Origin of the sequence: Streptomyces sp. QH1-20 (assembly GCF_041283565.1) — a bacterium.
In the GTDB taxonomy this organism is placed as follows: Bacteria; Actinomycetota; Actinomycetes; order Streptomycetales; family Streptomycetaceae; genus Streptomyces; species Streptomyces syringius.
This window is the reverse complement of record NZ_CP166299.1, coordinates 3,442,919-3,500,589: the sequence shown is the minus strand read 5'-3', so window position 1 is coordinate 3,500,589 and position 57,671 is coordinate 3,442,919. Positions and strand designations below refer to the sequence as shown.

Below are 57,671 nucleotides of genomic sequence, written 5' to 3'. Positions count from 1 at the left end.
CGCTGCTGCGTCAGCCACTGCCCGGGGCTGATGCCGACCTCCTCACGGAAACGGCGCGTGAAGGTCCGCACGCTCATCGCCTCCTGGGCGGCCATGTCACGCAGCTGGATCGGTTGGTGCAGCCGGGCCAACGCCCAGGCGCGGGCCCCCGTCGTCGTGGCGAGCTGCGGCTCGGGCACGGGTCGCCGGATGTACTGGGCCTGGCCGCCGTCGCGGTGCGGCGGTACGACGCTGAGCCGGGCGACCTCGTTCGCCACGGCGGTGCCGTGGTCGCGGCGCACCATGTGCAGGCACAGGTCGATGCCGGAGGCGACGCCCGCCGACGTCAGCACGTCGCCGTCGTCGATGAAGAGGACATCGGCGTCCACCCGGACCGCCGGGAACAGCCGCTGGAAGTGTTCGGTACTGCTCCAGTGCGTGGTGGCCGGCCGGCCGTCGAGCAGTCCGGCGGCGGCGAGGACGTACGAGCCCGTACAGATGGACACCATGCGCGTGCCGGGTCGGATGCCGGCGAGGGCGGCGGCCAGGTCGTCGGTGAGCCGTCCCTCGGTATAGGCCGGGCCGAGCCGGTAGGAGGCGGGTATGACGACCGTGTCGGCCTCGGCGAGAGCCTCGGGTCCCTGGTCGACGGTGATCGAGAAATCCGCGTCGGTGCGGACCGGTCCGGGAGCGAGCGCGGCGGTCACGATCTCGTAGAGCGGCTCATGGGTGGCGGATCGTGCCCTGCCGAAGATGCGGGAAGGGATGCTGAGTTCAAAGGGGATCACACCGTCCAGAGCCAGGACGACGACCCGGTGCGGCCGGCCAACGGCGGGTGCCTCGGTGCTCTCGGTTCTCCGGGAACTCGCGCCGGACACGCGCCCACCCTCACCGGAGGAGACACCGGGACGGCCGGCGATATCCGTTTCCGTGGTCTGCCACATGCTCCTACGCCCCTCGTCCGGTTCCCGCTCGGCCCTGCCCCTGACTGACAAGGCTCCCGCCGACCGGCGCATTCCCGGCGCCCTGCCGGATGCGCCGACGGAGGTTTACCGACCGTCGCGCTCCTTACGGCCGGAGGCCGTCATCGCCTCCCGGGCAGAAGAGATGGCCCGATCCTTGCGGCAGATGTCATCCGGGCCACTCGATCCGAGGAGTCGGCGCGCTTGATCCTGATGACGTGACCCAGACAACCGAACTCCCCGCTTCCTCAGGCGGTGGATCCACGCCTCCCGGCGGCCGGTCGCGCGTCCACCGGGCCTGGTTCGTCGCCGCCGTCTCCTTCGTGACGATCATCGGTGCGGCCGGCTTCGCCTCCCTCCCCGGCCTGCTGATCGAGCCGTTGCACACGGAGTTCGGGTGGTCGCGGGGAACGATCGGCTTCGCGGTCTCCGTCAATCTGGCGCTCTACGGCCTCACCGCCCCCTTCGCCGCCGCCCTCATGGACCGCTTCGGCATGCGCAAGGTCGTCGCCTGCGCGCTGACCACGATCGCGGCCGGCGCCGGCCTGACCGTCTTCATGACGACGAGCTGGCAGCTCGTCCTGTGCTGGGGAGTGCTCGTCGGGCTGGGCAGCGGATCAATGGCGCTGGCCTTCGCCGCGACCGTCGCCCAGCGGTGGTTCGTGGCCCGCCGCGGTCTGGTCACCGGCATCCTCACGGCGGCCGGGGCGTCGGGACAGCTGGTCTTCCTGCCGCTGCTCTCCTGGATCGTCGAGCGACACGGCTGGCGGCCCGCCGCCGCGATCGTGGCCGCCGTCGCCCTCGCCGTCGTCCCCTTCGTCCTGCTGCTGATGCGCGACCACCCGGCGGACGCGGGCCTCGCGCCGTACGGCTCCACGACGTACGTACCGAAGCCGCTCCCCGTGGCCGGGGCAGCCCGCCGTGCGGTGACCGCACTGCTCAAAGCGGCTCGCACCGGTCCGTTCTGGCTGCTCGCCGGCACCTTCGCCATCTGTGGTGCCTCCACGAACGGGCTGGTCAAGACGCATTTCGTGCCCGCCGCCCACGACCACGGCATGCCGACGACAGCCGCCGCCGGCCTGCTCGCGGTGATCGGCGTCTTCGACGTCGTCGGCACCATCGCCTCCGGCTGGTTCACGGACCGCTTCGAGGCGCGCCGCCTGCTCGCCGTCTACTACGGGCTGCGCGGCATCTCCCTGATGTTCCTGCCGATGCTGCTGGCCCCGTCCGTCCATCCGCCGATGATCTTCTTCATCGTCTTCTACGGGCTCGACTGGGTCGCCACCGTCCCGCCCACCATCGCCCTGTGCCGCGAGCACTACGGCGACGACAGCGCGATCGTCTTCGGTTGGGTGCTCGCCTCCCACCAGGTGGGTGCGGCCCTGATCGCCTTCCTCGGCGGCGTGGCGCGTGACGTCTTCGGCTCGTACGACCTCGTCTGGTACGCCTCCGGCGCGCTGTGCGCGGTGGCGGCACTGATGGCCCTGATCATCCGTCGTCGGTCGACCGTGGTCGTGTCGCCCGGCTGACGGTCGTCGCCCAGGCGGGCAACACAGGGCCGAGAACGTTCTCGGGTCACTCGCGACGCAACCCTCCGGCCCCTGGGGGAATCTCTCTTGGGGAGAGGGGCGAACATGACACAGCAGGCAGAACCGGACGCGATACCGGACGACGCGACGACGGACGGTGCGCCCGAGGAGTCCCGTGGGGCCTCGCGGGACGCGGCGCGCGAGGACGGCTTCGGCGCGGCGTTCTGCGCGTCGATGGCCACCCTCTGTGTGGAGGCCGCCCTCGCCGGGACGATCGCCGTCCTCGTGCTCCTCTCCCGCGAGCACGACGGGCTGCCCGGCAATGCCTTCGTCATCGTCGCGGCGGTGCTGGTGGTCGCGCTCCTGACCGTATTGATCAGTGGCTTCGTCACGGCGGCCGCGGTGATGCCCACGCTGGCGCTGGCGCGCCGGGCCGCGCGACGCGCGGGGAGAGCCGAGGGTCCGCTGTGGGTCCTCGGGGCGGTCCCGGCCGTCTCGGCGGTGGCGGTCGCGGCGTTCGGCGGCGTGGCGGCCCTCGGGAGCCTCTCGCTCGCCCGGCCCTCGGCGTACCTCCTGTGGTGGGCCGCCCTCACCGTCGCCCTGATGCCCGGTGCCCTGCTCGCCCGGGCCGCCGCCCGGCGGCTCCGCGCGGGCCGCTCCGCGCGGACGGCCCGGCGGGTCGCGCGGTACGGCGGACTCGTCTGGCTCGTCACCGCGGCCCTCGGCGCGGGAGCGTACGGGACCGGCCTGGTGAGCGTGTACGAGCCGCCCCGACTGGAGAAGTCGGAGCTCGCGGGGATGTGGAGCGACGGCCGCGGCGGCAAGGTCGAACTCGCCCCCGACGGGGGCGCGACCGCGCGTGGGCTCGACAACTTCGTCTGGGACGGCATGGGCAAGGACAGGCCGACGGACTGCGACGGTTCGGGGACCTGGACGGCAGTGAAGGACGGCGGCACGGTCCAGGGCATCTCCTTGCGTATCCGCTCGTGCGAACTGTCCCGCGAGTGGAGCGTCAGCGGCACCGAGAAGGAGCCGCGGATCTTCCACGAGATCGGTAAGCCGGGTTCCGGCAAACGGTATGTGCTCAAGAAGGTCGCCCCACACGACAAGGGTGAGAAGTAACCGGAGCGTGCCGAGGTTTCAGGGGCTTCAGGCGCTGAACGAGCCGAAAGCGCCCCGGTGGAACAGCAGCGGCCCCGCGGCTGCCGCCTCCTCGTCCGTCCCGAGTGCCTCGACGCGTCCGACGATGATGAGGTGGTCCCCGCCCGTGTGCACGGCGTGGATCACGCAGTCGATCCACGCGGGTACGTCCGTGAGCCGAGGTGACCCGGTCACGGGCGATGGTTCATGAGGCACGCCCGCGAATTTGTCGGCCGTGCGCGAGCCGCTGATCGCGAAGGACCGGCAGAGCGCCCCCTGCCCGGCACCGAGGACGTTGACGCAGAAGACGCCCGCCCTGGCGATGCGGGGCCAGGTGGTGGACGTCCGGGCGACCATGAACGCCACCAGCGGCGGGTCGAGGGACAGCGACGAGAAGGACTGGCAGGCGAAACCGGCCGGCGGCTCTCCGTGCGCGCCCGGCGCGGTGACGACCGTGACGCCACTGGCGAAGTGGCCGAGGACGCGCCGGAACTCGTCCGGCGTCGGCGGAAGACGCTCGTCCGCCCGTACGGCCCGTAGCTCCGGCCGGGGCAGCGGATCGACAGGCCGCCCGGCGGAGGTCGGCGACCCCGTCGCTCGCAGATAACGCACGGCCGCGGCGGCCATCCCCGCGTGTCCCATCATGGACCCATTGAAACTGATGGCCCATCAGATAGGAAGCTTCGCGACGGCCGAGCGTGCCGGTCGGCTGTCCTACCGCCCCCGGAACGCGGGGCTGCGGCGCTGCGCGAAACTCGCCACCCCCTCGATCGCGTCCGCCGTTGTCATATTGATCTCCTGAGCGGCGGCCTCGGCCGCGAACGCGGCCGCGCGGTCACCGTCAAGGGAGGCGTTGACCAGATGTTTCGTCAGCGCGAGCGTGCGCGTCGGACCGGTCGCCAGCCGTGTCGCCCAGGACCTGGCCGTCGTGGCGAGCTCCGTTTCGGGCACCACCCGGTTGACCAGCCCCAGACGTTCCGCTTCGGCGGCGGTAAGGGCGTCACCGAAGAACAACAACTCCTTGGCCCGCTGCGGTCCCACCAGGCGCGGCAGCAGATACGCGCCGCCACCGTCGGGCACCAGGCCCCGCCGTACGAACACCTCGATGAATCGCGCGGACTCGGCCGCCAGCACCAGATCGCAGGCGAGGGCGAGATGCGCGCCGAGGCCCGCGGCCGTGCCGTTCACGGCGGCGATCACCGGCTTCTCACAGTCCAGCACCGCGCTGATCAGCCGCTGCGCCCCGCGTCGGATGGTGCGGGCCACGTCGCCCGGCACGCGCTGGGCGGGGGCGGTGGAGGCGGTGCGCAGATCGGCGCCGGCGCAGAATCCCTTGCCGGTGGCGGTGATGACCACGGCTCGGACGCCGGGGTCGGCGGAGTCCTGATCGAGCAAGAAAATAAGACGTTCGCGCTGGTCAGGGGTGATGGCATTGAGTGCGTCGGGCCGATTGAGGGTGATCCAGGCGACGCCGTTGTCAGTGGTGTGCAGTACCAATGAGTCAACGGATTCGGCGAGTTCGACGGATCCGGCGGGCTCGACAGGTGACTCATGGGGGGAGACGGTCATGGGGGAACTCCTTGTTCTGCGGGCGGCCGCGCGCGGCCCGGCGGCGGGCGACGGGGGCTCAGCGGCAGAAGGCGAGCGCGTCGAGGGCCACGGCGCCCTGTCCCCGCTCCAGTACCAGCAGTGGATTGATCTCCAGCTCGGCGAGGGTGTCGCCCAGCTCCAGCGCCATCCGCTGCACGCGCAGGACGGTCTCGACGAGCGCGTCGACATCGGCCGGGGGAGCCCCCCGGACGCCGCTGAGCAGGGCATGGCCGCGCAGCTCGCCCAGCATCGCGCGCGCGTCGCCCTCGCCGAAGGGCGGGACGCGTACGGCCGTGTCGTGCAGGGCCTCCACGAGCACCCCGCCCAGGCCCACCGTCACGGTGGGGCCGAAAAGGCTGTCGGGTGTGATGCCCAGGATGGTCTCGACACCGCGTCCGACCAGCTGGCAGACCAGGATGCCGTCCAGCGGCAGCCCTTCGTAGCGCGCGATGTCGGTCAGCTCGCGATAGGCGTCACGCACCTGGCTGGCGGACGTCAGCCCGATCTTCACGAGGCCGAGTTCGGTCTTGTGGGTGAGCTGCGGACCCGAGGCCTTCATCACCACGGGGTAGCCGACCTGGGCGGCCGCGCGTACGGCCGCTGCGGCGCTGGTCACCAGCTGTTCGCGGGGGACGCGTATGCCGTACGCGCGCAGCAGCTGCTTCGCCGCGTGCTCGCTGAGCTGTTCGCCCGGGCGCATCAGCGCCTGTGCCTTGCGTGCCGAGGGGGAGAGGGTCCGCGGAGCGTCGTCGAAGGGGGAGCGGTAATCGGCGACGAAGCGGTGGTGGTCGAGATAGGCGCGGACGGCGGTGACGCAATTGGAGAAGGTGCGGAAGGTGGCGACGCGGGAGGACCCGAGCAGGGTGGTGCGATAGGCGTCCTCGGTGCCCACGGGCGAGCCCCACACCACGCACACCAACTTGTCCGTCTCCTCCGCCGCGGCCACCAGGTCCTGTGCGAGCCGGTCGCTCATGGGCGGGAAGGGGCCGGTGATCGGGCAGACGAGGACGCCGACGGACGGGTCGGCGAGGATGGCGTCGATGATCCGCCGGCCACGCCAGTCCCCGACGGGGTGGCCGCCGTTGTCGATGGGGTTCGCGACGCTCAGGTACTCCGGTATCCACTCGTGGAGCTCGCGCTGCTTCCCGGCGGAGAGGGTGGGGAGCTCCAGGCCGGCCGCCGTGGCCAGGTCGGCGAAGTGGGCCCCTGTGCCGCCGGAGATCGAATAGACGGCGACACCGGTGGCCCGGGGCGGGCGGGCACGGGCGAGCAGGGCCGAGGTGTCCTGGAGTTCGTCGAGGCCGTCGACGCGGATCACGCCGAACTGCCGCATGGCCGCGTCCACGACCTCGTCCGCCCCGGTCAGCTTGCCGGTGTGGGAGGCGGCCGTGCGGGCACCGGTCTCGGTGCGGCCGACCTTGACGGCGACGACGGGCACCCGGTGGCGGGCCGCGCGGTCGGCGGCGAGCAGGAAGGCGCGGCCGTCCTTGATCCCTTCCATATACGCGGCGATGGCCCCGACCTCGGGCCGGGTGGCGAAGTAGGAGATGAAGTCGGCGCACTCCAGATCCGCTTCGTTGCCCGTCGGGGCCCAGTGCGAGAGCCGGATGCCGAGCTCCTGGAGGGCGAAGACGGGGCGGCCCTGGTGGCCTGACTGGGTGATCAACGCGATGGCGGGACCGTCGAGATCGGTGCGGAAGCGCTCGAAGGCGTTGAGGTTGGTGTTCGGTCCGAGCAGCCGGATCCCGGAGGCCCGGACGGCGGCGGTGAGCCGGGCCTGGGCGGCGGCGCCCTCGGCCCCGGTCTCGGCGAAGCCGGAGGCGAAGGCCACGGCGAATGCGACCTTCGCGCCGGAGAGTTCCCCGATGAGAGGCGTGGGGTCGCCGACGAGCAGAACGGCGACGTCGATCTGCTCGGGCACCTCACCGATGGACGGATGGCAGGTGAGGCCGAAGACGGTTCTGCGGGTGGGGTGCACGGGGTGGACGCGGGCACCGACGCGCTCGGACCAGGCGATGAGCTGCCGGGTTATCCCGGTGTTCGGGCGGCCCTCGGCGTCGGACGCGCCGATGACGGCCACGGTCCGGGGACGGAAGAACCGGTCCAGGTCGGGGACGGCCGACTGCAGTGGCCGGCCGCTGACGTCCACGTCCTCGGCGGCGTCGGCCAGGCCGTGGACGGCGGGGCGGGGGCGTTCGCCGCAGGCCACGACGCGGGCGGTGCGGGAGGTGGTGGTGAGGGTGCCGTGAGTCGATCCAAGCATCGTTCTCGCCCACTCCTGTCCATGACCGATAGGCTGACGTACAGTCAGGCTACTCACCTGATGGACCGTCAGGAATGGTGTGACCGCAGCCAAAAGGGAGGGCGCCCCTTTGAGCTCGATGCCTCAACCCTCCGGCGCGACACCACGTTTCGACGTGCCCGAGGCCGACGCCTTCACCCGCCCCTACTGGGAAGCGGCCGCCGAAGGGCGGTTGCTGATACGCCGCTGCCGCGCCGTGGAGTGCGCCCGTCCGCACCACTGTCCGCGTGAGTTCTGCCCGTACTGCTGGAGCGAGGACGTCGAGTGGGAGGAGGCGAGCGGCCGCGCCACGCTGTACACCTGGTCCGTCGTCCACCGGAACGACCTGCCGCCCTTCGGTGAACGGCTGCCCTATGTCGCCGCCGTGGTGGACCTCGCCGAAGGGCCCCGCATGATGACGGAGGTCGTCGACTGCCCGGAGACGGGGCTGAGGATCGGTATGCGCCTGCGGGTCCGCTTCCGCTCGTACGGTGAACCCGCCGTGTCCGTCCCGGTGTTCGGCCCGTACTGACGCGGGCGCTCAGGGCCAGAGGAGTTCCCTGACCCAGGAGCCGTCATCGGCGCGGCGGTAGACGAGACGTACGTGCCGGCGTTGCGCGTCCCCTTGGAAGAACTCGACCTCGTCGGCTTCCAGCACGTACAGCGTCCAGGTGTCGACAGGTGCGTCGGGCTCCCGGTGGGCCCGCTCCCATGCCGCGTCCGAGGCCTGTGCCAGGTCCGAGAGAGAGGCCAGGGTCTCGCTCTGGTGTCCCACCAGCGCGGCGGCCAGGGCGCCCGTCGACCGCTTGGCCAGATCGGCCCGGCTCTCCGCCGCGCCCGCCGCCGTCACGGTGCCCCGCACACGGACCTGCCGGCCGGCCGCCGCCCAGTAGAAGCCCAGCGCCGCCTGGGGGCGTACCGCCAGGTCCCGCCCCTTGTGGCTCGTCCGGTGGGTGGCGAAGTGCCAGCCCCGTTCGTCCGCGTCGTGCAGCATCACGGTCCGGACGGACGGCCGCCCGTCCGCGTCCGCGGTGGCGAGGGACATGGTGTGCGGCTCGGGGGCGCCCGCCTCGGCCGCCTCGCGCAGCCACTGCTGGAAGAGGGGCAGCGGGTCGGCGGGCGCGGAGCCCGGGTCGAACCGCGGGAGCTCGGTGTCCCACACGCGCAGGGAACGCAGGAGCTCCCGGAAGGACTCCTGCCGGCTGTCGTCCGCATGGCTGCTCATGAGTCCATCCAACCCGGCCGTGTGCCGCACGGCCCCGCTTGCCGGGGCGTGTCGGCCTCGGGTCAGTCCCGGCCCAGGACCACGGTGCCCGACGAGCAGAACCAGCCGCCCGTCCCCGAGGCGACGGCGAGCCGGGGGAGCCGGCCGTCGTCCTTGCGCACCTGGCGGCCCGCCTCCGCCTCGCCGCGCAGCTGCCGTACGGCCTCGACCAGCAGGAACAGGCCGCGCATGCCGGGGTGGCAGGCGGAGAGGCCGCCACCGTCGGTATTGACCGGCAGTTCGCCGCCGGTCAGCAGGCGTCCTCCGGCCACGAAGGCACCGCCCTCGCCCTTCGCGCAGAAACCGAGGTCCTCCAGCGTCACCAGCGTCATATAGGTGAAGGCGTCGTACAGCTCCGCCACCTCGATGTCCCGAGGGGTGACCCCCGCCCGCTCGAACGCCAGCCGTCCCGAGACGGCCGCCGGGGACACCGTGAAGTCGGCCCACTCGGACATCGTCGTATGGGAGACCGCCGTACCGGCCCCCAGGACCCACACGGGAGGCTTCGCTGTGTCCGCCACGTACTCCTCCGCCGCCAGCAACACCGCGCAGCCGCCGTCCGACCGTATGCAGCAGTGGAGTGCGGTGAAGGGGTCGGCGATCATCGGTCCGCCGAGGACGTCGTCGACCGTGATCGGATCGCGGTACATGGCCAGAGGATTGTGGGCGGCGTTGGCGCGGGTTTGAACGGCGACGTCGGCAAACTGTTCGAGGGTGGTGCCGTACTGGTGCATATGGCGGCGGGCCGCCATGGCGTATTTGGCGACGAGGGTGTGCCCGTACGGCACCTCGAACTGCGCGGGTCCTCGCGTGCCGAAGGACAGGTTCGCTCTGCGGCGGCCCGCCTTGAGATCCGCGCGGGCGGTGGAGCCGTAGACCAGGAGCACCGCGTTCGCGTGGCCCGCGGCGATCGCGTCGGCCGCGTGGGCGGCCATGACCTCCCAGGTCGAGCCGCCGACGCCGGTCGAGTCCACCCAGGTGGGCCGCAGCCCCAGATACTCGCCGACCTCCAAAGGGGCGAGCGTGCCGAGCCCGGCCGAGGCGAGGCCGTCGATCACCCCTTTGTCGAGACCCGAGTCGGCGAGGGCCCGGCGGGCGGCCTGGGCGTGCAGGGCGTAGGGCGTGGCTGTGTCGACGCGGCCGCAGTCCGAGAGGGCGACGCCGACGACGGCGACCTTGCGGGTTCCGGGACTCATGGATCTGACGGTACATCAGTAGGGGGCTGGGAAAGTGCGGTTGGGCTGCCTAATATGACGCCCCGTCAGTCAGGGGAGGAGCTCGCCGATGGACGCCTCGCTGAGCGAGGAGCAGCACCGGATCAGGCGCACTCTGCGTGAACTGCTGCTCAAACGCTGTGGCCCGGACGACGTCAAGGCCGCGGTGCGCACCGGGACCGGCTACGACGGGAGTCTGTGGCGCTGCCTCGCGGAACAGCTGGGGCTGCCCGGGCTGGCGGTGGAGGGACAGTACGGGGGCGTGGGGTGCGGACCGACCGAGCTGGCGCTGGCGAGCGAGGAGACCGGCCGGGCGCTGCTGCCGTCGCCGCTGCTGGCCACGGCGGGCCTGGTGGCGCCCCTGGTGGCGGCCCTGGGCACGTCCCGGCAGCGCGCGGAGCTGCTGCCAGGGCTCGCTGCCGGGCAGCTGACGGCGGCGCTCGTGGTCCCGGGTTGCACGCTGCCGGCGGCCCTCGGGCTCACCGGGCCGAACGACGGCGCGTGGTCCGGTGGCGGCCGGGCGGGTGGTGTGCAGGCGCGGCCGGTGGACGGTGGCCGGAGCTGGTGGCTGTACGGCGAGGCCCGGCAGGTCCTCGACGGACACAGTGCCGGCCTGCTGCTCGTCGCGGCACACGCCGGCGGGTACGCGCGCAGCCGCACCCTGCTGTTCGTCGTGCGGCCGCGGGACGCGCGCGGTGTGGTCCGGACGCGGCAGACCGCCTTGGACGAGACCCGGCCGCAGGCCCGGATCGAGCTGCGGGACACGGAGGCCGAGCTGCTGGGCGCGGCCCCGGACTCCGCCCCCGCGCTCGCTGACGATGTGTGCGGTGCCCTGGCCGCCGTGGGCGAGCGCGTGGCGGCCGTGCTGGCGGCCGAAGCGGTGGGTGCGGCGGAACGGGCGCTGGAGCGGACGGTGGAGTACGCGCGCGTGCGGGAACAGTTCGGCAGGCCGATCGGGTCGTTCCAGGCGGTCAAGCACCGCCTGGCGGACCTCTACGTGGCGGTGCAGGCGGCACGTTCGGCGGCGTACTACGCCGCGTGGGCCGTGGGCCGCGAACCGGAGGCCGAGACCCGCCCGGGGCGGGGCCAGGGGCGGCCCCAGGCGCCGCCCGCCGCCGTTTCGCCGCCGGGGCACGACAGCGCCCGGGTCGCTGCCGGGCTCGCACTGGCCCAAGCGCTGGAAACGGCACGGATTGTGGCGGGAGAAGCCGTCCAACTGCATGGAGGTATCGGCGTGACGTGGGAACACGATGTGCAGCTGTACTTCAAGCGGGCCGCGTCGGACGAGCTGCTCTTCGGGCCCGTGCACCGGCTGCGGGACCACGCGGCGCGGACGGCGGGGCTGTTTGGCGCGGGTGCGGGCCGGGAAGCGGTGGCGCTGTGACGTCCGCGGTGGAACGCCTCGTGCAGAAGTTGTCCTCGAGCAGCGCGTTCGCCCGGGTCGCGCCGCACTTCGTGCCCGCGCTCGACCGGACCCTGCACCGGCTGACCGGCGGGAAGGTCCTGCTCAGCGCCCAGATGCTGCCGAGTCTCCTGCTGACGGCCAGGGGTGCGAAGAGCGGGCTGCCCCGGCGGACGCCGCTCGCCTGTATGCCCGAGGGCGACGGTCCCGGCAGCTGGATCCTGATCGGCAGCAACTTCGGCCGTCCCGGCCATCCCCACTGGACGGCGAATCTTCTGGCACACCCGGACGCGGAGATCAGCTGGAAGCGGCGGGACATCGCCGTACGGGCGCGGCTGTTGCGCGGGGCGGAGCGGGAGGCCGCATGGGCGGCGGTGGTGAAGTTCTGGCCTCCGTACGCGCGTTATCAGGCGCGTGTGGAGCGGGAGATCCGGCTCTTCCGGCTGGAACGGAGGTAGCCGCGCGACATCGCGAGCGGTGCGCGGGAGGTGACGTCCACTGTCGGATCGCGCCGCGGCGGGCCGCCCGGAGCCGAGCCCCAGGTGGCCCGCCGCTGCGATGACAGGACGTGCGAGGCGCGCTACGGCGCTACTTGGTCGGCTTCTTGCCCGTGATGCCGAGGTGGACGAGCAGGGCGAGGTTGGGCTTGAGTTCGGCCTGCTTGACGCCCCAACTCTGGAAGCCCTTCTGGTGCGAGGCCACCGCGGCGAGCATCGCGACGAGCGAACCGGCGACGGCCGCCGGGCTGACGTCCTTGTCCACCTTGCCCTTGGACTGGAGTTCCTTGACCGAGTCCGTGAGGGAGTTGGTGACGGCGTTGAGGATCTTCATGCGGATCTTGTAGAACCGCTTGTCGCCCTCGGCCGCGCCCAGATCGACGACGCGCAGGATGGCATCGTGCTTGCGCCAGAAGCCGAGGAAGCCGTCGACGAGTTCTTCGGCGGCCTGCCAGCCGGACTTCCCGACCCACGAACGCCCGGCGACGAGTTCGGTGAGGGTCGCGCCCTCCTTCGCCATCTCCTCGGCGATCTCGAGGACGGCGCCCTCGACGTCGGGGAAGTACTGGTAGAAGGTCGCGGGAGAAGTGCCGGCCTTACGGGCGACGTCGATGACCTTGACGTCGCGATAGGGCGAGGAGCTGAGCATTTCGCTGAGGCAGTCGAGCAGCTTCTGCCGCGTCGCCTGTCCGCGTCGTCCGGCCACCCGGCCGTCGACGGTGCGTACTTGTCCTGTCATGCCGTCAGCTTACCGAGGGGTGATCGGAGCGCGATTCGGCCGCATGCAAATGGGGGCGGGGGTCCGGGACCGGGTGTACCCCCTGATCAGGGGGGTTGTGGGGGTCGCGGGGAAGACCGGAGCGGATTGGCCCGTACCGGTGAATCCTCTTATCAACAGGCTGTGGACAACGATGTCGAGCGGCACTGCCCCACGGTTATCCACAGGCCGCGCGGGATCCATGATCCCCCTATAGCGTGGCAGTCGTAACACCTCGGGAACGGGCATGGAAGGAGCCGACCCATGAGCACGGACTCGGACGCATTCCCGGAAGGCGTGCCGTGCTGGGCGGACGTCACTCTGCCGGACCTCGAAGCGGGCAAGCGCTTCTACGGTGAGCTCCTCGGCTGGAGCTTCGACGTCGGCACCGCCCGGTTCGGCTACTACACGCAGGCCTCCCGCGACGGGAAGAAGGTCGCGGCCCTGGTGCCCAAGACCGACGGCCGGATGCCGACGGCCTGGGGTGTCTACTTCTCCGCGTCCGACGCGGTGGCCACGGCCGCCCGGATCGAGGCCGCGGGCGGCCGGATCATCGTCGGGCCGATGGGCATAGCCGACTTCGGCAGGATGGTGGTGGCCGCGGACCCGGACGGCGCGGTCTTCGGCGTCTGGCAGGCGGGCAGCCACCACGGCTTCGAGCTGCGCGGGGAGCCCGGTTCCTACGGCTGGACCGAGGTGTACACCCGCGACCCGAAGTCGGTCGACGCCTTCTACGAAGCGGTCTTCGGCTTCACCTCGACGGATCTGAGCGAAGAGGCGGGCATGGAGTTCGCCATGTGGACACCCGCCGGGAAACCGGCCGCCCCGGAGCATGCTGTAGGGGGCCGGGCCGTCCTCGACGACAGCATCCCGGCGGAGATGCCCGCGCACTTCCTGACGTACTTCGTGGTCGACGGCTGCGACGCGGCGGCACACGCGGCGGTCGGCCTGGGCGGGCGGATACTGCGCGAGCCGCAGGACACGCCCTACGGACGCTTCGCCGTGCTGGCCGACGACCAAGGGGCGAGCTTCGCCGTCATCGACCTCTCACAGGCGCCGCGGGGATAGCGGAACGACGGCCCACGGGCCGGTGCGAGCAGCGGGGACAGGAGCGACCGGGACAACGGGGAGACAACGGGGAGGGGTGCGGGACGGGACGTTCCGCATGTGGCGGAGACACGGCGAAGCGTGCCCCGGGTTCGCAACCGTGGCCTTCGCCAGGAAGAATCAGGTTGCGTACCCCGGGATAATTCGCGGTGATGCGCTGCACGGGGCTGGAACCCTTCAAGCCCCCACGGGGAGGTGGCAGGCCAGTGGTGGAGCAGCTTACGCAGCACGACCCGAGACGGATCGGCCCGTTCGAGGTGCTCGGCCGACTCGGTGCCGGCGGCATGGGGCTGGTCTATCTCGCCCGCTCGGCGTCCGGCCGACGGGTCGCGATCAAGACGGTGCGCACGGAGCTCGCGGAGGACCAGCTCTTCCGGGTGCGTTTCACCCGTGAGGTGGAGGCGGCCCGCGCGGTCAGCGGCTTCTACACCGCCGCCGTCGTCGACGCCGACCCACGGGCGGCCGTGCCATGGCTGGCCACCGCATACGTGCCCGCCCCCTCGCTCGAGGAAATAATCAATGAGTGCGGGCCGCTCCCGGCCCAGGCGGTGCGCTGGCTGGCGGCCGGCGTCGCGGAGGCGCTCCAGTCCATCCACGGCGCGGGGCTCGTGCACCGCGACCTCAAGCCGTCGAACGTACTGGTCGTGGAGGACGGGCCGCGGGTCATCGACTTCGGAATCGCCTCCGGGGTGTCCAACACCCGGCTGACGATGACCAACGTGGCGGTCGGCACCCCCGCGTACATGTCACCCGAGCAGGCGCGGGACTCCCGGAGCGTGACGGGCGCCAGCGACATCTTCTCGCTGGGCTCGACGCTGGTCTTCGCGGCGACCGGGCACGCGCCCTTCCACGGCGCGAACCCGGTGGAGACCGTCTTCATGCTGCTCCGCGAGGGCCCCGACCTCGGCGGGCTGCCGGACGAGCTGCGGCCGCTCATCGACTCGTGCATGCAGATGACGGCCGACCACCGGCCGAGCCCCGCGGACCTGCAGTCGCAGCTGGCCCCGCATCTCTTCGCCTCCGGCGGCGGTGACGACAGCGGCACCGCGTCGGCCTGGCTGCCGGACAACGCCGTCTCCCTGATCGAGCAGCGCCGGGCCGGGCACCGGCCCGCTGCGGCGGGCGCGGGGGCCAGGAGCGCCAGGAGCCGCCCCAGCGCCCCGCCGCGGCCTCCGCAGCCGCCGACCCCGGCGCCCGGCCCCGCCGCGTCGTACGACCCGCAGGGCGGGCACGCGAGGAGCGGCCCGGGCTGGGGCGAGGGGCACGCGGCAGGCGCCGGTGCCGTCGGCGCCGCCTCCGGCCGGTCCGGCATGGTCGGCGCGCGTGACCCGCGCGGTGGCCTGGGCGGCCCGCACGTGGCCGCCGCCGGCGGACCCGTCGGCGCACAGGGCCGGCACGCCGCCGCGCCCGTCGCGTCCGGCCCCGACGGTGCCGTACGGCTCCCGGGCTCGCAGGTGCCGATCGGCCCCGGCCCCCGCGTCGCCGACGCGCGCGAGTCGCAGGCCCAGACGGGCACCGGGCCCGCGACCGGCTGGGTGCGTCCCCCGGCCGGGGCGCCCGCCGCCGTGCCCGTGCAGAATCCGGCGCCCACGCCGGACACCGGAGCGAACACCCAGGGCGAGCCGGGGCGTTGGCGGCCCTGGCGGTTCCGGATGTCCAACGACGTCTGGGGCACCCCGACGGTCGCCGGCGACCTGCTGTACGTCACGTCCTTCGAGGTGCACGCCCTCGATGTGGCCAGCGGTCGGCGGCAGTTCAAGACCCGGGACGTCGCCTGGGCGATGGCCGTCGCGGACGGCCGCATCCATGCCTCGGACGGGCCGACGCTGTACGCGCTGGACGCCACCGACGGCGCCGAGCACTGGCGGCTGGCGACCGACGGCTGGGTCTACTCCCTCAAGGCCGACCGCGGGACGATCGTCACCGGTACGCGCGGCGGGGGCGTGCAGGCGTGGGAAGCCGCCAACGGCGAATTGCTGTGGGAGGCGGGCGGTCTCCAGACCGACTTCGAGACGCCCGACTGCGGGCCGTTCGTGCAGGACGGCACGGTGTACGTGTGGGCCGACGCCCGCCTGAAGGCCCTCGAGGCCCGTACGGGCGCGGAGCGCTGGTCGTACCCGATCGGCGACGCCGCCTCGTGCGGTGGTGTGCCGGTGCGCTTGCTGACGGCCCCGGACGGGGTCGTGTACGTCGCGGCCGGTACGCGCGTGCTCGCGATCGACGTGGCCCGCGGGGACGTGCGCTGGCGGTTCGAGGCGCCGGCGGTCTTCCTCAGCCCGCCCGCCTTCGCGCCCGGGCCCGCCGTGACGGGCGGCGGCGTCTACATCGCCGACTACCTGGGCACGGTGTACGCCCTGGACGCGGCGACCGGCCGGGACCGCTGGCGCATCGCGACGGAGGCCCGCCAGTCGACGGAGCCGGTGCTCGTGGCGGCCGGATCCGTGCACCTGGGCAGCGGTGGGGCGCTCTACACCCTGGACGCCGTCACCGGCACGCCCAAGTGGCGCTTCGCCGCCGGCGGCGATGTCGTGGGTGCCCCGGTCGTCGCCGACGGCCGGGTCCACTTCGGCTCCGCCGACCACTGTCTGTACACGGTCGACGCGGCGGGCGGGCAGCTCCGCTGGAAGCTGGCGACGGGCGGCGAGATCACGGGCTCACCGGTGGCGACGGGGGGCGTGGTCTACGCGTGCAGCAAGGACCGCTGCGTCTACGCCCTGGACGCGGCCAAGGGCACGGGTCTGTCCCGCCGCTGAGCCCCCTGGTGGGCCGGGCCGCCGGGCCCGCCGCCAGGACGTCGTCGGATGTCCGGACCGGCACGTCACCGGGTGTCGGGAGGCGGTGCGGGCCAAGGAGGCGGGGTGACCGACGGCGGGGCGGGGAGAGGCTGGGTGTCGTAGGGCTCCTGCGCGTCGTCGTAGGGCCCGGGCGGGCGCGTGCCGCTCGCGTCGCCGTACGGGTCGTACCCGCCGAGTGGGGGCTCGGGAATCGGGTCGTACGCGCCGGGCGGCGGCTCGGGGATCGGGGCGGGCGCGAAGGCGTCGGCGTGACGGGGACGGCGGCCGGGCATGACGAGGGCGGCCAGGAGCAGCGCGGCACCGCCGACGGCGGCCGTGGCCACGCCGGTGTTCAGCCCCTCGCCGCGGGCCCCCACCGTGAGGGAGCCCGCCGCCTGGCCCTGCCGGACGGCCCACAGCACCGTGAGGGCGAGGACCACCAGGCCCGTCAGGCCGACGAGCAGCCGTGACCGCAGCACCAGCCCCATCAGCGTCACGAGTGCCGTGATCAGCATCGGGGCCAGCAGCGAGCTGACCAACCGGGCGTGGTCCCCGGTGACACCGTCGGCGCGGAAGAGATCCACGACGAGGTAGTCCTTCCCCCGCCGGTCGCCGTACCAGGGGCGGAAGGGGCTCCAGACGATGGCCACCACGCCGGCGAGCGCCACCAGGGAACCGATCGCGTTGCGCAACGTCGCCATGGCACGACGCTACGTCCGGGCCGTGGCCCCCGCCATCCGCGGCGCCGCCCGTGGCCGTCCGGCGCTCAGCGCAGGCGGTACTCCCGGTCCCGGGCGGCGAAGAGCCCCGCCTGGTGGTCCGGCGGCAGATTGCCCAGGGAGATCAGGTGCGGTGCCAGCGCGAGCGCCCGTTCGCGTGCGGCCTCCTTCGCCGCCCACACGGCCCGCACGGTGCCCTGCACCGCCTCGGTCGGGTAGGACGCGATGACGGCGGCGGCGCGCAGGGCCGCGGTGACCGCCCCGCCGGGCGGAGTCAGTTCGGAGACCAGGCCGATCTCGTACGCGCGGCGCGCGGAGAGCCGCTCCGCGGTGCCCATCAGCGCCAACCGGGCCGCTTCGCCGAAGGGCATGCGCTGGGCCATGAAGATCGATTCGTAGGCGCTGACCATGCCGTACGAGGTGTGCGGGTCGAAGAACGTGGCGTTCTCCGACGCCACGACGAACTCGGCCTCGCCGAGCAGGTAGAACGCCCCGCCGCAGGCCATGCCGCCGACCGCGGCGACGACCGGCTTCCACAGGTCGGCGGCCTTGGGGCCGATCGTCAGCAGCGGGTCGTCCAGGCAGTACGGGGAGGACGGCTGCGGGACGTGGGCCGCGCGGTCGAGGCCCGTGCAGAACGCGCGGTCCCCGGCGCCGGTGAGCACGACCGCCCGTACGGTGCCGTCATGGCGGAGATCGCGCCACAGGGCGCTCAGCCGGGCAGCCGTCTCGAGGTCGATGGCGTTGTGCCGCTCGGGCCGGTCGAGGGTCACGAGGGTGACGCCGTCCCCGGCGTCTTCCGTGCGCACGGTCATGGGCGCTCCAGCAGCCAGCGGGGCACGCTGACGCCCTCCGCCAGCTCGGTGAAGGCGACGACGACAGGGACGCCGATGCGCAGCCGGGCCGGGTCGACGGAGTCCAGTGCCGCGTCGGGGGCGGCCACCAGATTGCCGACGAGACGGATGCGCGGATCGTCGGCCAGCTCGACGACGATGACGTTGTACGGGGCCTGGTCGGCGTAGTGGGGCAGCAGGGGCGGGTAGGGCCGAACGAACGACCAGATGCGGCCGCGGCCGCTCGTCACACGCCACTCGCTGTCGAACGACTGGCAGCGCGGGCAGCACGGGCGGGGCGGGAAACGCGGCTCATGGCACCCGGCGCAGAACTGAACGCGCAGCTCACCGCGGGCGGCGAACTCCCAGAAGGGCGCGCCGTCCTCGTCCGGCACGGGCAGCAGCGGCCCGTTGTCAGTGGTGCCCTTCATGATGGAGGACATGAGCACTCAACTCCTCAGCAGAAGTGCCGAAGTGGGGACTCCCTCGCCTGCCGTGACCAGGCACGTCGAGGCGTCGGGGACCTGCGCGGTGGAGCTGCCGCGGAGTTGTCGGACGCCCTCGTTGATGAGGTTGAAGCCATGGACGTAGGCCTCGCTGAGCCCGCCGCCCGCCGTGTTGATCGGGAGCCGGCCGCCGATTTCCAGCGCACCGCCTTCGGAGAAGGCCGCGCCCTCTCCGCGGCCGCAGAAGCCGTAGCCCTCCAGGGAGAGCGGTATGAGCGCGGTGAAGGCGTCGTAGATCTGCGCGACGTCCACGTGCTGCGGGCCGAAGTCGGCGTTCTTCCACAAGTGGCGGGCGGCGGTCCAGGAGGGGCCGGTCAGCGGGTCGTCGGTCCAGTAGTTGACCATGCCGTGGTGCTGGGCGGGCAGGCCCTGGGCCGCGGCGTGGACGTACACGGGGCGGCGGCGGCAGTCGCGGGCGCGTTGCGCGGAGACGACCACGCAGGCCAGGGCGCCGTCCGTCTCCAGGCAGTTGTCGAAGAGACAGAGCGGTTCGCTGATCCAGCGCGATCCCATGTACATCTCGCGGGTCAGCGGTCGCTCGTACATCATCGCCGCCGGGTTCTGGTTGGCGCGGTTGCGGCAGGCCAGTGCGACGTTGAAGAGATGGTCGCGGGTGGCGCCGTATTCGTGCATATAGCGGCGGGTGAGCATCGCGATCTCGTCGGCGGGTCTCAGCAGACCGTACGGCCGGGTCCACTGGCCCGGGGTGGGCAGCTGGGTCCGGGTGTTGCGCCACGGCCGCGGGCCGGAACCGCGCTTGCGGGAGCGCCAGGCGACGCCGACGGTCGCCTGTCCGGTGGCGACGGCGAGGGCCAGATGCGCGATGGTCGCGCAGGAGCCGCCGCCTCCGTAGCCGACCTGCGAGAAGAAGGTGACGTCGCCCGCGCCGATGGCCTTGGCGATCTCCACCTCGTCGGTCTCCTCCATCGTGTAGGAGGCGAAGGCGTCGACCTCGGAGGGCCGGATGCCCGCGTCGTCGAGCGCGGCGACGATCGCGCGGCAGGCCAAGGTCTTCTCAGAGGCGTGGAGTTGCTTGGCGAAGGGGGTCTGCCCTATGCCGACGATCGCAGTAGCGTCCTTGAGCGTTGCCGCCATCGCCACCTCCGTGCTGTCGGTGTGCACACTGCTGACAGCGCGGAAGGGTATCGCTAATCTGACGAAGAGTCAGCTATGGGGCCGGGTGGCCGGCCGGTCGGGCCGCCGCCCGCCCGAGGGGCCACCCCGGCTCGTTCCGGGGGAGGGCATGCGATGCGCGGCGATCTGGAATTCACCTCCATACCCCTGCTGGTCCGCACGGCCGCCCGGCGGTACGCCGACCGGGAGGCCGTGGTCGAGGGCCGGACCCGGCTCAGCTACCGGCGGCTCGGGGAGCGCGTCGAGCGGGCGGCCGCCGCGTGCCTCGCCGCCGGTGTCGAGCGCGGCGACCGCGTCGCGATCTGGGCCCCCAACACCCTGGACTGGGTCGTCTCCGCCCTGGGCGCCGTCACGGCCGGCGCGGTCCTCGTCCCCGTCAACACGCGCTTCAAGGGCGCCGAGGCTGCTCGGGTGCTGGCGCGCACCCGCGCCCGGATGCTGTTCATCACCGGCACCTTCCTCGGCACCTCCTACGTCGCCGCACTGCGTGCCGCCGCCGGTGGCCCGACGGAGGGCGGAAAGGGCGGCCCGCTGTCCGGTCTGCCGGATCTGCGCGATGTCGTCGTCCTGGCAGAGGACGCGCCGGCGGACTTCCGCACCTGGAAGGAGTTTCTCGCCGCGGGCGGGGCGGTACCCGGTTCGGTCGTCCGGGCCCGGGCCGACGCCATCGGGACGGAGGACCCCTCCGACATCATCTTCACGTCCGGCACCACGGGCGAGCCCAAGGGAGCGGTCGTCACCCACGCGCAGACGCTGCGGACCTTCGGCGTCTGGAGCGAGCTGGCCGGGCTGGTGGAAGGGGACCGCTATCTGATCGTCAACCCCTTCTTCCACACCTTCGGTTACAAGGCGGGTGTCATCGCGAGCATCATGCGCGGCGCGACGATGGTCCCGCAGCCGGTCTTCACGGCGGACGCGGTGCTGGCCAACATCGCGGCCGAGCGCATCTCCGTGCTGCCCGGCCCGCCCACCCTGCACCAGTCGCTGCTCGACCATCCGGCCCGGCGGGCACACGACCTGTCGCCCCTGCGGCTGGTGGTGACGGGAGCGGCCGTCGTGCCCCGCCGTCTGGTCGACCGGTTGCGTGCCGAGCTGAAAATCACGACCGTGCTGACCGCCTACGGCATGAGCGAGGCGACCGGCGTGGTGACGATGTGCCGACGGGGCGACCCGGCCGAGGTCATCGCCGGGACGTCGGGCCGGGCCATCCCGGACACCGAGGTCAAGGTGGTGGGGCCCGACGGTGCGGCGCTGCCGCCCGGTGAGCCCGGCGAGATCCTCGTGCGGGGGTACCAGGTCATGAGCGGTTACTTCGAGGATCCGGAAGCCACCGCTCAGGCCGTCGACCCCGCCGGCTGGCTGCACACCGGCGACATCGGCGTCCTGGATGCCGGGGGAAACCTCCAGGTCACCGACCGGCTCAAGGACATGTTCATCGTCGGCGGCTTCAATGTGTACCCGGCCGAGGTCGAGCAGTCGCTGGCCCGGCACCCGCGGATCGCGGAGGTCGCCGTCGTGGGAATCCCCGACGAGCGCCTCGGCGAGGTGGGCAAGGCATTCGTGGTGCTGCGCGACGACGACGCCTTGGCGCCGGCGTCGGGCGAGGCGGCCGGGGAGGAGCTCACGGCCGCTGCGTTGATCGCCTGGGCCCGTCGGCAGATGGCCAATTACAAGGTCCCGCGCGAGGTCGAATTCGTCACCGGGCTACCCCGCAACGCCTCGGGGAAGGTCCTCAAGGGGCAGTTGCGGGAGCGCGGCGGGCCCACGGGAGCGGCACACACGCCGGAAGGTCCGGGCACGGGCGCGTAGTGCGCACCTTGGCCTGATGTCGCACCCCACGCAGGGTCCCTTGAAGGGGAGGGCGGGAGGGCGCGGTCGGGCGGACGTACTACCCCGTCCGGTCCCTGTGTCGACCGGGCGGAGCCGCGATGTTCCTGACCGGCCGCGCCTCCCGCGGGGCGCGCCCCTTCGCCGATGCCGGGCGCTTCGTGCGCCTGCCCGCCCGGAGCGACCGCCCGACAGGCCGGAACCGGACGGGCTGGAACCGGACGGGCCGGAACCGGGTCGGCCGGCGGCCTTACAGCCTTACCGGATCGACGTGGACGGGCGCGCGTCAGCCCAGTCGGACGTCGGTGGTGTGGTCGTCGGAGCCCCCGGTGGTGTGGTCGTCCTGCGGGCCGTTGCCCGCCGGCGACTGCAGGGCCAGCACGCCGCGCCCCTGGGAGGTGGTGTGGTCGTCGGCCGCGGCCGGCAGGGCGGCGACGGCCACACCGACCGCCGCGAGGGCGAATATGGCGAAGGCCTTCTTGGTACGGGTCATCGTGCGCGTCATGGTGACTCCTCTGCTGGGGGTGGCTGTGCACTTCTCAGTGAACGTATCGGCGGGGAAGCGGGCATACGCGGTTTTGGGCCGGAAAGCAGTGCCTCCGGGGCCTGTTGGGCATCCGCGCCACAGTGGGCGGCCCGCGAGGTCGTGGCTTCGCGGCGTACGGGCGTGGGCGGTGTGATGGGCACCGGCCCACGTACGCCCGTACGCCGCGGGGGCGACAACGCCGCAGGGGCCCGCGTCGACGGCTCCCCCTCCGTGCCGTCGACGCCGGCCCCTGTCGGTCCCCCGTTGTCCCCCGTGCTGCGTCCCCCCGGTGGACCTCGATCCCCCGTGCTCCCCCGTGTTTCCCCCGTGGTCCACCGGGAGGGACTGCTGATCGGCCGGGAGTTCCGCATGCCCCCCCGGGTCGGGATTCCCGGCCGATCAGATGCGCTCGATCAGATGCGCTCGATTCAGAAAGGCTTCTCGGTCGTGGCGTGATCGTCCTGCACCACGAACGGAGGCTTACCCGTCGCGTGATCGTCCAGCGGCGCGGCGAGCGTGCCGCCGGTGGCGTGATCGTCCTGCGGTGTGGCTATGACGGGCTTGAGCGTCTTCTTCTTGTCGTCGCTCATGGCGATCAACTCCGTTGGTCAGTGCGAGTCGTTTGGTGTGATGGGGATTGCGTAACCCGCCCGGCGACTCCCCCGAGGACCGCCGGACGGGCATAAGGGCTGTTCACCCTAGAGGTGAGGCCTCACCTACGACCCGCCTGCCCCCCGACGCGACGGATCGACAGGGATAAGACTGGCGTGCCGCGATAAACGATCGATGAACGGCCACGTGAAAGGGTTTTGGCGGGGGTTGTACGGCCGCGGACGGCCTCCGGACCGGCTGCGACACAGCTGGAAACGCCGCCGACAAGCCCCTGAAAGCCAGGCGTCGCGCCCCCGATACGCCCCGGAAATACGCCCGGTGCGCCCTACAACATTCACATGCGGCCGACGGGGCTCCGCGTACGGACATCACCACCGGTGGCGCACCCGGCGTGAAACGGGACGCCGCGCGCCGGTGAAGTCTCGCGCCGAACGCCGCCTCGCGCCGACAGCGCTACGCGCCGCCCCCGGCAGCAGCCCCGCCCTACGCCGCCGCCGCGGGAGCCAATAACCCGCGTACGTCCGCCGCTTCCGACGAGCCGAGCTGCTCGAAGATGGTCAGTGCCTCCGCCCAGCAGGCGTGGGCGCGCCCCGGCTGGCCCAGGGCGTCGAGGCAGCGGCCGAGGACGGTCAGGACATTGCCGCGCCGCCATTCCCCGCCGATGCCGCGCAGCTGCGCCAGGGCCTGCTCCGCGTGGGCCGCCGCCTGGGCGGGCTTGCGGCCTGCGAAGTACAGCTCGGCCATCCGGAAGAGCGTCATGCCCTCCCACAGCCGCTGCCGGTTGTCCCGGAAGACCGGCAGGGCCTCGGTGAGCTGCGCCAGGGCCTCGTCGTGTCGCCCGGCGCGGGTCAGGGCCACCCCGTAGGCGTAGAGGCCGTTGGCGTGCCGCCAGGAGACGTTGATCTCGCGGTAGATGGCGAGTGCCTGCTCGGCGAGGCTGACCGCGGACTGGATGCGGCCCATGTCCAGGTGCGTCCGGGAGAGGTTGCTGAGCGCGCTGGCCTCGCCGGGGCGGTTGCCGTCGGCGCGGAACGCGGCGAGGGCCTGGCCGATGTAGGTCTCGGCGTCCTGATGGCGGTGCTGGTAGATGGCGATGATGCCGCGGTTGTTCGAGGCGTAGCAGCAGGGGATGGGGTCGGCGCAGGCGCGGCCGAGCAGGACGGCGTGCCGGGCCTGCTCGTCCGCCTGGTCGAACCGGCCCGCCAGGCTGTGCACATGGGTGAGCACGGTCCGCGCGCGCCCTTCCGCCCGCCCGTCGCCCGCCGCCTGGGTGGCGGCCAGCAGGGCCGTCGCGGCCTGCTCGTACTGGCGGGAGTCGGCGCCCGACTCGGCGAGGTCCTTGGCGGCCAGCAGCAGGTCGACGGCGCGGCGCAGGGTGAGGCCGGTGGTGTTCGCGTGCTGCCGTACGCAGGCGAGCAGACAGCCGGCCTCGGCGAAGAGCCAGTCGCTCGCCGCGCCCCGGTCGGTGAAGGTCAGGCCCGGGTGCGTGGTGGGCGTGAGGTGGGCGAGGAGCTGGTCGCCGGGGCGCTCGAGGACGTACACGCCGGCCGCCGTGGCCAGGTAGAAGTCCAGCAGGCGGGACATCGCGGCGTCCCGTTCGGCGGGCGGCTGCTCGTCGCGCTCGGCGCACGCACGCGCGTAGAGACGCAGGAGGTCGTGGTAGCGGTAGCGGCCCGGAGCCGCGGATTCCAGGAGCGAGGTGTCGACCAGCGACTCCAGCAGTTCCTCGGTGTCGTCGGGGTCGAGATCGAGCACGGCGGCCGCGGCGGCGAGCGAGAAGTCGGGACCGTCGGCGAGGCCGAGGAGGCGGAAGGCGCGGGCCTGGGCGGGCTCCAGCTGGCCGTAGCCGAGCTCGAAGGTGGCCTTCACGGCGAGGTCGCCGGCCCGGAGCTCGTCGAGGCGGCGGCGCTCGTCGCCGAGCTTGCGGGCGAGGACGGAGACGGTCCAGGTGCGGCGGGCGGCCAGCCGGGAGGCGGCGATGCGGATGGCGAGCGGCAGGAAGCCGCAGGCGGCGACGACGTCCATGGCGGCGTCGCGCTCGGCGCCCACGCGCTCGTTGCCGACGATGCGGGTGAAGAGGACGAGTGCTTCCTCGGGGCTCATCACATCGAGGTCGACGAGGTGGGCGCCGGCGAGGTCGACCATGCGGGAGCGGCTGGTGACGAGCGCCGCGCAGCCCTCGGTGCCCGGCAGCAGCGGGCGGACCTGGGCGGCGTCGCGGGCGTTGTCCAGCAGGGTCAGCACCCGGCGGCCGTCGAGGGTGGAGCGGAAGAGCGCGGACCGTTCCTCGACACCGTCCGGGATGGCGGAGTCGGGGATTCCGAGGGCCCGCAGGAAGGAGCCCAGCACGGCCTCCGGCTCGGCGACCACGGGCCCGGTGCCCTGGAGGTCCACATACAGCTGGCCGTCCGGGAAGTGGTGGCGGGCGGCGTGGGCGACGTGCACCGCCAGCGTCGTCTTGCCGACGCCGCCGATGCCCGCGACCGCGGAGACCGCCATGACGCGGCCCTCGGCGGTGGCGAGCTGGTCGCTCAGCTCGTGGACGAAGGCGGTGCGGCCGGTGAAGTCGGAGACGGTCGCCGGGAGCTGGGCGGGGCGTACGAAGGCGGGCCCGGCGGTGGGGCGGTCGTCCGCGCTGAAGTGGATGGTGAGGTCGGCGTCGGCCTGGAGGATGCGCTGCTGGAGCTCGGAGAGCTCGGCACAGGGGTCGACGCCCAGCTCGTCGGCCAGCAGCCGGCGGGTGTCGGCGTAGACGGCGAGGGCCTCGGCCTGGCGGCCGCTGCGGTAGAGGGCGAGCATCAGGAGCTCCCGCAGTCGCTCGCGCAGCGGGTGCGCGGCGGTCAGGGCGGTCAGCTCGGAGACGGCCTCGGCGTGGCAGCCGACCTCGAGGTCCAGGTCGAGCCGGGTCTCCAGCAGGCTCAGGCGCCACTCCTCCAGCCGGGTGCGCTGGGTGTCGGCGTACGGGCCGGACAGGCCCGCGAGCGGCTCGCCGTCCCAGACGTCGAGCGCGTCGTTGATGAGCCGGCGGGCGCCGCAGCGGTCGCCGGCGGCGCGGGCCTTCTCGGCCTCGGCGGCCAGGCGCTCGGCCGTGTCGATGTCGAGGCCGCCGGCGCCGACGCGTATCGCGTAGCCGCCGGACTCGCTGACCAGGGCGTCGGCGTCGGGGCCGAACGCCTTGCGCAGCCGGGAGGCGTACGTCCGCAGGGCGGCGAGGGCGGCGTGCGGGGGTTCCTCGCCCCAGAGGGCGTCGACGAGCTCGGGCGCGGTGGCGGTGCGGCCGCCGCGCAGCAGCAGCGCCGCGAGGAGCGCCCGCTGCTGGGGTGAGCCGCTGTGCAGCAGTTCGTCGCCGCGCCAGGCGCGGACGGGCCCGAGCACGGTGAAGCGCAGTTGCTGCCCGTGCCCTGTGTCGCCGGCCATTGTGACCCCCTGTGTCCTGCTCGGTCGCACCGGCCAGTCTGCCTTGTTCGGGGCCTCTACGTCAGCAGGGGTCCGGCCTCTCCACAAGGCCTGCCAAGGACCACCTCACCACATAGCTGACGGTCCGTCAGTTCGGCGCTACCGTGTCGGCCATGGAGAGCTTCCCGAAGATAATCTCGGTGGACGACCACACGGTCGAGCCCCCCAACGTCTGGCGGGACCGACTTCCGACGAAATTCCACGACGTCGGACCCCGGATCGTACGGGCGCCGCTGAAGGAGATGACCTTCGTGGGCGGCAGGTTCGCGCCGAAGATGGGCGCACCCGGTGACGACGGGCCGGTGGCGGACTGGTGGGTCTATGAGGATTTGCACCGTCCTCTCACTCGGCTTGATACCGCCGTCGGATACTCCAGGGATGACATCAAGCTCGAAGGAATCACCTACGAGCAGATGCGGCCCGGCTCCTACAGCGTGCCGGAGCGGCTGGCCGACATGGACGTCAACCACGTGCAGTCGGCGCTCTGTTTTCCTACCTTTCCCCGCTTTTGCGGGCAGACCTTCACCGAGGCACGCGACCGTGAGCTCGGGCTGCTGGGCGTACGGGCCTACAACGACTGGATGGTCGAGGAGTGGTGCGGCCCCCAGGCGCACGGAAGGCTGATCCCGCTCACGCTCGTACCGCTGTGGGACGCGGAACTGGCCGCCGAGGAGGTGCGCCGTAACGCCGCGCGCGGGGTGCGGGCCGTCTGTTTCTCCGAGATACCGCCGCACCTGGGGCTGCCGTCCGTCCACACCGACGCCTGGGACCCCTTCCTGCGCGCCTGCGACGAGACCGGGACCGTCATCGCCATGCACATCGGCTCCTCCTCGCGCATGCCGTCGACCTCCGCCGACGCACCACCCGCGGTGGGTTCGACCATCACCTTCGCCAACTGCTGCTTCTCGATGACCGACTGGCTGATGTCGGGGAAGTTCGACCGTTTCCCGAACCTCCGGATCATGTACGCCGAGGGCCAGATCGGCTGGATCCCGTACATTCTCGAGCGCGCGGACGTGGTCTGGGAGGAGAACCGGGGCTGGGGCGGCGTCGCCGACAAGGTGCTCCGTCCGCCGTCCGAGCTGTTCGCCGAGCACGTGTACGGCTGCTTCTTCGACGACGCCTTCGGTCTGCGCAACCTCGACGCCATCGGGGACCGGAACGTGCTGTACGAGACCGACTACCCGCACTCCGACTCCACCTGGCCCAGGTCGAAGGAGATCGGCGAGGAGCAGATGGGGCACCTGGCGCCCGAGGTGGTCGAACGCATCGTGCGGGGCAACGCGATCGACCTGCTGGGGCTCACCCCGGACGGACTGTGGGCGGGAGCGGGCCGTGCCTGACCCGCCGCCGCCGGGCGGGGAGCGCGGCCCCCGCCACGGACTGCGCGTCCTGCCGCCGGACCGGCTGTCGTACGGCATGCAGCTGCCCGTCCAGTCGCAGAGCACCCTCTACGCCGAGCCCTGGGAGGCCGCCGCCGGGCCCGCCGAGCTGCTGGAGATCGCCCGGACCGCCGACCGGCTCGGGTTCGCCTACCTCGCGACCTGCGACCACGTGGCCGTCCCCGCGCGCCTCGCCACCACCATGGGCACCGTCTGGTACGACCCCGTGGCCACCCTCGCCTTCCTCGCCGCCGCCACCGAGCGGACCCTGCTGATGAGCCATGTGGCCGTCGCCGGACTGCGGCACCCGCTGATCACCGCGAAGCAGTACGCGACGGTGGACCGGCTCTCGGGAGGACGGCTGGTCCTCGGGGTCGGCGCGGGTCACGTCGAGGAGGAGTTCGCGGCGCTGGGCGCGGACTTCGGGCAGCGCGGGGCGGTCCTGGACGAGACGATCGACGCGCTGAAGGCGGCGTTGGGACCGGGGGAGTACCCCGAGTTCCACGGCGAGCGGTTCTCCTTCCACGGCCTCGGCCAGGCCCCGCGGCCGGCGCGGACGCCCCGGCCGCCGCTCTGGGTGGGCGGCTCCTCCGCCGTCGCCCTGCGCCGGGCGGCGCTCAAGGGCGACGGCTGGCTGTCGCAGGGCGACCGCCGCGGGCAGCTGCCGAGCCGCGTGGCCCGGCTGCGGCGGCTGCGCGCCGAAGCGGGAAAGGACGGGCCCTTCGCGATCGGGGCCATCACCGAGCCGCTGTACGTGGGCACGCCCGGCTGGGACACCGGCCCGCGCACGCTGACCGGGAGCCCGGAAGCGCTCGCGGAGTCGCTGCGCGCCTACCGGGCGATCGGCGCGGACCAGATCCAGGTGCGCTTCCGCTGTCGCGACCTGCCCGAACTCCTCGACCAGATGGCGGGCTTCGCGGATGCGGTGGCTCCGCATCTCGACGACTAGGACGTGTCCGGAAGCGCCGCACGGGCCTGGTTTCGGCTGAGCTCAGCCCGAACCAGCCCGTCCGGCGTTTGAGGACGCGCCCGCAGGGCGCCGGCCGCCGCAGACGGCAGACGAAACGGCGGGTGAGCCGCCGACCAGGACCCGAAGGGGAACGTCATGGGCAAGCTGGACGGGCGCGTCGTGCTCATCACCGGCGCGGCGCGGGGACAGGGCGAGTGGGAAGCGCGGCTCTTCGCGGCCGAAGGGGCGAAGGTGGTCCTCGCCGACGTCCTGGACGACGCGGGCACGGCCGTGGCGAAGGACCTGGGGGAGTGCGCCCGCTACGTCCACCTCGACGTGGGTGAGGAGGCGGACTGGGCGGCGGCCGTCGCCCTCGCGAAGGAGAGCTTCGGCAGGCTGGACGGGCTGGTCAACAACGCCGGCATCCTGCGCCACGGCGAGCTGGAGCGCACCTCTCTCGCCGTGTACCAGGAGGTCGTCCGGGTCAACCAGATCGGCCCGTTCCTGGGGATGCGGACCGCGGCGCCCGAGCTGGCGGCGGCGGGGGGCGGGACGATCGTCAACACGGCCTCGTACGTGGCCCTGGCGGGCCTGGCCACCCTCACCGCCTACGCGGCGACCAAGGGCGCCGTCGTGGCCATGACGCGGGTGGCGGCGCTGGAGCTGGCGGGCCGGGGCATCCGGGTCAACGCGCTGTGCCCGGGCGGGATCGACACCCCGATGACGAACCCGGGCGGTGGGGCGGGAGCGGGTCTGGAGGAGATGTTCCGCAAGCTGGTGCCGCTGGGGCGGCTCGGACGGCCGGAGGAGGTGGCGCGCGCGGCGCTGTTCCTGACGTCGGACGACTCCTCGTACCTCACCGGACAGCCGGTCGTCATCGACGGCGGATGGCTGGCGGGAGTGCCGCTCCCCTCATGACGGGTCATGGCGAGAGCCCGCCGCAGGGGTCGCCCCGGGCCCCGTCCGGCCGTCTTGACGCCCTCTGTCACCGGTGCCAGAGTCTGCGTACCTGACGATGCGTCAGAATCACAGGGACGGTGAACCTCCGTGGAATTCGGGATCTTTGTGCAGGGATATGTGCCGGCGAGCCGTTCGGCGGTCGACCCCGAGGCCGAGCACCACGCGCTGATGGAGGAGACCGAGTACGTCATCCAGGCGGACGCGTCGGGCTTCAAATACGCCTGGGCCTCCGAGCACCACTTCCTCGACGAGTACTCGCACCTCTCCGCCAATGACGTCTTCCTCGGCTACCTCGCGCACGCGACCGAGCGCATCCACCTCGGCTCGGGGATCTTCAACCCCCTGCCCCAGGTCAACCACCCCGCCAAGGTCGCCGAGAAGGTCGCCATGCTCGACCACCTCTCGGGCGGGCGGTTCGAGTTCGGGTCCGGGCGGGGCGCGGGCAGCCACGAGATCCTCGGATTCCTGCCGGGCGTCACCGACATGAACCACACCAAGGAGATCTGGGAAGAGACCATCGCCGAGTTCCCCAAGATGTGGCTCCAGGAGGAGTACGAGGGCTTCCAGGGCACCCACTGGTCCCTGCCCGCCCGCAAGATCCTGCCGAAGCCGTACGGGCCCTCCCACCCGGCGATGTGGTACGCCGCCGGGTCGCCGTCCTCGTACGCCATGGCGGGCCGCAAGGGGCTGGGCGTGCTGGGCTTCAGCGTGCAGAAGGTCTCCGACATGGAGTGGGTCGTCGAGTCCTACAAGACGGCGGTCGAGCAGGCGGAGCCCGTCGGGGCCTTCGTCAACGACAACGTGATGGTGACCTCGACCGCGATCTGCGCGGAGACGCACGCCAAGGCCGTCGAGATCGCGGTGAACGGCGGGCTGAACCATCTGCAGTCGCTGCTCTTCCGCTACCACGACACCTTCCCCCGGCCCGAGGGCATCCCCGAGTGGCCGGAGCTGCTGCCCGAGTACACCGAGGAGATCATCGAGCTGCTCATCGCTGAGGAGCTGATGATCTGCGGCGACCCCGACGAGGTCTTCCGCCAGTGCAAGCGCTGGGAGCAGGCGGGCGCGGACCAGCTGTCGTTCGGCCTGCCGATCGGGGTGCCGTACGAGCACACCATGGAGAGCATCCGGCTGATCGGCGAGCACGTCATCCCGAAGATCGACACGGACCCCGTGCACCGCACCACGCGCTTCCGCCAGGCCGCCGGGTCCTGAGCGGACGCCCACCCGCACCGGGGCGGCGCCTCCCGGGCCGCCGCCCCGGCCCTTCCCGGCACGCGCGCGTGCCCCGCGTCCGTGCACCGGAGCCCACGCGCGCGTGCACCGCGCCCGCACACCGCCCGGCCCTTCTCGCCCTCTGACCGTCGGCAGCCTCCGCCCCGGACCGCAGAGAGGACCCACCATGCTCGACCACCTGATCCGGCGCGCCACCGTCGTCGACGGCACCGGGGCACCCCCGTTCGTCGCGGACGTCGGCATCGAGGACGGGCGGATCGCGGTGGTCGGCACGACGGCGGTGGTCGGCGGGCGGGTGAACCGCCGGGCACGGACCGAGGAGGACGCGCGGGGGCTCGTCCTCGCACCGGGGTTCATCGACCCGCACACCCACTACGACGCGCAGCTCTTCTGGGACCCCTACGCCACCCCGTCCATGAGCCACGGCGTGACCACCGTCGTCGGCGGCAACTGCGGCTTCAGTCTCGCCCCGCTCCACCCCGGCCGCCCCGCGGACGCCGACTACACCCGGCGGATGATGAGCAAGGTCGAGGGCATGTCGCTGACGGCCCTGGAGGAGGGCGCGCCCTGGACCTGGTCGTCCTTCGGCGAGTACCTCGACGCCCTGGACGGCCGGATCGCCGTCAACGCCGGGTTCATGGTGGGACACTGCGCGCTGCGCCGGCATGTGATGGGCCCCGCTGCCGTGGGCGGCAGACCCGACGCGCAGCAGTCGAAGCAGCTGCTCACCCTGCTCCACGAGGCGATGGACGCGGGTGCCTGGGGGCTCTCCACCACCCAGTCGACCACCCACACCGACGGCGACGGCCGGCCCGTGGCCTCCCGGCACGCGCTCCCCGAGGAGCTGCTCGCGCTGTCCCGGGCCGTCGGCGAGCACGAGGGCACCCAGATCGAGGCCATTGTCGCCGGGTGCCTGGACCGGTTCGCGGACGAGGAGATCGACCTCCTGGTGGGGATGACGGCCGCCGCCGGGCGCCCGTTGAACTGGAACGTCCTCACCATCGACGCCGCCGTCCCCGAGCGCGTGCCGCGCCAGCTCGCCGCGAGTGCGCGGGCCCGCGCGGCGGGCGGCCGGATCGTCGCGCTGACCATGCCCATCCTGACCCCCATGAACATGTCGCTCGGCACCTTCTGCGCCCTGAACCTCATCCCCGGCTGGGGCGAGACCCTGGCCCTGCCCGTGGCGCGGCGCATCGCCGCTCTGCGCGAGGCGTCCGTCCGGGCGGAGCTGCTGCGGTGCGCGCACAGCGAGGAGGCCGGGGTCTTCCGGCGGCTGGCCGACTTCGGGCGGTACGTGATCGGCGACACCTACGCGAAGGAGAACGAGGGCCTGACCGGCCGGGTCGTGCGCGACATCGCCGCCGAGCGCGGCACGGACCCCTTCACGTGCCTGGTCGACATCTGCGCCGCCGACGAGCTGCGCACGGTCCTGTGGCCGATGCCGACGGACAACGACCCCGCCAGCTGGGAGCTGCGGCGGCGCACCTGGGAGCACGAGGACGTGCTGCTCGGCGGCTCGGACGCGGGGGCGCATCTGGACCGGATGTGCGGGGCGCCGTACACGACGCGTTTCCTCGGGGACTGTCTGCGCGGCCGGAAGCTGGTGCCCCTGGAGCGGGCCGTGCGGATGCTGACGGACGACCCGGCGCGGCTGTTCGGGCTGCGCGGCCGCGGCCGGATCGCGCGGGGCTGGCACGCGGACCTCGTGCTCTTCGACCCGGACCGGATCGACGCGGGCCCGGCCACGCTCGTCCACGACCTGCCGGGCGACGGCCCCCGGCTGGACGCCCGGGCGCGCGGGGTGGTCAGCGTGCGGGTGAACGGCGTCGAGACGGTCCGGCACGACGTGACGACCGGCGCGGTGCCCGGGGTGGTGCTGCGGTCGGGGCGGGACACCGAGACGGTGGGGACCACCCACTGAGACGGCCGGGGCTCGCGCACGGGGCACGGGAAATTTTTGAACCCGGACAAAAGGTGCGCTGCTGCGGTTCCCGCAATCCGGTCACCTCGGGTTTACCCCTTGGTGTTACCTGCCGTAACCCACGCTTCGCCTTTCTTTGTCAGGTCAACTCCCCGAATCGGCGCATACGTTCAAGGCGCTTCCCCTGGACCGCAACCCTCCGGATGCGGAAACAGCAGCACTTAACGTCCTGCCCATGGTTCAGGTACATCCACGGCCCCGGGCCGGAGACACGGTAATGAGCGTCGCCCGCGGCGGCGTTGATCAAGCCGGTGACGCGGGAGAAGTGCGTACCAAGGGGCTCAGCGGCAATTCCGTCGGGCTGCTCGGCAGTGCCGTCATCGGTATCTCCACCGTCGCGCCCGTCTACTGCCTGACCTCCACCCTCGGCCCGACCGTCGGCCAGGTCGGCGTGCAGATGCCCGCCGTCTTCCTGGCCGGATTCCTGCCGATGCTGCTCGTCGCCTTCGCCTACCGCGAGCTGAACAAGGCGATCCCCGACTGCGGCACCTCCTTCACCTGGACGGTGCGGGCCTTCGGCCCCCGCGTCGGCTGGATGTGCGGCTGGGGTCTGGTCATCGCGACGATCATCGTGCTGTCCAATCTCGCCGGTGTCGCGACCTCCTTCTTCTATCTGCTGCTGGGTGAACTCACCGGCAGTGACGCGCTCGCCGCGCTGGACGACAACCGGCCCGTCCACGTCCTGACCTGCCTGGCCTTCATCGCTGTCGCGACCGCCGTCAGCTATCGCGGCATGACCGCGACCAAGGGTGTGCAGTACGCGCTCGTCGGACTCCAACTGGCCGTGCTCGCCGTATTCATCGCGATGGCCATCTCCAAGGCCCGCTCCGGCGACCTGCCCGGCTCCATCGACTTCTCGTGGTCGTGGATGAACCCCTTCGCCGTGCAGTCCTTCGCGGCCTTCACCGCCGGACTGTCCCTGTCGATCTTCATGTTCTGGGGCTGGGACGCCTGTCTGACGGTCAACGAGGAGACCGAGGGCAGCGCCAGGACCCCCGGCCGGGCCGCGCTCGTCGCCATGGTCGTCCTCGTCGGCTCGTATCTGCTGACCGCCGTCGCCGCCCAGATGTTCTCCGGCGTCGGCGAGCAGGGCACCGGCCTCGGCAACCCCGAGACCTCCGACAACGTCTTCGCGGCACTCGCCGACCCCGTCATGGGCACGGCCCTGGGCGTCCTGCTCTTCGTGGCCGTCCTCGCCTCCGCCGCCGCCAGCCTCCAGACCACCTTCATCCCGGTCGCCCGCACGGTCCTGGCGATGAGCGCCTACCAGGCGCTGCCGCCCTCCTTCGCACGCATCCACCCGCGCTTCAAGTCCCCGGGCCTCGCCACCATCGCGGCGGGCGTCGCCACCGGCGTCTTCTACGCGGTGATGAGCTTCCTCAGCCAGAACGTCCTGATCGACACCGTCTACGCCCTCGGCCTGATGATCTGCTTCTACTACTCGATCACGGCCTTCGCCTGTGCCTGGTTCTTCCGCGCCGAGCTGCGCCGGTCGGTGCGCGACGCGTTCTTCAAGGGCGTCTTCCCGGTGCTGGGCGGCCTGCTGCTGGCGGCCGTCTTCGGCAAGACCCTGTACGACATGTGGGACCCCTCCTACGGCAGCGGCAGCTCCGTCCTCGGGGTCGGCTCGGTCTTCGTCATCGGCGTGGGCCTGCTGCTGGTCGGCGTGGTCATCATGCTGGTGATGCGGCGCCGCAGCCCCGCGTTCTTCCGGGGCGAAGTGCTCACCCGGTCCACCCCAGCCCTGGTCGTGGAGGACTAGGGTCCGGCCGGCCGGTCCTCGGCTGCGGGCCGCCTGTGCTGCCTGTGCCGCCTGCGGCGGCGAGCGCCCTGCGGCGCGTCCCCAAGCGCCGGACGAGCTGCTGTGCCGTGTCCTCAATCGCCGGACGGGCTTGTTTCCGGCTGAGCTCAGCCGCCATCAGCCGGCCAGGCTAAGCCCACCCCAAAAAGACCGGATTCGTCAGCGCGGCAAACGCCCCCGCCCCGCCGTCGGCGGGCGGGTGGCGGACCTCCGCCCGGACGTACGCGGCGTACGAGGCGGTCGTCCGCCACTCCACCTTCCCGTCGGCGGGCACCGGGGTGGTGAACAGCCGGCCCTGGTCGGTGACGAACGAGGCCGAACAGCCCGCCGCCCCGGTGACGTCCAGCCGGACGGTGACGGGCGCGTCCCGGTCCACGCGCAGCCGCTCGCCGATGCCCGCGTGGGCGCCGCGCCCGCCGGAGGCGGAGAAGGACAGACCGACGGCCGAGGACTCCGCGATCCAGCAGCGGCCGGCCCGGATGCCGGCCAGCAGGGCGGTCCGGGACAGGTCCTCGGCCAGGACGACGGTCTGCGGATGGCCGACGACCTGCGGCTCGCGGTGCGCGTCGCTGTTGCCGATCGCGGGCAGCCAGGGCCTGCCCCGCCGGACCGCGGCGACCAGGGCGTTGTCCCACTCCGCGAGGGCGATCTCGTCGTCCGGGGTGTACGGGCCGTTCCAGACCTCCACCGCGTCGGCCTCGTTGAACCCGAACTTCCAGTTGCAGCCGACACAGGTGGCGTGCGGGTGGGCGGGGACGACGAGCCCACCCGCCTGGCGGATCCGGCGGGAGAACCGGCCGAAGGCGTTGTCGCGGGCCCGGTAGCGCCAGTCGACGAACACGCCGGGGTCGATGCCGAGCGCCACGACGTGGCCGTTGCGGGTCGTCACCTCCTCGCCGGTCAGGATGAGGAAGTCGTCCGCCCACAACCCCTCCCACGCGCCGTGCGACGACGTGGTGTTGTGCTCGGTCGTCGTGATCCAGTCCAGCCCGGCGGCCCGCGCCGCCGCGGCGACCTCGGCGGGGGTCCGCTTGCCGTCGGAGTGCACGCTGTGCAGGTGGTTGTCGCCCCGGTACCAGGCGCGGCCGCGCCCCTTGGCGCGCTGCGGCGGATACACCGGCGCCGGGGTGACGCCCGGCGGCCCGTACCGCAGGGTGACCGTCACCTCGTACGCCAGGCCCTGCGGCGCCACCGTGTACGGGCCGAGGACGACGTGCCAGGTGCCGGGCCGGACCGGGCCCGCGAGATAGCCGGGGGTGGCCCGCTCGGCGCTGATCGCGAACTCCGTACGGGCGCCGCCCGACCAGCCCCGGAAGCCGGGCCCGCCCAGCTCCGTGCCCCGCTCGTCGAAGATGCCGATGTCGCAGGCGTTGCCCTGGACCCCGGCCGGTACGGCGGGTCTGTCGTAGGTGTAGGAGACGGCGATCTCGCGGACACCGCGCGGCACTTCCACGGGGAGGTGGACGAAGTCGGGCGCACCGGTCGGCAGCCGGCCGGTGACCTTGCGGGTCTCGGACGCGGGGCGGCCACGGGCCCCACCGGGCCCGTCGGCGTGGGCGAACGTCACACCGTCGAGCGTAAGCACGCCCGCCGCGCCCGCGACAGCCGCCATCCTGAGCATTTCGCGTCGGTGCATCCGTGGCCCCCTGGGTCGGAAGGGTCGCCCCGTCATCGTTGTACGCCCGGGTGGCGCACAGGGGAACGGGTACGGACGGGTGAGTTGCGGCGCGCGGTCGGCCGTGGGCGGGGTGCGGCGGCCGGTTGCCGCCGCCGGGTGTCCCTCGGCGCTCGTCCGCTTGTCGCGCGGACCGCCGGAGGGTGGTAGAGCATACGGTTGGGACACGCCACGACGGAGGTGCCACCGCATGCGGATCGCCACCACGATCTTCCTCACCGACGAGACGATCAGCCCGGTCCGGCTCGCCCGGGAGCTGGAGCAGCGCGGCTTCGCCGGTCTCTTCCTGCCCGAGCACACCCACATCCCGGCCTGCCGCCGGACCCCGTGGCCCGGGGGCGACCCGCTGCCGCGCGAGTACGGCCGGGGCCTGGACCCGTTCGTCGCGCTCGCGCAGGCCGCGGCCGTCACCGAGCGGCTCGCGATCGGCACGGGCGTCACGCTGGTGGCCCAGCACGATCCGATCGTGCTCGCCAAACAGGTCGCCTCGCTCGACTTCGTGAGCGACGGCCGGTTCACCCTCGGCGTCGGCTTCGGGTGGAACGTGGAAGAGGCCGACGACCACGGCGTGGAGTGGAGCTCGCGGAGGCGGCTGGTACGGGACCGGATGGCCCTGATGCGCGCGCTGTGGACCGAGGAACCGACGGCCTACGCGGGCGAGTTCGGCTCCGTCCGGGCGAGCCTCGCGCACCCCAAGCCCGTCCGGGCGCCGCGCTCCCGGGAGGGCGCGGAGCCGCTCGTGGGGCCGCGCACCCTGATCGGCGGAGGCGCCGGGCCGGGGCTCTTCTCCCACGTCGCGGAGTACGCGGACGGCTGGCTGCCCGTCGGCGGCGGCGGTCTGGGCGAGGCGCTGCCCGCGCTGCGCCGGGCGTGGCGGGCGGCCGGGCGGCCCGGGGAGCCGGTGGTCGTGCCGTACGCCGTGCACCCCTCGGCCGAGAAGCTCGCGCACCTCGCCGACCAGGGCATCGAAGAGGTCGTGGTGGGGCTGCCCTCGGCCGACGACGCGGTCGTGGTGCGGGCCCTGGACGCGCTGGCCGAATTCCTCTAGGCGGGGCCGGCCCGAGCCCTTCCGTCCGCCCGTTCGGCGCCGCTGGTCAGGCGCTGTTCCCCGGGTACTGAACGCATGCCGGAGGGTGCCTCCGTCTGACGTGATCAGTGGCACACGGATCCACCCGGGCGCCCTCTGGAGTTGTCGGTTCCCGCTCGTATGCTCGGACAATGACTTCGAGCGCGCAGGGACCCGAGCAGGCAGCACCGACCGCGAACGCCATGCGTCGCGCGCTCAGGCGGGCCCGCGACGGGGTCGCGCTGGACGTCACCGAGGCCGCGGTGCTGCTCCAGGCACGCGGCGAGGACCTGGCGGACCTGTGCGCGTCCGCCGCGCGCGTGCGGGACGCGGGCCTCGAAGCCGCCGGCCGCCCCGGCGTCATCACCTACTCCAAGAGCGTCTTCATCCCGCTCACCCGCCTCTGCCGCGACAAGTGCCACTACTGCACCTTCGCCACCGTCCCCGGCAAGCTCCGCCGCGCCGGCCACGGGATGTTCATGTCCCCGGACGAGGTACTGGACATCGCCCGCCGCGGCGCCGAAATGGGCTGCAAGGAAGCGCTGATCACCCTCGGCGACAAGCCCGAGGACCGCTGGCCCGAGGCGCGCGAGTGGCTGGAGGCCGAGGGGTACGACGACACCATCGCCTACGTGCGAGCGATGGCCATCCGCATCCTGGAGGAGACCGGGCTGCTGCCGCACCTCAACCCCGGCGTCATGACCTGGACGGACTTCCAGCGGCTCAAGCCCGTGGCGCCCTCCATGGGCATGATGCTGGAGACCACCGCCACCCGGCTGTGGAGCGAGCCCGGCGGCCCTCACCACGGCTCCCCGGACAAGGAGCCGGCCGTCCGGCTGCGCGTCCTGGAGGACGCGGGGCGCAGCTCCGTCCCCTTCACCAGCGGCCTGCTGATCGGCATCGGCGAGACGTACGAGGAGCGCGCCGAGTCGCTGTTCGCGCTGCGCCGGATCTCCCGCGCCTACCACGGCATCCAGGAACTCATCCTGCAGAACTTCCGCGCCAAGCCGGACACGGCGATGCGCGGCATGCCGGACGCCGAGCTGGACGAACTGGTCGCCACCGTCGCCGTCGCCCGGCACATCATGGGCCCCTCCGCCTGCCTCCAGGCCCCGCCCAACCTGGTCGCCGGGGAGTACGCGCGGCTCATCGGCGCCGGCATCGACGACTGGGGCGGCGTCTCCCCGGTCACCCCGGACCACGTCAACCCCGAGCGCCCCTGGCCGCACATCGACGAACTCGCCGAGCACTCGGCCGCCGCCGGCTTCGAGCTGCGCGAACGCCTCGCGGTCTACCCCGAGTTCATCCAGCGCGGCGAGCCCTGGCTCGACCCCCGTCTGCTGCCGCACGTCCGCGCCCTCGCCGACTCGGCCACCGGCCTGGCCCGCGAGGACGCCGTCATCGAGGGCCACCCCTGGCAGGAGCCCGAGGACGTGTTCGTCGCCGCGGGGCGCACGGACCTGCACCACACCATCGACACCGAAGGCCGCACCGCGGACCGCCGCGACGACTTCGACGAGGTGTACGGCGACTGGGAGGCGCTCCGCGAGGCCGCAGCCCCCGGCATGGTCCCCTCCCGGCTCGACGGCGACGTCAAGCAGGCGCTGAAGCAGGCCGCCGACGACCCCACCCGGCTGACCGACGCCGAGGCCCTGACCCTCCTGCACGCCGACGGCCCCGCCCTCGACGCCCTCTGCCGCATCGCCGACGACCTGCGCCGCGCCACCGTCGGCGACGACGTCACCTACATCGTCACGCGGAACATCAACTTCACCAACGTCTGCTACACCGGCTGCCGCTTCTGCGCCTTCGCGCAGCGGCGCACCGACGCCGACGCCTACACCCTCTCGCTCTCCCAGGTCGCCGACCGCGCCGAGCAGGCCTGGCAGGTCGGCGCGACCGAGGTCTGCATGCAGGGCGGGATCCACCCCGACCTGCCCGGCACGGCCTACTTCGACATCGCCCGGGCGGTGAAGGAGCGCGTCCCGGGCATGCATGTGCACGCCTTCTCGCCGATGGAGGTCGTCAACGGCGCGACGCGCACCGGCCTGTCCATCCGGGAGTGGCTGACCGCGGCCAAGGAAGCCGGGCTCGACAGCATCCCGGGCACCGCCGCCGAGATCCTCGACGACGAGGTCCGCTGGGTCCTCACCAAGGGCAAGCTGCCGACCGCCACCTGGGTCGAGGTCGTCCGGACCGCACACGAGCTGGGTATCCGGTCCTCCTCCACGATGATGTACGGGCACGTGGACCAGCCCCGCCACTGGCTGGGACACTTCCGGCAGCTCACCGCGATCCAGCAGGAGACCGGCGGCTTCACCGAGTTCGTGACCCTGCCCTTCATCCACACCAACGCCCCCGTCTACCTCGCCGGCATCGCCCGCCCCGGCCCCACCACCCGGGACAACCGCGCGGTCACGGCGATGGCCCGGGTGCTGCTCCACCCGCACATCACGAACATCCAGACGAGCTGGGTGAAGCTGGGCGCCGAGGGCGCGGCCGAGATGCTGCGCTCGGGCGCCAACGACCTGGGCGGCACGCTGATGGAGGAGACCATCTCCCGGATGGCGGGCTCCTCCTACGGTTCGTACCGCTCGATCCAGGATCTCGTCGCCATCGCGGAGGCCGCGGGCCGCCCGTCCCGGCCGCGTACGACGCTCTACGGCGAGGTGTCCGAGGAGCGGCAGGCCGCGGCGCTCGCCTCCGACGGTCACCTTCCGGACCTGCTGCCGGTGCTGGGGGAGTAGCGCACGGGCCCGGCGCCTGCTTGTTGCCGATTTGTCGCCGCTCGCTGGCCGGGCGGCGACGGATCATGCATAGGGTGTCGGCCATGTCTTGGCCACAGAACCCGCAGGATCCCCAGCAGCCCCAGGGCGGGCAGCCCCCTCAGCCCCCGCAGCAGGGCTTCGGTCCGCCGCCCGCGTGGACGCCCACCGCCCAGCAGCCGGCGGTGTCACTGCCCCCGCAGCAGCCCCAGCACCAGCAGACGCCTCCGCAGCCCCCGCAGGGGATGCCGCCGCAGCCGCCCCAGCAGCAGCACGGGATGCCTCCGCAGCCTCCGCAGCCGTACGGTGCGCAGCCGCCCCAGCACCAGCAGATGCCCCCGCAGTACCAGCAGGCTCCACCGCAGCCGGAGCCGCCGCGTGGTGGCGGCCGCAACAAGACGATGCTCGCCGTCATCGGCGGCGTCGTGGCGCTGGCCGTCATCGGCGGCGGTGCGTTCTTCCTGTTCAACGGCGGCGACGAGGAGAAGCCCGAGGCGGGCAAGGGCGGCCCGCAGGCCTCCGGCGCCCCGGCGCAGCCGACCCAGGAGCCCACCCCGGGCAACGGCGGGACGAGCCCGTCCGGCCCGCCGCCGAAGGTCGCCGGCTGGCAGACGCAGACCAGCGAGGAGCACAACTACCGCTACGACGTGCCCGCCAAGGCCGACAAGTGGAACGTCGCCCCGCAGGGCACCGCCATTTCCTACACGGACAACGGCAAGCCCGTCGTCGTGATGCGGGAGATCGCGAGCTACCGCGAGGGCGGCTGCTCCTCCAACGCCAACCCCGACACCATCGGTGAGGCGGGCAAGGGTCAGCTCGCCTCCGTCGGCACCACGGGCGGCGGCAAGGACCTGGACCTCAAGGAGAACGCCCGCAACTGGGCGGGCAACTGGGGCATGATGGCCTACGGCGGCCTGAGCAACAAGCCCAAGATCGAGATCAAGGACGAGAAGGCCTGGAAGGCCAACGGCATCGAGGGCTGGACCGCCACCGCCAAGGTGACCGTCAAGAACCGCCCGAGCGACTGCGTCCCGCCCACCGCGATCGTGAAGAGCATCGCCCAGAAGCTGCCGGACGGCACCTTCCACGGCTGGGTGATCTACGCCGACCAGGGCGTCCCCGACGCGCTGACCGAGGCCCAGATCGACAAGATCATGAGCACGGTCCGGCCCGCGAAGGACTGAAGGAGTGAGCGGGACGCGCTCGGCGCGGGGGCCGAGCGCGAACCACCCGGTGTGATCCGGCCCGCCGCGCGGGTCAGCGCATCACTTCCCCGGCGTTCACCAGCAGCGACTGACCGGTGATCGCCCGCGCGCGGTCGGAGGCCAGGAAGACGACGGCCTCCGCCACGTCCCCGTCCGTCGCGAGGTCCGGCAGCGCCATCCGGTCGGTGAGCCGGGCCCGTACGACCTCCTCGGGCACCCCCTCGCTCAGGGCGGTGCGCCGGACGTGCTCACGCACCGGCGGCCCCCACATCCAGCCGGGCTGCACGGTGTTGACCCGGATGCGGCGCGGGCCCAGCTCGCGCGCCAGCGAGTACATCGCCGAGACGAGGGCGCCCTTGGACGCGGCGTACGCGGTCTGGCGGACCTGGGTGGGTGCGGCCACCGAGGACTGGGTGCCGATGAGGACGACCGAGCCGCCCCGCTTCCCGAGCGCCGGCAAGCAGGCGCGGGTCAGCCGCAGCGCGCCGAGGAGATTGACGTCGAGCACCTGCCGCCACGCCGCGAAGTCCGCGTCCTCCAGGCCGCCGAAGTGCCGGTCCAGGGCCGCGACGTGGACGACCGCGTCGAGACGCCCGAAGCGGTCGGTGGCGGCGCCGGCGAGGGCGTCGCACTGGGTCTGGTCGGTGATGTCCGTGGCGAGACGGGCCGTGCGTTCGCCCGACGGGTCGATGGCCGCGGCGGTCCGGGCGAGGTTCGCCGCGGTCCGGGCGCCGAGGACGACCCGGGCCCCGTCGCGGACGCACGCCGCCGCCACCTGCCCGCCGAGACCGGGGCCGACGCCGGACACGAGTACGGTCTTGCCGCGCAGCAGCATGGGACGGCACCTCCCGTGACAGCAGAACTGACGTGACGTCAGGTGGTATTCAGGGTAGGTCCGCGCGCCGCGGTGGCGCCATACCTCGCCCGCCTCTGCCGACGTCTCCCCATTTGACGCTATGTCAGCTAGACCTGTGGGTCATGACGAATGACGACACCCGCGCCCGGGTCTACGGCGAGCTGGCCTCCGTCGGGCCTTACGGGGTGCGCCCCGGGCACGCCCTGATCACCCTGGTCGAGCCGGACCCGGGCCAGGAGCGCGCGTACAACCGCTGGTACGAGGACGATCACTTCATCGCCGGCGCCATGGCCATGCCGTGGATCTACGCCGGCCGCCGCTGGGTGGCCACCCGGGAGCTGCGGGAGCTGCGTCACCCGGCGGAGTCCGCCGTCGCCCGGCCGGTCACCGCCGGCTGCTATCTGTCGGTCTACTGGATCACCGAGGGGCGCTACGACGAGCACATGCGGTGGACCGTCGGCATCAACAAGCGGCTGCATCGCGACGGCCGCGTCCACCAGGCCCGCCGCCATGTCTTCACGGCCTTCCAGGACCACGAGGCGACGGTCTACCGGGACGGCGCCGAGGGGCCGCGGGACTTCCATGCGCTCGACCACCCCTACGCGGGCCTGGTCCTGGAGGTCATCGACGCGAACGGGCCGCGCGAGCGGGAAGAACTGCTGCGGTGGCTGGGCACCGAGCGGCTCCCGGAGCGCCTCACCGGATCCCCGGCCGCGATGGTCACCGTCTTCCGGCCGACACCGCTGCCCGGTGACCGCATGAGCTATGTGCCGCAGGTCGAGGGAGTGGACACCCGGCTGACCCTGCTGTGGTTCCTCGAGCGCGACCCACGCGTTTGCTGGGAGGAACACTTCGCCGGGCGCGGGGCGGACGTCGAACGCACCGGCCTCGGCCGGGTCGAACTCGCCGCCCCCTTCATCCCGACCGTCCCCGGCACCGATCGTTACGTGGACGAACTGCGCTGACGACGACCGTGGAGGCGCGGAAGCCGCCCGCACGGTGCCTGTGGGGGGTGATGGCAAGCCCCCTCGGCCACGACGGCTTTCAGACGAGAGGGCTGTGCGCGGAACTGCGTATGGATGGTCAATCAGAGCCGGAACGGAACGCCGGGGTCAGAGGTCGTACGAGCCGTCGTTGACGGTCGTCACGAACGAGGACCAGGCGTGGGGGGTGAAGGTGAGGGTGGGTCCCTGCGGGTCCTTGGAGTCACGGACCGCGATGGCCTGCGGGAGAGGGGAGGCGACCTCCACGCAGTCGCCGTTGGCGAGCGAGTGGGAGGACTTCCGCCACGTGGTCTTTCCCTGGTGAATAGCCATGATTACTCCGATGCCTGTGAATGCTGTCTGTCGTTTCAACGCCGGTTTCCCGAAGCGATCTCGACGTTACGCGCCAACATCACCTGATGAATGGCCTGTTCACTCGACCGGATGGCATATTCCAGGCGCCTCTTCCCAGACAGCGGCCTCGGGTGTACGGTGCGCCACTTTCACGCCACCGGGCCGCCACCGGGCCCATCGGGCCCTCACCGGGCCCCGCCCCGTTCAACGTGCGGATCTCAGCTGCCCCACTCCTCGGCCACCTGGCTCATGAACTGCCGCGAGTGCTCCGCGTTGAGAGCCTGCATCCGCAAATGCTCGTACATCACGCTGTACGTCTGCACGTCGTTCGGCTTCTCCAGATAGAGATCGCTGGTGATCCCCTCCAGATAGACCGTGCTGGCGTCCTGCGGATCGTGGAACTCGAGGATGGAGAACTTCCCGTACATCCCCGGATGCGCGCCCACGTCATAGGGCAGCACCTGCACGGTGATGTGCGGCTGGAGGCTGAACTCCACCAGGTGCTCCATCTGTTCACGCATGATCGCGCGGTTGCCGACGATCCGGCGCAGCGCCGACTCGTCGATGACTGCCCACAGCCGCAGCGGGTTGTCCGGATCGGTGATGCGCTCCTGCCGGCGCATTCGCACCTGCACCCGCCGTTCGACGTCCGCCGCCGTGGCCTCCGGCCAGGAGCCCTCGGTCACCGCGCTCGCGTAGTTCGGCGTCTGGAGCAGACCGGGCACGAGGGACGCCTCGTACACGCGCAGCGAGGAGGCATCGGTCTCCAGACCGATGTACACGCTGTACGGGATGTCGCCGAAGGCGTGCCACCAGCCCTGCTGCCGCGACTCCTTGGCCATCTGCATCAGCGAATCGACGATGCGGTGGTCCTCGACCCCGTACACCCCGCACAGATCGCGGACGTCGCGCTGACTGATACTGCGGCGGCCGTTCTCCAGCCGACTGATCTTCGACTGCGAGACCAGTAGCCGCTCGGCCACCTCCTCGGCGGTCATGCCCTTGAGTTCGCGTAGCTTGCGCAGCTCCTGCCCCAAGCGGCGCCGTCGTACGGTGGGATTGACACTGGACGCCACGGGGCGCACCTCCGGCTCCGTCATGCTGCTGTCTCCTGATCCGCAGCCTGCCACCACTGGCCGGGGCGGCGCTGGAAAATGCCGACACAGAGTCCGCTCGCGGTGACCGGCGCCCGGCCGCCGGCGAGGGACGATCGCGCACCCGGGGTCACCCGCGGCGAAAGGGCCGGCCACGCGCGAGGCGCGAAGCGCGCACACGCACGCGGGGTGGTGGACCGAGCCGCCGTCCGGGACGGGCCGGCCCACCACCCCGCGTGCTGCTGCGGCTCCCGAACCGGGTCATGGGGACTGCGGTGCGGTCGGTGGAGCGGAGGGTGTAGCGAGCGGTACTGCACTTGATCCATGGGACTGATGTGCTCAAGGCCTGTGCTGGTCGTACGAGCGGGCGAACGCCGACGGCAAAGCCGCCTACGAGGCTCCCGCACGGGCCATCACGGCCTCCTGGTGCGCGGGCTGCGCGGGAACCCCGGCGGACTCCACCGAGGGCCGGCCGGAGGTCGACCTGCGCCCCGAACCGCCGCCGGCGCGGCCACTGCCGCCCGCACCCGCCGTGGCCGGTGCCCGACGCGGCTGGGCGGCGACCCCGTTCTGCACGTCCATCACGGCGTGCGCGACGAGTCCGCCCATCGGGTCGTGCCTGATCAGATCCCGGAGCCGGGAGCGTGAAGAGCGGCCCTCGTTGCCCGGGTACAGATGCTTGCCCAGACCGACCGCGTGGGCCAGTGCGGCGAGCGCCGCGGTCCGCGGGTCCGGCGGCACGCCGGTGCGGATCGCGCTGTCCAGCCGGGCCCTGATCTCCCGGCTGATGGCCGTGTCCGTCGCCTGGTAGCGAGTCGTCGGCAGCACCCCGCACATCTGGCCCGCCACGGCATGCACCATGCCGCACCGCTCCAGGTGTGTGAGATACGTCTGGCGCAGCCCCAGCCGGGGCCCGCCGATCCAGTGGACGGCGCGTACCGGGCTGCCGCGGCGGCGCAGCAGCTCCAGTGCGGAGTCCAACGTCGGATCTCCTGTCGGCCGTGGCATCACCACGGCGATACGATCCCCGTCTGGGGCTATCCGTCCAGCCAGAGCCAGCTCCACTAGCTGTGCCCCGGCCAGGCCGAGGTCGAGCGACTGCGGCTGCGCCGTGGTTCCCGTGGCCGGGTCCAAGGCGAGCAGCAGAAGCTCCTCCGGAATTGTTCTGCGGCTCCTGCCCATCCATGCCTCCCCGCGTGGATGAGTGACAGGGTGACCCCTCTCACATTGGTCTGTCGAGAGTGCGTGGTGGCTTCGGGTGGGAACCGGTAGGTATGTCGTCTCGTCTAGCACGTGGATGAAGCCGGGCGAAGCCCTGTGACGGTGCGGTTGCGCTTCTGCGGCACAGGACACTGGTAGACGTTGGGAAAGTTCGGGCAGCGGGGTGCTGGGTGCTCCGCCTCGGCGTATGACGTGGGAATTCGAGGAGGCATCGGTGGCGGGCGAGTCCCCCGACAAGTCGGAGCAGCGGAAGTCGTCGGGGGAGACGACTGGCGGCGAACGCGACCCGCGGCTCGGAGTTTTCCGAGAAGCGACGGTCAAGACCTCTTCCTCGGAGTCCTCGGAGTCCTCGGCCTCGAAGACCTCGCAGCCCTCGGAGTCCGTTTCTGATCCGGTGGCATCTGCGAAGTCCGAAACGGCTTCGGGTTCCGGTGCGGTTCCGGCCAAGGGCCGGGTAGTCAATGCGATTGCAAAGCCCTCGGCTGATTCCGAGGTGGAGCCCGCTGCGAAGTCCGGCACGAAGTCCGAGCAGAAGCCCGAGCAGAAGTCCGAGGCCGGCTCCGGGGCGAAGCCCGAGGTGAAGGCGCCCGCCGAGGCCGCAGCCGGCGACGACCGGCTGAAGGCCGCCGTCGCCGCCTGGGTGGCGAACGCCGACGACACCGAAGGCGTCGACGACACCGCCGGAGGCGACGCCGTGGAGCCCGGAAAGACCCGGGAGTCCGCGAAGTCCGGGAAGTCCACCGACAAGCCCGCCGCGAAGACCGACGCCGCGAAGTCCGACGCCAAGGCCGCGGCCGCCTCAGGCGAGAAGCCTGCCGAGACGTCCGCCGAGAAGTCGGCTGCCGAGCCCGCCGCCGGGAAGTCCGGCGAGCAGGCGAAGGCGGCGGACGCTCCCGCCGGGAAGCCCGTGGACCGGCCGACCGCCGTGTTCGGCGTGGTGAAGCCGAAGAACGGCGCGGCCAAGCCCGCCGAGGCACCGGCCAAGAAGCCCGCCGACGAGCCGACCGACAAGCCGTCCGACCAGGCCGCCGCCCCGGCAGCCGACAAGCCGGCCAATCAGCCGACCGCCGTCTTCGGTGCCGTGAAGCCGAAGAACGGCGCCGCGAAGCCCGCCGGGGCCCCGGCGACGAAGCCGTCCGGCGACGAAGCCGCCAAGCCGACCGCCAAGCCGTCCGACAAGGCAGCCGAGAAGCCGTCCGACGCGTCGGGCGACCAGCCGACCGCCCTGCTCAAGGCCCCCGCCGTCCCGGCCACGGGCAGCGCCCCGGCCCCGGGCAAGGCGCGGCCCAAGGGCACCGCGGAGTCGGACTCTGAGCGCACGAGCCAGTTCGTACCGCTGAAGTCCGACACCCCCGCCGCTCCGGCCGCCCCCGCGAAGCCCGCCATACCGGTCAGCGTCACCCCGCCGACCGGCGTGCCGAAGGCGCACGCCGAGGCCGAGCGCACCAAGCAGACGCCGCTGCCCCCGCAGCCCGCCGCGGGTGCGGAGCCGGCGGGCCCGGCCGCGCCGCTGGACCTGCTCGCGCAGCTGACCAACACCCCGCCGCCGCCGGAGACGCCCGTGCGCACCGCCGTGCGCCGGGTGAAGATCTGGACGCCCCTGGTGGCGCTGCTGCTGATCATCTTCTGTGTCGTGCAGGCCTTCCGCCCGCTGCCGGACCCGACGCTGAAGCTGACGGCGAGCAAGAGCCACTCCTTCGAGGGCGCCAAGCCGTCGCTGCCGTGGCCCACCGAGGGCCAGGGCTACGTCGAGGTGTCCGGGCTCGGCACGATGGGTTCGTTCGGCGAGCAGAAGCCCGTGCCGATCGGCAGCGTGGCCAAGACCATGACCGCGTACATGGTGCTCAAGAACCACCCGCTGAAGCAGGGCGAGAACGGCCCGATGATCGACATCGACGCCAAGGCCGTGTCCGACGCGGGCAAGGAGTCGGAGGGCGAATCGGTGCTGAACACCGTGAAGCCCGGTCAGAAGATCTCCCTGCGGGACGCCCTGTCCGCCGTCATGATCCCGTCGGCGAACAACATCGCGCGACTGCTCGCCCGCTGGGACTCCCAGTCCGAGGAGGCGTTCATCAAGAAGATGAACGACACCGCCAAGGACCTCGGGATGAAGAACACCACCTACACCGACGCGAGTGGCCTCATGGAGACCACGGTCAGCACCGCCGAGGACCAGGTGAAGCTGGGCAAGAAGGCGATGGAGATCCCCGCCCTGGTGGCGATCACCAAGCTGCCCTCGTGGAAGGACCCCTCCGGCACGACCCACCGGAACTACAACACCCTCGTCCCCTTCGACGGCGCGATCGGCATCAAGACCGGCAGCACCACGAAGGCGGGCGGCAACCTGCTCTTCGCCGGCCAGAAGGAGATCGGCGGGACGACGCAGCTGATCGTCGCCGCGGTGCTCGGACAGCACAAGGCCCCGATCATCGACACGGTCAACGCGGTCAGCAAGAAGGTGCTCATCGCGGCGCAGGGCGAGCTGAGGGACCACAAGGTCGTCAAGAAGGGTGATGTCGTCGGCCGGGTCGACGACGGCCTCGGCGGCACGACGCCCGTCGTCGCGACCAAGGACGTCACGGCCGTCGGTTGGTCCGGCCTCACCGTGAGCCTCGCGCTCAACGACGCCGGCCGTAAGCTCCCGCACTCGGCGAAGGCCGGGACCGAGGTCGGACAGCTGACCGTGGGCAGCGGGCCGGGTCAGGTCCGGGTGCCGGTGACGCTGAAGAAGGACCTGGCGGAGCCGTCGTTCGGGTCGAAGCTGACCCGCCTCGGCTGAGCGCAGCGGATGTGACACGGCCGGGTCCGGTTCGCCGGACCCGGCCGTGACGGGTGGCGCGGCTCCTGGCCCGTACGAGTGCGTACGGGCCGGGAGCCGTTTCACCCTTCAGGGCCCGTCGCGACGGCGTGTTAGCGTCGCGAAGGTTGACGTATGGCACGGCCCGGCCGAAGGGAAGACGTCGGGGGAAGACGGGGAGAACCGCAGTGACCACCGTGGGGCCGGCGCGCGCCGACAAGCCGCAGGAACCGGACGACAGGGGCGATGTCGTCCCGTCCCGGATAGGGAAAGCGGAAGCGGAGCGTGATGCCGGTGACACCCGCCCGTCCGCGCCGTGGTGGCGCAGGACGGGCCGGTGGGCTCAGACGCGTCCCGTGGCGACGACGCTGATCGTCGCCGCCGTGCTGCACGTGATGTGGTTCTGGCTGTTCGCGAACAGCGGCGGCGATCTCGCGGCGCAGGACGCGTGGGCGGAGTTCGCCCTCCAGCACCCCGACTCGGCGTACAACCTGGCGTGGTACGGCGGTATGCACCCCGTCTCGTACAGCGTCATCTCGCCGTATCTGATGGCGCTGCTCGGTGTGCGCTCGACGATGATGATCGCGGGCACGCTCTCGGCCGGGCTGATCGCGATGCTGCTGGTGCGCAGCCGCTCCGTCCGGCATCCGCTGTGGCCCGCGATGTACGGCACCTTCGCGCTGACCTGCAACGCGATCTCGGGTCGGGTGACCTTCGGGCTCGGCATGATGTTCGGCCTGGCGGCCGTCGCCGTGATCTTCGCGTGGCCGGTGCGCTGGCGCAGCGAGGGCAAGTACCGCTGGGGCCGGGCCGCGCTCGCGGGTCTGCTGGCGGGGCTGGCCACGGCGTCGAGCCCGGTGGCTGGCCTGTTCGTGGGCATAGTGGCGGCCGCGCTCTTCCTGAGCGGCCGCCGTCCCGCGGCGTACGCGCTGGGTGTGACCCCCGTCGTGGTCGTCGCGCTGTCGGCGTGGCTGTTCCCGTTCTCCGGCCAGCAGCCGATGGCGTTCACCTCGGCGATCCTGCCGCTGCTCAGCGGCGTCTTCGGGCTCGTCTTCGCGCCCAAGCACTGGCGCACGGTCCGGATCGTCTCGGCCCTGTACGTGCTGGGCGTGGTGCTGGTCTGGGTGATCCCCTCCCAGATCGGCACCAACATCTCCCGGCTCGGCATGGTCTTCGGCGGTGTGGTGCTGGTCGCCGCGCTGCCGGAGCTGAAGGTGCCGTCCCGGTCCCAGCTGCTGACCGCGGGCCGCACCTGGTCCGCGGTGGTCCTCGCGCTCGTGACGATCACGGCCTGGCAGTCCACCAACTCCATCAGCGACATCGTGCACACCACGCCCGCCGCGTCCTGGGCCCGCGAGGTGGCCCCGCTGGTGGACCGGCTGCAGCGGGTCGAGGCCGAGCGCGGCCGGGTCGAGGTCGTCCCCGCGCGCAGCCACCGCGAGGCGTCGGCGCTCTCCCCGTACGTGAACCTGGCGCGCGGCTGGAACCGCCAGGCCGACATGAAGCGCAACCCCCTCTTCTACGACCGGCCCAGCAGGCTGAACGCCACCACCTACCGCGCCTGGCTCGACCGCTGGGCGGTGCGCCACGTGGTGCTGCCCATCGACGAGCCGGACCACGCGGCGGTCGACGAGGCCAAGCTGGTCGCCGGGGGACTGCCGTACCTGCGGAAGGTGTGGTCCGACGATCACTGGCGGCTGTACGAGGTGCAGGACCCGAAGCCCATCGCCGACCCCCCGGCGATGGTGGCGCGCACGGACGCGGACGGGATGACGATCACCGTCAACAACGCGGGCCGGGTGCTGATCCGCATCCCGTACTCGCCGTGGCTGGCCCTGATCGACGAGGACGGCAAGACCGTCCAGCCGCCGCGGATCGGCCCGAAGGGCGAGCCGCCGGTCAACGTCAACGGCTGTCTGACCAAGCACCCCGAGAAGGCGGGCGAGGACGAGCCGGAGGACGACTGGACGGTCCTGCACGCGCCGCACGCCGGCACGTACCGGATCGCGGCCCCGTACAAGCTGCCGCGTGGCACGGGCTGCCCGGACGATCTGAAGTAGGCGGGCCGGCCGGAGCGTGACGTAGGCCGACTGAAGCGCGGGCGGGTGAACCGAGAAGAGGTTCACCCGTTCGCCATTTCCGGGCACGCACGTGCGGTAGTCATTCCGTCGCGGCCGGTGACCAGGCCTTATGTCTGCGGACAGGTCCGGCGACGCCGCCCCGGACGGCCTTTCTGATGTGACGTCAGGGTGCAGGCGGGGCGGAACGCCGTTTCGCTCGGTTTGAGGAGCGTGGAACCCCGTCTTCATGTGGCACATCGGTGTGCCACGGCCGCGCTCGCGGAGGAACGAGCATGCGTACAGCAGCACGAGTGTTCACCGGCACCGCCCTGTCCATAGCCGCCGTCGCCCTCGCGGGCGCTCCCGCGCTCGCCGCCGGCACGTTCGAAAAACTGGAGGTCTCGCCGGGCAGCGTCCAGCCCGGTGCGACGGTCACGGTGAGCACCACTGCCTGTGGCCGCGACGGCGCGGGCACGGGTGATGCCAGCGCCGTCGGCGGCCCGGCGTCGTTCCAGCTCAACACGGGCACGCACAAGGAAGTCGTGGTCGGGCAGTTCAAGGCCCCGATGAGCGCCAAGCCCGGCACCTACGGCATCGGCGTCAACTGCAAGAACGGCCGGGAGGCCACGGGCGACCTGGTCGTCACCAAGGGTGAGGGCTCGGTGCCCCCCGTCCCGGCCCCGGCCCCCTCCCCGGCCACCTCCGGCTCCGCCCAGCCGCCCAAGGGCGGTATGAAGACCGGTGTCGGCGGCGCGAGCGAGAACGGCTCGGGCACGGCCGAGATCGCGGCCGGTGCGGCCGTCCTGACCGCCGCGGCGCTCGGCGGCACCTGGTACCTGCGTCGCCGCGAGAGCGGCGACCGCCTCTGACGCGAGCCGCCCCGGGCGGCCGAGTCCGTCCCCCGGCTCCCGGACGCACGCACGGCGTCCGGGGGCCGGGCACGGCCGAAACGCCCCTCGCCCGCCCTGAGATCGCCCCGTTCCGCCGCGGTGGAGGACCCGGATGGCTCAGACGCGACACAAGCGCAAGAAGTACCAGAGGCGCCGGGAGCACCAGCGCCAGGCGGCGCGGCGGCGTGCGGTTGGCCTGGCCGGCCGGGTCGAGTCTGTTCTGGCCGGGTCGGCCGAGCCGGCTGCGTCGGCCGAGTCGGTTCGCCCGCCGGGACTGGCTGAGCCGCTGGGTCCGGCTGTGCCGGTCGGCTTGGTCGGCTCGAGTGATCGGCCGGACCCGGTTGACCGGTCAGGCCCGTCCGACCCGACAGGTCCGGCTGTCCCGGCCGGTTCGGCCGCCCCGGTCGGCCCGACGCGTCGGCCGCGCGTTTCGCGCCCCAGGGCCGTGGTCGCCGTGGTGGCGGCGGGCGCGATGTGCGTCGGGACCTGGCTCATCGACCGCGGTACGGAGTCCGACGCCCCGCCGCCGCAGCCCTCGAAGGCGCAGGCGCTGCGGACCGACGGCGGCCGCGCCGCGTCGTCCATCGCGCCCCTGCCGCCCTCACCCCCCATCAGCGTGCGCATTCCCGAGATCCGGGTCGACGCCCCCGTGAAGCCGCTGGGACTGCTGCCGGACGGCACCCTCGAAAGCCCCCCGGACGACGACAGGAACCTCGCCGGCTGGTACGCCGCCGGTACCCAGCCCGGCGCTGCGGGCACCGCCATCGTCGCCGGGCACGTCGACACGGCCGCCGGACCCGCCGTCTTCTACGGCCTCGGCTCGCTCAAGAAGGGCAACACGATCGAGGTGCGGCGCGCGGACGGTCGTACGGCCGTCTTCACGACGGACGCGATCGAGGTCTACGACCGCACGGAGTTCCCGTCGGAGAAGGTCTACGGGGCGTCCGCGCGGGCGGAGTTGCGACTGATCACCTGTGGCGGCGGCTTCTCCGAGGAGACCGGTTCCTACCTCGGCAACGTCGTCGTCTTCGCCCATCTCACGGGCGTGAAGACCTGGTTCGGGGGCCGGAGCCTCTTCCGGGCGCCCGGTTCACCAGTCGATCTCAGGCTCGGGTTCGGGCCCGAAGTCCGGCTCGGGCCCGAAATCGGAGTCAGACCCGAAGACCGAATCGGGCTTCGGCCCTGGCTGGGCGGCCGGTCGGCTTGACTGCGGCTGGCCCGGCTGGCCCGGCTGGCCCGACTCGCCCTGCTGACCCGATCCCGGGCCCGCGAGGACGTCGAGGATCGGCCGGCCGTACTTCGCGAGCTTGTTCTCGCCGACGCCACCCACCGTGCCGAGCTTCTCCAGCGAATCCGGCATCAGGGTCGCGATCTCGCGCAGCGTCGCGTCGTGGAAGATCACGTACGCCGGGACGCCCTGCTCCTTCGCGGTGGCCGCGCGCCAGGCACGCAGCGCCTCGAAGACCGGCACAGCCGCCTCGGGCAGATCGACGGGCGCGGCGCGCTTGCCCGAGCCGCTCTTCGACGAGCTCTTCGCCGCCCGGCCCGGCTTCTCCGGCTCACGCCGCAGCAGCACCTGGCGCTGCTTGCCCAGCACCTCGGCGCTGGCATCGGTGAGCACCAGCGTGCCGTAGTCGCCCTCGACGGCCAGCAGCCCCTGCGCCAGCAACTGCCGCACCACGCCCCGCCACTCCGCGACGCTCAGCTCGGTACCGATACCGAAGACGGTGAGCCCGTCGTGGTCGTGCTGGATGACCTTGGCGGTCTTCTTGCCGAGCAGGATGTCGATGATCTGCCCCGCGCCGAACTTCTGCCGCCGCTCCCGGGCCAGCCGGAGCACGGCGGAGAGGAACTTCTGGGCGGCCACGGTGCCGTCCCAGGTCGTCGGGGGCGTGAGGCAGGTGTCGCAGTTGCCGCACGCGGTGCTCTGCTGGCCGAAGTACGCGAGCAGTTGGACCCGGCGGCACTCGACCGTCTCGCACAGCGCGAGCATCGCGTCGAGGTGCGCCCCGAGCTTGCGGCGGTGGGCGTCGTCGCCCTCCGAGCCGTCGATCATCTTGCGCTGCTGGACGACGTCCTGGAGCCCGTAGGCCAGCCAGGCGGTGGAGGGCAGACCGTCACGCCCGGCACGGCCGGTCTCCTGGTAGTAGCCCTCGACGGACTTCGGCAGATCGAGATGGGCCACGAACCGCACGTCGGGCTTGTCGATACCCATGCCGAACGCGATCGTGGCGACCACGACCACACCGTCCTCGCGCAGGAAGCGCGACTGGTTGGCGGCACGCGTGCGCGCGTCGAGACCCGCGTGGTACGGCACGGCGTCGATGCCGTTCTGCGCGAGGAAGGCGGCCGTGTCCTCGACGCCCTTGCGCGACAGGCAGTAGACGACGCCGGCGTCACCGTCGTGCTCGGTGCGCAGCAGCTCCAGCAGCTGCCGCTTGGGGTCGTTCTTCGGCGCGATGCGGTACTGGATGTTGGGCCGGTCGAAGCTGGCCACGAAGTGCCGGGCGCCCTGGAGGCTCAGCCGCCCCGCGATCTCGCCGTGGGTGGCCTCGGTGGCGGTCGCGGTCAGCGCGATCCGCGGCACGTCCGGCCAGCGCTCGTGCAGCGCGGACAGCGCGAGGTAGTCGGGCCGGAAGTCGTGGCCCCACTGCGCCACACAGTGCGCCTCGTCGATGGCGAAGAGGGAGATCTTGCCCCGGTCCAGCAGCCGCAGCGTGGCATCGACGCGGAGCCGCTCCGGCGCGAGGTAGAGCAGATCCAGCTCCCCGGCGAGGAACTCGGCCTCGACCATCCGCCGCTCGTCCATGTCCTGCGTGGAGTTCAGGAACCCGGCCCGCACACCGAGCGCCCGCAGCGCGTCGACCTGGTCCTGCATGAGCGCGATCAGCGGCGAGATGACGATGCCGACGCCAGGCCGGACGAGGGCCGGGATCTGGTAGCAGAGCGACTTGCCGCCACCGGTCGGCATCAGGACGAGCGCGTCACCGCCGCCGACGACATGCTCGATGATCTCCTGCTGATCCCCGCGGAAGGCGTCGTAGCCGAAGACACGCCGCAGGACGCGCAGGGCGTCGGAGTCGTCCGTGATCTCGGCGGTGATCGCGGTGGTGACAGTGGTGTCGGCGGGCGCGGTGGGCTCAGCGGGATCGGCCATTCGGGCAGTCTACGAGGATCCACCGACACCGCAGGGCGGTCGATCATGATCGGCCATTTTGGGGCAGGTCAGGACAGGGGAGCAGCCTGGAGGAGTGACGCGAAGCACGGCGTCGGCACCCGCCGGACAGGCCCTAGGCGACCTCTATCCCGTACTCCTGCACCAGCGCCTCCAGCCCGCCCGCGTACCCCCGCCCCCCGATGACGAAGTCCCAGTCGCCGCTCGCGCGCCTGCGGAAGGAACCGAGGACGAGAGCGGTCTCGCCGGGCCGCCCGTCGGACACCTCCAGCCGCCCCAGCTCGGCACCCGAGGCGTCCGACAGCCGGATCCGGGCGTCGGTGAAGCCCGACAGATCCGCCTGCGGATTGGCCTCCGGGTCTATCGCGGCGACGAGGACGAGCCGGTCGGCACCCTGCGGCAGGGCGTCGAAGGTGACGCGCACGGCAGCCTTGTCGGCGGCCGGGGCGGGCACGGCGCGGACGGACCCGTCGGGCGTGCGGGGGTTGTTGTAGAAGACGAAGTGCTCGTCGCTGAGCACGCGCGTGCCGTGGCAGACGAGGGCGCACACGTCCAGGACGACACCGCCGGACCAGGACATGCCCAGCACGTTGTAGTCACCGTCACCCTCGGCGGGCTCGGTGTCGGCCCCGGGCATGGCGGGTGCGGTCGCGCCGGAGCTCCCCCCGCTGTCACCGCCCAGCCGTCCGCGCAGCCCGTGCTGCCGGAGCAGCTCCACCAGCTCCTCCCCGGACACCAGCGTCAGCGGCTTGCCGTTGGCGAAGGCGTACGAGCCGGGACCGAACTTCGAGGTGGTCACGAGGACCCCCTTGTTGGCACCCGCGCCCTGGACGGTCCCGTACAGATCACGGACGGCGGTCGGCGGCACGGTCTTGCGGTACCGCTTGACCTGCACGATGATCCGTCCGCCGCTGATGGGATCCGGGTCCAGGGCCTCGACGTCGACACCGCCGTCATTGGAACGCTGGGTCATGACCGCCCGCATCCCCCGGGCCCGGAACAGCTCGGCCACCAGCCCCTCGAACTCCACCGGATCCATCGCGAACAGATCCGGGTCGTCACCACCACCGTGCGAGACGACCCCCCGCCCGACCTCGTCGGGCAGCCGCCCCGGCCGGACGGCCGCCAACTGGTCGGGACGGGCCGACAGCAACCCGCCGAGCCCCTCGGTGAGGCACTCGACGGCACTCACCTGCTCCAGATGCAGCTGTCCGAAAACGGAGCGGGGAACGGTGACGGCGGCGAGGAAGATCTGGGCGAGCCGCCCGGTGACCGGGTCGTGCTCGTCCACGAACCCGTTCAGCGCCACGGACTCCAGCGCCCCGAACTCGTCCGCCGCGAACAGATCACGCAACGCCAGCAGCACGCACTGCGCCAGCACGTCCCGGTACAGCGCCCGCCGCTGGGTGACCGGCCGGGCGACCTCCTTCTCCTGGTCCGCGTTGACCATGTACCGCACCGACTTCGTCTCCGGCACGATGTCGAACCCCGGCAGCTCCCAGTTCAGCACCAACTGCCGGGCACCCGGGTCGTACGACGCCGACAGCTGATGCGGGAAGTCCTCCGGCCAGGCGGTCGAGGCGTACAGCGCCGCCGAGAAGTACTCGACGACCGCGTCCGGATCCCCCTCGCGCAGCGCGGACGCCATCTCCGCGATACCGGCGTTGTACCGCCGGATCTCCGCGAGCTGCGCCACCGCCCACGCGTCGTACTGCCGCCGGTACGCGGCCAACTGCTGCTGCCGCTGCGCCGCGGCGGCCTGCGCCGCGTGCCAGTCCCGCTCGAACTCGGCCCGCGCGAACCGGTACTGAACCGGATCCGGCATCGGCACGGGCTGCGCGAGATGCCCGGGGGCGAACGCCTCCACCTGCTCCGCCCGCGCGAGCGCCCCCGTGGTGAACCCCGGCGCCCGGCACCCCACCACGAGCAGCCCGGTCAGCTCCTCGACCCGAGCCTCGATCTCCTCGGTCCGCCGCCGCGCCTCGGCCTCCCGGGCCTGCCGATAGGCGGCCCGCTGCTCCCGGTCGAGCCGAGCCGACTCCCGCTCATAAGCCCGCCGCTCCCGCTCCAACCGCCGCTGCTCCTGCACCTCCGCCCGATGCCGAGCCTCCACCTGCCGCTGCTGCTGCCGCTGCGCCTCGGCCCAGACGCCGATCAGTCCATTGGAGCGACGACTCATACGGAAACATGCCCTCCCCTCGGGACGCGGGACGCCCCGGAACCGCGTACTGGCCCCACAACCAGCGGTAATGAGATCCGACTTTAGTCGGTTTGGGGCGGTGCGATCATCAGGTTGGGTGGGGTGGGGTCCGGAGGCGGAGGATGATCGGTGCGTTCCCTGACCCGGTTGCGTGGTCGGGCGCTAGTTTTGGGCGGGGCTCAGGAGGCGAGGCCCCTGAGGGGGTGAACTTGTCTCTTATGCCCGGTTCGGTGAAACTGCTCGGGATCGTCTGCGGTCGGCGATGAATTGGCAGGTCGCAGAGGCTGCTCCCCGCGCATGCGGGGATGGACCCGAGCGTGGGCCTATTGGGTGATGACCGGGGCGCTGCTCCCCGCGCATGCGGGGATGGACCCTGGATGAGTGAGTCCACGGTATCTGCGGGGTGCTGCTCCCCGCGCATGCGGGGATGGACCCAAGCTCAAGAGGTTCAACCACCTCGCCGACCACTGCTCCCCGCGCATGCGGGGATGGACCCAAGGTCGTCACCCAGGGCGAAGCCATAGAGATCTGCTCCCTGCGCATGCGGGGATGGACCCATCCATGTGATGCCAGCGGACGCCATCCTCCACTGCTCCCGCGCGTGCGGGGATGGACCCGTGAAGCTGACGCCGCCCACGCTTCCGGCCGTCTGCTCCCCGCCCCCGCGGGGATGGGCCCGAGGGAACCCGTTCGAGAACGAAGTCCTTCATCTGCTCCCCGCGCCTGCGGGGATGGACCCTTCATCCAAGCAGCGGCTCAAAGCATCTTCAGCTGCTCCCCGCGCCTGCGGGGGTGAACCCGACCATCCCGACCCCGCCCACGGCGTGCGCCACTGCTCCCCGCGCCTACGAGATGGACCCTGAGCTCGCAGCGAGCGACCTGTTCCCCGCGTCTGTGGGATGGGCCGACGGC

Annotated in this window: 43 protein-coding genes and 1 CRISPR repeat array (1 of these 44 cut by a window edge); of the genes, 22 read left to right on the top strand and 21 right to left on the bottom strand. The window is 72.3% G+C overall.

Going from position 1 to position 57,671, the window contains the following annotated elements:
* On the bottom strand, positions 1-857 hold the 5' portion of the coding sequence (locus AB8O64_RS15615; RefSeq protein ID WP_370419721.1) for a GlxA family transcriptional regulator. The gene continues 178 nt to the left of window position 1, outside the view; 857 of the gene's 1,035 nt are visible here — the first part of the coding sequence; it begins with the start codon at positions 855-857; its stop codon lies off the left edge, out of view.
* A 302-nt stretch (positions 858-1,159) separates the two neighbouring features.
* Between AB8O64_RS15615 and AB8O64_RS15610 the strand changes: the two genes are divergently transcribed.
* Positions 1,160-2,470, top strand: a complete 1,311-nt coding sequence (locus AB8O64_RS15610) for an MFS transporter (protein WP_370419720.1) — start codon at positions 1,160-1,162, stop codon at positions 2,468-2,470.
* Positions 2,471-2,575: 105 nt separating this feature from the next.
* Complete coding sequence (locus tag AB8O64_RS15605; RefSeq protein WP_370419719.1) at positions 2,576-3,592, top strand: hypothetical protein; 1,017 nt, start codon at positions 2,576-2,578, stop codon at positions 3,590-3,592.
* A 27-nt stretch (positions 3,593-3,619) separates the two neighbouring features.
* Here AB8O64_RS15605 and AB8O64_RS15600 read toward each other — a convergent pair whose 3' ends face one another.
* The 3 genes from AB8O64_RS15600 to AB8O64_RS15590 all read right to left on the bottom strand — a co-directional run bounded on the left by AB8O64_RS15600 (position 3,620) and on the right by AB8O64_RS15590 (position 7,463).
* Entirely contained in the window at positions 3,620-4,255 is a 636-nt protein-coding gene (locus AB8O64_RS15600; protein WP_370419718.1) for a flavin reductase family protein, read from the bottom strand.
* A gap of 69 nt (positions 4,256-4,324) precedes the next feature.
* The gene (locus AB8O64_RS15595) at positions 4,325-5,179 is read right to left on the bottom strand and encodes an enoyl-CoA hydratase/isomerase family protein (protein WP_370419717.1); all 855 of its coding nucleotides are present in this window, start codon (positions 5,177-5,179) and stop codon (positions 4,325-4,327) included.
* A gap of 58 nt (positions 5,180-5,237) precedes the next feature.
* The gene (locus AB8O64_RS15590) at positions 5,238-7,463 is read right to left on the bottom strand and encodes an acetate--CoA ligase family protein (RefSeq protein ID WP_370419716.1); all 2,226 of its coding nucleotides are present in this window, start codon (positions 7,461-7,463) and stop codon (positions 5,238-5,240) included.
* A 118-nt stretch (positions 7,464-7,581) separates the two neighbouring features.
* On the opposite strand from AB8O64_RS15590, the gene AB8O64_RS15585 reads away from it, so the two are divergent.
* Positions 7,582-8,013, top strand: coding sequence for a Zn-ribbon domain-containing OB-fold protein (locus AB8O64_RS15585; protein WP_370423874.1), 432 nt, complete (start codon positions 7,582-7,584; stop codon positions 8,011-8,013).
* Positions 8,014-8,022: 9 nt separating this feature from the next.
* On the opposite strand, the gene AB8O64_RS15580 is transcribed toward AB8O64_RS15585, so the two are convergent.
* Both AB8O64_RS15580 and AB8O64_RS15575 read right to left on the bottom strand, forming a co-directional pair.
* Positions 8,023-8,706 carry a pyridoxal 5'-phosphate synthase gene (locus AB8O64_RS15580; protein WP_370419715.1) on the bottom strand — a complete coding sequence of 228 codons (684 nt, stop codon included), beginning with the start codon at positions 8,704-8,706 and terminating at the stop codon, positions 8,023-8,025.
* A gap of 62 nt (positions 8,707-8,768) precedes the next feature.
* Positions 8,769-9,941, bottom strand: a complete 1,173-nt coding sequence (locus AB8O64_RS15575; RefSeq protein WP_370419714.1) for an acetyl-CoA acetyltransferase — start codon at positions 9,939-9,941, stop codon at positions 8,769-8,771.
* Positions 9,942-10,029: 88 nt separating this feature from the next.
* On the opposite strand from AB8O64_RS15575, the gene AB8O64_RS15570 reads away from it, so the two are divergent.
* Both AB8O64_RS15570 and AB8O64_RS15565 read left to right on the top strand, forming a co-directional pair.
* A complete protein-coding gene (locus tag AB8O64_RS15570) occupies positions 10,030-11,343 on the top strand; it encodes an acyl-CoA dehydrogenase family protein (RefSeq protein WP_370419713.1) in 1,314 nt (437 codons plus the stop codon).
* Between the two features lie 20 nt (positions 11,344-11,363).
* Positions 11,364-11,819 carry a nitroreductase family deazaflavin-dependent oxidoreductase gene (locus tag AB8O64_RS15565; RefSeq protein WP_370419712.1) on the top strand — a complete coding sequence of 152 codons (456 nt, stop codon included), beginning with the start codon at positions 11,364-11,366 and terminating at the stop codon, positions 11,817-11,819.
* Between the two features lie 130 nt (positions 11,820-11,949).
* Here AB8O64_RS15565 and AB8O64_RS15560 read toward each other — a convergent pair whose 3' ends face one another.
* The gene (locus AB8O64_RS15560; RefSeq protein WP_184733958.1) at positions 11,950-12,597 is read right to left on the bottom strand and encodes a TetR family transcriptional regulator; all 648 of its coding nucleotides are present in this window, start codon (positions 12,595-12,597) and stop codon (positions 11,950-11,952) included.
* 282 nt (positions 12,598-12,879) lie between these two features.
* Here AB8O64_RS15560 and AB8O64_RS15555 point away from each other — a divergent pair, with 282 nt between their 5' ends.
* The gene (locus tag AB8O64_RS15555) at positions 12,880-13,683 is read left to right on the top strand and encodes a VOC family protein (RefSeq protein ID WP_370419711.1); all 804 of its coding nucleotides are present in this window, start codon (positions 12,880-12,882) and stop codon (positions 13,681-13,683) included.
* 245 nt (positions 13,684-13,928) lie between these two features.
* The gene (locus tag AB8O64_RS15550; RefSeq protein ID WP_370419710.1) at positions 13,929-16,475 is read left to right on the top strand and encodes a PQQ-binding-like beta-propeller repeat protein; all 2,547 of its coding nucleotides are present in this window, start codon (positions 13,929-13,931) and stop codon (positions 16,473-16,475) included.
* 65 nt (positions 16,476-16,540) lie between these two features.
* Here the strand turns inward: AB8O64_RS15550 and AB8O64_RS15545 are convergent, their stop codons facing one another.
* The 4 genes from AB8O64_RS15545 to AB8O64_RS15530 form a co-directional block, all read right to left on the bottom strand.
* Positions 16,541-17,197 carry a hypothetical protein gene (locus AB8O64_RS15545; protein WP_370419709.1) on the bottom strand — a complete coding sequence of 219 codons (657 nt, stop codon included), beginning with the start codon at positions 17,195-17,197 and terminating at the stop codon, positions 16,541-16,543.
* Positions 17,198-17,262: 65 nt separating this feature from the next.
* On the bottom strand, positions 17,263-18,030 hold the full coding sequence (locus AB8O64_RS15540) for an enoyl-CoA hydratase/isomerase family protein (protein WP_370419708.1): 768 nt from the start codon (positions 18,028-18,030) through the stop codon (positions 17,263-17,265).
* A complete protein-coding gene (locus AB8O64_RS15535; RefSeq protein ID WP_370419707.1) occupies positions 18,027-18,491 on the bottom strand; it encodes a Zn-ribbon domain-containing OB-fold protein in 465 nt (154 codons plus the stop codon). The genes AB8O64_RS15540 and AB8O64_RS15535 overlap by 4 nt, the downstream gene beginning before the upstream one ends.
* Positions 18,492-18,497: 6 nt before the next feature.
* Positions 18,498-19,649, bottom strand: coding sequence for a lipid-transfer protein (locus AB8O64_RS15530; RefSeq protein WP_370419706.1), 1,152 nt, complete (start codon positions 19,647-19,649; stop codon positions 18,498-18,500).
* 153 nt (positions 19,650-19,802) lie between these two features.
* Here AB8O64_RS15530 and AB8O64_RS15525 point away from each other — a divergent pair, with 153 nt between their 5' ends.
* Positions 19,803-21,497: a FadD3 family acyl-CoA ligase gene (locus AB8O64_RS15525; protein WP_370419705.1), complete on the top strand. Its 1,695-nt coding sequence runs from the start codon at positions 19,803-19,805 to the stop codon at positions 21,495-21,497.
* Between the two features lie 304 nt (positions 21,498-21,801).
* On the opposite strand, the gene AB8O64_RS15520 is transcribed toward AB8O64_RS15525, so the two are convergent.
* From AB8O64_RS15520 to AB8O64_RS15510, 3 genes are all read right to left on the bottom strand, one after another.
* Positions 21,802-22,020, bottom strand: a complete 219-nt coding sequence (locus AB8O64_RS15520) for a hypothetical protein (RefSeq protein ID WP_370419704.1) — start codon at positions 22,018-22,020, stop codon at positions 21,802-21,804.
* A gap of 449 nt (positions 22,021-22,469) precedes the next feature.
* The gene (locus AB8O64_RS15515; RefSeq protein WP_362217637.1) at positions 22,470-22,631 is read right to left on the bottom strand and encodes a hypothetical protein; all 162 of its coding nucleotides are present in this window, start codon (positions 22,629-22,631) and stop codon (positions 22,470-22,472) included.
* 505 nt (positions 22,632-23,136) lie between these two features.
* Entirely contained in the window at positions 23,137-26,070 is a 2,934-nt protein-coding gene (locus tag AB8O64_RS15510) for a BTAD domain-containing putative transcriptional regulator (RefSeq protein ID WP_370419703.1), read from the bottom strand.
* A gap of 152 nt (positions 26,071-26,222) precedes the next feature.
* Between AB8O64_RS15510 and AB8O64_RS15505 the strand changes: the two genes are divergently transcribed.
* The 6 genes from AB8O64_RS15505 (at position 26,223) to AB8O64_RS15480 (ending at position 34,379) form a co-directional block, all read left to right on the top strand.
* Complete coding sequence (locus AB8O64_RS15505) at positions 26,223-27,452, top strand: amidohydrolase family protein (RefSeq protein WP_370419702.1); 1,230 nt, start codon at positions 26,223-26,225, stop codon at positions 27,450-27,452.
* Positions 27,453-27,528: 76 nt separating this feature from the next.
* Positions 27,529-28,440 (top strand): TIGR03619 family F420-dependent LLM class oxidoreductase, encoded by a 912-nt coding sequence (locus tag AB8O64_RS15500; protein ID WP_370423873.1) that lies wholly within the window; start codon positions 27,529-27,531, stop codon positions 28,438-28,440.
* Between the two features lie 156 nt (positions 28,441-28,596).
* Complete coding sequence (locus tag AB8O64_RS15495; protein ID WP_370419701.1) at positions 28,597-29,358, top strand: SDR family NAD(P)-dependent oxidoreductase; 762 nt, start codon at positions 28,597-28,599, stop codon at positions 29,356-29,358.
* 129 nt (positions 29,359-29,487) lie between these two features.
* Positions 29,488-30,615, top strand: coding sequence for an LLM class flavin-dependent oxidoreductase (locus AB8O64_RS15490; protein ID WP_370419700.1), 1,128 nt, complete (start codon positions 29,488-29,490; stop codon positions 30,613-30,615).
* A gap of 187 nt (positions 30,616-30,802) precedes the next feature.
* Entirely contained in the window at positions 30,803-32,557 is a 1,755-nt protein-coding gene (locus AB8O64_RS15485; protein WP_370419699.1) for an amidohydrolase family protein, read from the top strand.
* Between the two features lie 235 nt (positions 32,558-32,792).
* Positions 32,793-34,379 carry an APC family permease gene (locus AB8O64_RS15480; protein ID WP_370419698.1) on the top strand — a complete coding sequence of 529 codons (1,587 nt, stop codon included), beginning with the start codon at positions 32,793-32,795 and terminating at the stop codon, positions 34,377-34,379.
* A gap of 169 nt (positions 34,380-34,548) precedes the next feature.
* Here the strand turns inward: AB8O64_RS15480 and AB8O64_RS15475 are convergent, their stop codons facing one another.
* Positions 34,549-36,054 carry a CehA/McbA family metallohydrolase gene (locus AB8O64_RS15475; RefSeq protein ID WP_370419697.1) on the bottom strand — a complete coding sequence of 502 codons (1,506 nt, stop codon included), beginning with the start codon at positions 36,052-36,054 and terminating at the stop codon, positions 34,549-34,551.
* A gap of 229 nt (positions 36,055-36,283) precedes the next feature.
* On the opposite strand from AB8O64_RS15475, the gene AB8O64_RS15470 reads away from it, so the two are divergent.
* The 3 genes from AB8O64_RS15470 (at position 36,284) to AB8O64_RS15460 (ending at position 41,108) form a co-directional block, all read left to right on the top strand.
* Positions 36,284-37,141 (top strand): TIGR03619 family F420-dependent LLM class oxidoreductase, encoded by an 858-nt coding sequence (locus tag AB8O64_RS15470; RefSeq protein WP_370419696.1) that lies wholly within the window; start codon positions 36,284-36,286, stop codon positions 37,139-37,141.
* Between the two features lie 170 nt (positions 37,142-37,311).
* A complete protein-coding gene (locus AB8O64_RS15465) occupies positions 37,312-39,906 on the top strand; it encodes a bifunctional FO biosynthesis protein CofGH (protein ID WP_370419695.1) in 2,595 nt (864 codons plus the stop codon).
* 83 nt (positions 39,907-39,989) lie between these two features.
* Positions 39,990-41,108, top strand: coding sequence for a hypothetical protein (locus tag AB8O64_RS15460; protein WP_370419694.1), 1,119 nt, complete (start codon positions 39,990-39,992; stop codon positions 41,106-41,108).
* Positions 41,109-41,181: 73 nt separating this feature from the next.
* Here the strand turns inward: AB8O64_RS15460 and AB8O64_RS15455 are convergent, their stop codons facing one another.
* Positions 41,182-41,964, bottom strand: coding sequence for an SDR family oxidoreductase (locus AB8O64_RS15455; protein WP_370419693.1), 783 nt, complete (start codon positions 41,962-41,964; stop codon positions 41,182-41,184).
* A 143-nt stretch (positions 41,965-42,107) separates the two neighbouring features.
* On the opposite strand from AB8O64_RS15455, the gene AB8O64_RS15450 reads away from it, so the two are divergent.
* A complete protein-coding gene (locus AB8O64_RS15450) occupies positions 42,108-42,950 on the top strand; it encodes a hypothetical protein (RefSeq protein ID WP_370419692.1) in 843 nt (280 codons plus the stop codon).
* 147 nt (positions 42,951-43,097) lie between these two features.
* On the opposite strand, the gene AB8O64_RS15445 is transcribed toward AB8O64_RS15450, so the two are convergent.
* The 3 genes from AB8O64_RS15445 to AB8O64_RS15435 all read right to left on the bottom strand — a co-directional run bounded on the left by AB8O64_RS15445 (position 43,098) and on the right by AB8O64_RS15435 (position 45,598).
* On the bottom strand, positions 43,098-43,301 hold the full coding sequence (locus AB8O64_RS15445) for a DUF397 domain-containing protein (protein ID WP_130879085.1): 204 nt from the start codon (positions 43,299-43,301) through the stop codon (positions 43,098-43,100).
* 239 nt (positions 43,302-43,540) lie between these two features.
* The gene (locus tag AB8O64_RS15440; RefSeq protein WP_130879218.1) at positions 43,541-44,398 is read right to left on the bottom strand and encodes a helix-turn-helix transcriptional regulator; all 858 of its coding nucleotides are present in this window, start codon (positions 44,396-44,398) and stop codon (positions 43,541-43,543) included.
* A gap of 408 nt (positions 44,399-44,806) precedes the next feature.
* Positions 44,807-45,598 carry a GPP34 family phosphoprotein gene (locus AB8O64_RS15435; RefSeq protein WP_184733980.1) on the bottom strand — a complete coding sequence of 264 codons (792 nt, stop codon included), beginning with the start codon at positions 45,596-45,598 and terminating at the stop codon, positions 44,807-44,809.
* A 532-nt stretch (positions 45,599-46,130) separates the two neighbouring features.
* On the opposite strand from AB8O64_RS15435, the gene AB8O64_RS15430 reads away from it, so the two are divergent.
* The 4 genes from AB8O64_RS15430 (at position 46,131) to AB8O64_RS15415 (ending at position 52,591) form a co-directional block, all read left to right on the top strand.
* The gene (locus AB8O64_RS15430) at positions 46,131-48,416 is read left to right on the top strand and encodes a serine hydrolase (RefSeq protein ID WP_370419691.1); all 2,286 of its coding nucleotides are present in this window, start codon (positions 46,131-46,133) and stop codon (positions 48,414-48,416) included.
* A 206-nt stretch (positions 48,417-48,622) separates the two neighbouring features.
* Entirely contained in the window at positions 48,623-50,494 is a 1,872-nt protein-coding gene (locus AB8O64_RS15425; protein ID WP_370419690.1) for an MFS transporter, read from the top strand.
* A 293-nt stretch (positions 50,495-50,787) separates the two neighbouring features.
* Complete coding sequence (locus AB8O64_RS15420) at positions 50,788-51,363, top strand: hypothetical protein (protein ID WP_370419689.1); 576 nt, start codon at positions 50,788-50,790, stop codon at positions 51,361-51,363.
* 466 nt (positions 51,364-51,829) lie between these two features.
* Positions 51,830-52,591 (top strand): class F sortase, encoded by a 762-nt coding sequence (locus AB8O64_RS15415; RefSeq protein WP_370419688.1) that lies wholly within the window; start codon positions 51,830-51,832, stop codon positions 52,589-52,591.
* On the opposite strand, the gene recQ is transcribed toward AB8O64_RS15415, so the two are convergent.
* Both recQ and AB8O64_RS15405 read right to left on the bottom strand, forming a co-directional pair.
* Positions 52,475-54,541, bottom strand: coding sequence for a DNA helicase RecQ (recQ, locus tag AB8O64_RS15410; protein WP_370419687.1), 2,067 nt, complete (start codon positions 54,539-54,541; stop codon positions 52,475-52,477). The genes AB8O64_RS15415 and recQ overlap by 117 nt on opposite strands.
* A gap of 133 nt (positions 54,542-54,674) precedes the next feature.
* Positions 54,675-56,738, bottom strand: a complete 2,064-nt coding sequence (locus AB8O64_RS15405; protein ID WP_370419686.1) for a restriction endonuclease — start codon at positions 56,736-56,738, stop codon at positions 54,675-54,677.
* A 305-nt stretch (positions 56,739-57,043) separates the two neighbouring features.
* Positions 57,044-57,658: direct repeats of the CRISPR family, unit length 29 nt; unit sequence CTGCTCCCCGCGCATGCGGGGATGGACCC.
* Positions 57,659-57,671: the final 13 nt, after the last annotated feature.

Excerpts from the sequence above, each read along its gene's own strand:
- AB8O64_RS15605 (WP_370419719.1), top strand. The coding sequence starts at position 2,576 with ATGACACAGCAGGCAGAACCGGACGCGATACCGGACGACGCGACGACG.
- AB8O64_RS15600 (WP_370419718.1), bottom strand. The coding sequence starts at position 4,255 with ATGATGGGACACGCGGGGATGGCCGCCGCGGCCGTGCGTTATCTGCGA.
- AB8O64_RS15595 (WP_370419717.1), bottom strand. The coding sequence starts at position 5,179 with ATGACCGTCTCCCCCCATGAGTCACCTGTCGAGCCCGCCGGATCCGTC.
- AB8O64_RS15590 (WP_370419716.1), bottom strand. The coding sequence starts at position 7,463 with ATGCTTGGATCGACTCACGGCACCCTCACCACCACCTCCCGCACCGCC.
- AB8O64_RS15585 (WP_370423874.1), top strand. The coding sequence starts at position 7,582 with ATGCCTCAACCCTCCGGCGCGACACCACGTTTCGACGTGCCCGAGGCC.
- AB8O64_RS15580 (WP_370419715.1), bottom strand. The coding sequence starts at position 8,706 with ATGAGCAGCCATGCGGACGACAGCCGGCAGGAGTCCTTCCGGGAGCTC.
- AB8O64_RS15575 (WP_370419714.1), bottom strand. The coding sequence starts at position 9,941 with ATGAGTCCCGGAACCCGCAAGGTCGCCGTCGTCGGCGTCGCCCTCTCG.
- AB8O64_RS15570 (WP_370419713.1), top strand. The coding sequence starts at position 10,030 with ATGGACGCCTCGCTGAGCGAGGAGCAGCACCGGATCAGGCGCACTCTG.
- AB8O64_RS15560 (WP_184733958.1), bottom strand. The coding sequence starts at position 12,597 with ATGACAGGACAAGTACGCACCGTCGACGGCCGGGTGGCCGGACGACGC.
- AB8O64_RS15555 (WP_370419711.1), top strand. The coding sequence starts at position 12,880 with ATGAGCACGGACTCGGACGCATTCCCGGAAGGCGTGCCGTGCTGGGCG.
- AB8O64_RS15545 (WP_370419709.1), bottom strand. The coding sequence starts at position 17,197 with ATGGCGACGTTGCGCAACGCGATCGGTTCCCTGGTGGCGCTCGCCGGC.
- AB8O64_RS15540 (WP_370419708.1), bottom strand. The coding sequence starts at position 18,030 with ATGACCGTGCGCACGGAAGACGCCGGGGACGGCGTCACCCTCGTGACC.
- AB8O64_RS15535 (WP_370419707.1), bottom strand. The coding sequence starts at position 18,491 with ATGTCCTCCATCATGAAGGGCACCACTGACAACGGGCCGCTGCTGCCC.
- AB8O64_RS15530 (WP_370419706.1), bottom strand. The coding sequence starts at position 19,649 with ATGGCGGCAACGCTCAAGGACGCTACTGCGATCGTCGGCATAGGGCAG.
- AB8O64_RS15525 (WP_370419705.1), top strand. The coding sequence starts at position 19,803 with ATGCGCGGCGATCTGGAATTCACCTCCATACCCCTGCTGGTCCGCACG.
- AB8O64_RS15520 (WP_370419704.1), bottom strand. The coding sequence starts at position 22,020 with ATGACGCGCACGATGACCCGTACCAAGAAGGCCTTCGCCATATTCGCC.
- AB8O64_RS15515 (WP_362217637.1), bottom strand. The coding sequence starts at position 22,631 with ATGAGCGACGACAAGAAGAAGACGCTCAAGCCCGTCATAGCCACACCG.
- AB8O64_RS15510 (WP_370419703.1), bottom strand. The coding sequence starts at position 26,070 with ATGGCCGGCGACACAGGGCACGGGCAGCAACTGCGCTTCACCGTGCTC.
- AB8O64_RS15505 (WP_370419702.1), top strand. The coding sequence starts at position 26,223 with ATGGAGAGCTTCCCGAAGATAATCTCGGTGGACGACCACACGGTCGAG.
- AB8O64_RS15500 (WP_370423873.1), top strand. The coding sequence starts at position 27,529 with ATGCAGCTGCCCGTCCAGTCGCAGAGCACCCTCTACGCCGAGCCCTGG.
- AB8O64_RS15495 (WP_370419701.1), top strand. The coding sequence starts at position 28,597 with ATGGGCAAGCTGGACGGGCGCGTCGTGCTCATCACCGGCGCGGCGCGG.
- AB8O64_RS15485 (WP_370419699.1), top strand. The coding sequence starts at position 30,803 with ATGCTCGACCACCTGATCCGGCGCGCCACCGTCGTCGACGGCACCGGG.
- AB8O64_RS15480 (WP_370419698.1), top strand. The coding sequence starts at position 32,793 with ATGGTTCAGGTACATCCACGGCCCCGGGCCGGAGACACGGTAATGAGC.
- AB8O64_RS15475 (WP_370419697.1), bottom strand. The coding sequence starts at position 36,054 with ATGCACCGACGCGAAATGCTCAGGATGGCGGCTGTCGCGGGCGCGGCG.
- AB8O64_RS15470 (WP_370419696.1), top strand. The coding sequence starts at position 36,284 with ATGCGGATCGCCACCACGATCTTCCTCACCGACGAGACGATCAGCCCG.
- AB8O64_RS15465 (WP_370419695.1), top strand. The coding sequence starts at position 37,312 with ATGACTTCGAGCGCGCAGGGACCCGAGCAGGCAGCACCGACCGCGAAC.
- AB8O64_RS15460 (WP_370419694.1), top strand. The coding sequence starts at position 39,990 with ATGTCTTGGCCACAGAACCCGCAGGATCCCCAGCAGCCCCAGGGCGGG.
- AB8O64_RS15455 (WP_370419693.1), bottom strand. The coding sequence starts at position 41,964 with ATGCTGCTGCGCGGCAAGACCGTACTCGTGTCCGGCGTCGGCCCCGGT.
- AB8O64_RS15450 (WP_370419692.1), top strand. The coding sequence starts at position 42,108 with ATGACGAATGACGACACCCGCGCCCGGGTCTACGGCGAGCTGGCCTCC.
- AB8O64_RS15445 (WP_130879085.1), bottom strand. The coding sequence starts at position 43,301 with ATGGCTATTCACCAGGGAAAGACCACGTGGCGGAAGTCCTCCCACTCG.
- AB8O64_RS15435 (WP_184733980.1), bottom strand. The coding sequence starts at position 45,598 with ATGGGCAGGAGCCGCAGAACAATTCCGGAGGAGCTTCTGCTGCTCGCC.
- AB8O64_RS15420 (WP_370419689.1), top strand. The coding sequence starts at position 50,788 with ATGCGTACAGCAGCACGAGTGTTCACCGGCACCGCCCTGTCCATAGCC.
- recQ (WP_370419687.1), bottom strand. The coding sequence starts at position 54,541 with ATGGCCGATCCCGCTGAGCCCACCGCGCCCGCCGACACCACTGTCACC.
- AB8O64_RS15405 (WP_370419686.1), bottom strand. The coding sequence starts at position 56,738 with ATGAGTCGTCGCTCCAATGGACTGATCGGCGTCTGGGCCGAGGCGCAG.